General features: G+C 71.0%; 47 protein-coding genes (1 of these 47 running past the window's edge). 10 read left to right on the forward strand and 37 right to left on the reverse strand.

What is annotated here, in order from left to right; genetic code table 11:
• Positions 1-138: 138 nt before the first annotated feature.
• Genes ABZ953_RS35300 through ABZ953_RS35310 form a run of 3 tightly spaced genes read right to left on the reverse strand, consistent with a single transcriptional unit; the run spans position 139 to position 3,378 of the window.
• Positions 139-873 (reverse strand): SseB family protein, encoded by a 735-nt coding sequence (locus ABZ953_RS35300; RefSeq protein WP_361733001.1) that lies wholly within the window; start codon positions 871-873, stop codon positions 139-141.
• Positions 874-901: 28 nt separating this feature from the next.
• Positions 902-2,089, reverse strand: coding sequence for a type VII secretion-associated serine protease mycosin (mycP, locus tag ABZ953_RS35305; RefSeq protein WP_361732891.1), 1,188 nt, complete (start codon positions 2,087-2,089; stop codon positions 902-904).
• Entirely contained in the window at positions 2,086-3,378 is a 1,293-nt protein-coding gene (locus ABZ953_RS35310) for a hypothetical protein (RefSeq protein ID WP_361732893.1), read from the reverse strand. Before ABZ953_RS35310 ends, mycP begins: the two co-directional genes overlap by 4 nt.
• Before the next feature lie 195 nt (positions 3,379-3,573).
• On the opposite strand from ABZ953_RS35310, the gene ABZ953_RS35315 reads away from it, so the two are divergent.
• Positions 3,574-4,824, forward strand: coding sequence for an amino acid deaminase/aldolase (locus ABZ953_RS35315; RefSeq protein WP_361732895.1), 1,251 nt, complete (start codon positions 3,574-3,576; stop codon positions 4,822-4,824).
• A gap of 23 nt (positions 4,825-4,847) precedes the next feature.
• Here the strand turns inward: ABZ953_RS35315 and ABZ953_RS35320 are convergent, their stop codons facing one another.
• The 6 genes from ABZ953_RS35320 to ABZ953_RS35345 all read right to left on the reverse strand — a co-directional run bounded on the left by ABZ953_RS35320 (position 4,848) and on the right by ABZ953_RS35345 (position 12,118).
• The gene (locus tag ABZ953_RS35320; protein ID WP_361732897.1) at positions 4,848-5,801 is read right to left on the reverse strand and encodes a DUF2510 domain-containing protein; all 954 of its coding nucleotides are present in this window, start codon (positions 5,799-5,801) and stop codon (positions 4,848-4,850) included.
• A 29-nt stretch (positions 5,802-5,830) separates the two neighbouring features.
• Positions 5,831-7,129 carry a haloacid dehalogenase-like hydrolase gene (locus ABZ953_RS35325; protein WP_361732899.1) on the reverse strand — a complete coding sequence of 433 codons (1,299 nt, stop codon included), beginning with the start codon at positions 7,127-7,129 and terminating at the stop codon, positions 5,831-5,833.
• Between the two features lie 22 nt (positions 7,130-7,151).
• Complete coding sequence (locus ABZ953_RS35330) at positions 7,152-8,459, reverse strand: haloacid dehalogenase-like hydrolase (RefSeq protein ID WP_361732901.1); 1,308 nt, start codon at positions 8,457-8,459, stop codon at positions 7,152-7,154.
• Between the two features lie 106 nt (positions 8,460-8,565).
• The gene (locus ABZ953_RS35335; RefSeq protein WP_361732903.1) at positions 8,566-9,381 is read right to left on the reverse strand and encodes a 3-oxoacyl-ACP reductase; all 816 of its coding nucleotides are present in this window, start codon (positions 9,379-9,381) and stop codon (positions 8,566-8,568) included.
• Positions 9,382-9,387: 6 nt separating this feature from the next.
• Entirely contained in the window at positions 9,388-10,740 is a 1,353-nt protein-coding gene (locus ABZ953_RS35340; protein WP_361732905.1) for an aldehyde dehydrogenase family protein, read from the reverse strand.
• Between the two features lie 7 nt (positions 10,741-10,747).
• Entirely contained in the window at positions 10,748-12,118 is a 1,371-nt protein-coding gene (locus tag ABZ953_RS35345; RefSeq protein WP_361732907.1) for a glutamine synthetase family protein, read from the reverse strand.
• Between the two features lie 75 nt (positions 12,119-12,193).
• On the opposite strand from ABZ953_RS35345, the gene ABZ953_RS35350 reads away from it, so the two are divergent.
• The 3 genes from ABZ953_RS35350 (at position 12,194) to ABZ953_RS35360 (ending at position 15,314) form a co-directional block, all read left to right on the forward strand.
• Positions 12,194-12,952: an FCD domain-containing protein gene (locus ABZ953_RS35350; RefSeq protein ID WP_361732909.1), complete on the forward strand. Its 759-nt coding sequence runs from the start codon at positions 12,194-12,196 to the stop codon at positions 12,950-12,952.
• A 154-nt stretch (positions 12,953-13,106) separates the two neighbouring features.
• Positions 13,107-14,552, forward strand: coding sequence for an ethanolamine permease (gene eat, locus ABZ953_RS35355; RefSeq protein WP_361732911.1), 1,446 nt, complete (start codon positions 13,107-13,109; stop codon positions 14,550-14,552).
• A gap of 48 nt (positions 14,553-14,600) precedes the next feature.
• Positions 14,601-15,314 carry a gamma-glutamyl-gamma-aminobutyrate hydrolase family protein gene (locus ABZ953_RS35360; protein WP_361732913.1) on the forward strand — a complete coding sequence of 238 codons (714 nt, stop codon included), beginning with the start codon at positions 14,601-14,603 and terminating at the stop codon, positions 15,312-15,314.
• On the opposite strand, the gene ABZ953_RS35365 is transcribed toward ABZ953_RS35360, so the two are convergent.
• Together ABZ953_RS35365 and ABZ953_RS35370 are read right to left on the reverse strand one after the other, a co-directional pair.
• The gene (locus tag ABZ953_RS35365; RefSeq protein ID WP_361732915.1) at positions 15,271-16,251 is read right to left on the reverse strand and encodes a phosphotransferase; all 981 of its coding nucleotides are present in this window, start codon (positions 16,249-16,251) and stop codon (positions 15,271-15,273) included. The genes ABZ953_RS35360 and ABZ953_RS35365 overlap by 44 nt on opposite strands.
• Before the next feature lie 123 nt (positions 16,252-16,374).
• Entirely contained in the window at positions 16,375-17,367 is a 993-nt protein-coding gene (locus tag ABZ953_RS35370; protein WP_361732917.1) for a LysR family transcriptional regulator, read from the reverse strand.
• A gap of 71 nt (positions 17,368-17,438) precedes the next feature.
• On the opposite strand from ABZ953_RS35370, the gene ABZ953_RS35375 reads away from it, so the two are divergent.
• Together ABZ953_RS35375 and ABZ953_RS35380 are read left to right on the forward strand one after the other, a co-directional pair.
• Complete coding sequence (locus tag ABZ953_RS35375) at positions 17,439-18,590, forward strand: TDT family transporter (protein WP_361732919.1); 1,152 nt, start codon at positions 17,439-17,441, stop codon at positions 18,588-18,590.
• The gene (locus tag ABZ953_RS35380; RefSeq protein WP_361732921.1) at positions 18,587-18,985 is read left to right on the forward strand and encodes a GNAT family N-acetyltransferase; all 399 of its coding nucleotides are present in this window, start codon (positions 18,587-18,589) and stop codon (positions 18,983-18,985) included. Before ABZ953_RS35375 ends, ABZ953_RS35380 begins: the two co-directional genes overlap by 4 nt.
• Here ABZ953_RS35380 and ABZ953_RS35385 read toward each other — a convergent pair.
• The 5 genes from ABZ953_RS35385 to ABZ953_RS35405 form a co-directional block, all read right to left on the reverse strand.
• Positions 18,969-19,709 carry a helical backbone metal receptor gene (locus ABZ953_RS35385; protein ID WP_361732923.1) on the reverse strand — a complete coding sequence of 247 codons (741 nt, stop codon included), beginning with the start codon at positions 19,707-19,709 and terminating at the stop codon, positions 18,969-18,971. The genes ABZ953_RS35380 and ABZ953_RS35385 overlap by 17 nt on opposite strands.
• A 1-nt stretch (position 19,710) precedes the next feature.
• Positions 19,711-20,286: a cupin domain-containing protein gene (locus ABZ953_RS35390; protein WP_361732925.1), complete on the reverse strand. Its 576-nt coding sequence runs from the start codon at positions 20,284-20,286 to the stop codon at positions 19,711-19,713.
• A gap of 105 nt (positions 20,287-20,391) precedes the next feature.
• On the reverse strand, positions 20,392-21,381 hold the full coding sequence (locus ABZ953_RS35395) for a hypothetical protein (RefSeq protein ID WP_361732927.1): 990 nt from the start codon (positions 21,379-21,381) through the stop codon (positions 20,392-20,394).
• Between the two features lie 154 nt (positions 21,382-21,535).
• Positions 21,536-24,145, reverse strand: coding sequence for an ABC transporter permease/substrate binding protein (locus ABZ953_RS35400; RefSeq protein WP_361732929.1), 2,610 nt, complete (start codon positions 24,143-24,145; stop codon positions 21,536-21,538).
• The gene (locus tag ABZ953_RS35405) at positions 24,138-25,259 is read right to left on the reverse strand and encodes a glycine betaine/L-proline ABC transporter ATP-binding protein (RefSeq protein WP_361732931.1); all 1,122 of its coding nucleotides are present in this window, start codon (positions 25,257-25,259) and stop codon (positions 24,138-24,140) included. The genes ABZ953_RS35400 and ABZ953_RS35405 overlap by 8 nt, the downstream gene beginning before the upstream one ends.
• Before the next feature lie 317 nt (positions 25,260-25,576).
• On the opposite strand from ABZ953_RS35405, the gene ABZ953_RS35410 reads away from it, so the two are divergent.
• The gene (locus ABZ953_RS35410) at positions 25,577-26,482 is read left to right on the forward strand and encodes a 5'-3' exonuclease (RefSeq protein ID WP_361733003.1); all 906 of its coding nucleotides are present in this window, start codon (positions 25,577-25,579) and stop codon (positions 26,480-26,482) included.
• A gap of 52 nt (positions 26,483-26,534) precedes the next feature.
• On the forward strand, positions 26,535-27,371 hold the full coding sequence (locus ABZ953_RS35415; RefSeq protein WP_361732933.1) for a siderophore-interacting protein: 837 nt from the start codon (positions 26,535-26,537) through the stop codon (positions 27,369-27,371).
• Between the two features lie 150 nt (positions 27,372-27,521).
• Here ABZ953_RS35415 and ABZ953_RS35420 read toward each other — a convergent pair whose 3' ends face one another.
• The 4 genes from ABZ953_RS35420 to ABZ953_RS35435 all read right to left on the reverse strand — a co-directional run bounded on the left by ABZ953_RS35420 (position 27,522) and on the right by ABZ953_RS35435 (position 39,332).
• Complete coding sequence (locus ABZ953_RS35420) at positions 27,522-27,743, reverse strand: hypothetical protein (RefSeq protein WP_361732935.1); 222 nt, start codon at positions 27,741-27,743, stop codon at positions 27,522-27,524.
• A gap of 285 nt (positions 27,744-28,028) precedes the next feature.
• On the reverse strand, positions 28,029-34,652 hold the full coding sequence (locus ABZ953_RS35425; protein WP_361732937.1) for an RHS repeat-associated core domain-containing protein: 6,624 nt from the start codon (positions 34,650-34,652) through the stop codon (positions 28,029-28,031).
• A gap of 182 nt (positions 34,653-34,834) precedes the next feature.
• Entirely contained in the window at positions 34,835-38,503 is a 3,669-nt protein-coding gene (locus ABZ953_RS35430; RefSeq protein WP_361732939.1) for a LamG-like jellyroll fold domain-containing protein, read from the reverse strand.
• Positions 38,504-38,723: 220 nt separating this feature from the next.
• Complete coding sequence (locus tag ABZ953_RS35435) at positions 38,724-39,332, reverse strand: GNAT family N-acetyltransferase (RefSeq protein WP_361732941.1); 609 nt, start codon at positions 39,330-39,332, stop codon at positions 38,724-38,726.
• Positions 39,333-39,497: 165 nt separating this feature from the next.
• Here ABZ953_RS35435 and ABZ953_RS35440 point away from each other — a divergent pair, with 165 nt between their 5' ends.
• Positions 39,498-40,442: an RluA family pseudouridine synthase gene (locus ABZ953_RS35440; RefSeq protein WP_361732943.1), complete on the forward strand. Its 945-nt coding sequence runs from the start codon at positions 39,498-39,500 to the stop codon at positions 40,440-40,442.
• 3 nt (positions 40,443-40,445) lie between these two features.
• On the opposite strand, the gene ABZ953_RS35445 is transcribed toward ABZ953_RS35440, so the two are convergent.
• The 17 genes from ABZ953_RS35445 to ABZ953_RS35525 form a co-directional block, all read right to left on the reverse strand.
• A complete protein-coding gene (locus ABZ953_RS35445) occupies positions 40,446-41,933 on the reverse strand; it encodes a cytochrome P450 (RefSeq protein WP_361732945.1) in 1,488 nt (495 codons plus the stop codon).
• A 62-nt stretch (positions 41,934-41,995) separates the two neighbouring features.
• On the reverse strand, positions 41,996-42,610 hold the full coding sequence (locus ABZ953_RS35450) for an ATP/GTP-binding protein (protein WP_361732947.1): 615 nt from the start codon (positions 42,608-42,610) through the stop codon (positions 41,996-41,998).
• The gene (locus ABZ953_RS35455; protein ID WP_361732949.1) at positions 42,591-43,004 is read right to left on the reverse strand and encodes a DUF742 domain-containing protein; all 414 of its coding nucleotides are present in this window, start codon (positions 43,002-43,004) and stop codon (positions 42,591-42,593) included. The genes ABZ953_RS35450 and ABZ953_RS35455 overlap by 20 nt, the downstream gene beginning before the upstream one ends.
• Positions 43,001-43,408 (reverse strand): roadblock/LC7 domain-containing protein, encoded by a 408-nt coding sequence (locus tag ABZ953_RS35460; protein WP_361732951.1) that lies wholly within the window; start codon positions 43,406-43,408, stop codon positions 43,001-43,003. Before ABZ953_RS35460 ends, ABZ953_RS35455 begins: the two co-directional genes overlap by 4 nt.
• On the reverse strand, positions 43,405-45,087 hold the full coding sequence (locus ABZ953_RS35465; protein WP_361732953.1) for an ATP-binding protein: 1,683 nt from the start codon (positions 45,085-45,087) through the stop codon (positions 43,405-43,407). The genes ABZ953_RS35460 and ABZ953_RS35465 overlap by 4 nt, the downstream gene beginning before the upstream one ends.
• Before the next feature lie 357 nt (positions 45,088-45,444).
• The gene (locus ABZ953_RS35470; RefSeq protein WP_361732955.1) at positions 45,445-48,255 is read right to left on the reverse strand and encodes a DEAD/DEAH box helicase; all 2,811 of its coding nucleotides are present in this window, start codon (positions 48,253-48,255) and stop codon (positions 45,445-45,447) included.
• Positions 48,256-48,371: 116 nt separating this feature from the next.
• A complete protein-coding gene (locus ABZ953_RS35475; protein WP_361732957.1) occupies positions 48,372-49,262 on the reverse strand; it encodes a diacylglycerol kinase in 891 nt (296 codons plus the stop codon).
• Positions 49,263-49,279: 17 nt separating this feature from the next.
• A complete protein-coding gene (gene tatC / locus ABZ953_RS35480) occupies positions 49,280-50,173 on the reverse strand; it encodes a twin-arginine translocase subunit TatC (protein ID WP_361733004.1) in 894 nt (297 codons plus the stop codon).
• 92 nt (positions 50,174-50,265) lie between these two features.
• Positions 50,266-50,550, reverse strand: coding sequence for a Sec-independent protein translocase subunit TatA (gene tatA, locus ABZ953_RS35485; protein ID WP_361732959.1), 285 nt, complete (start codon positions 50,548-50,550; stop codon positions 50,266-50,268).
• A 208-nt stretch (positions 50,551-50,758) separates the two neighbouring features.
• Positions 50,759-50,956 (reverse strand): hypothetical protein, encoded by a 198-nt coding sequence (locus tag ABZ953_RS35490; RefSeq protein ID WP_361732961.1) that lies wholly within the window; start codon positions 50,954-50,956, stop codon positions 50,759-50,761.
• A 9-nt stretch (positions 50,957-50,965) separates the two neighbouring features.
• Positions 50,966-51,226, reverse strand: coding sequence for a hypothetical protein (locus ABZ953_RS35495; protein ID WP_361733006.1), 261 nt, complete (start codon positions 51,224-51,226; stop codon positions 50,966-50,968).
• A gap of 11 nt (positions 51,227-51,237) precedes the next feature.
• Positions 51,238-52,215, reverse strand: coding sequence for a WYL domain-containing protein (locus ABZ953_RS35500; RefSeq protein ID WP_361732963.1), 978 nt, complete (start codon positions 52,213-52,215; stop codon positions 51,238-51,240).
• A gap of 17 nt (positions 52,216-52,232) precedes the next feature.
• Positions 52,233-53,234, reverse strand: a complete 1,002-nt coding sequence (locus ABZ953_RS35505; protein ID WP_361732965.1) for a WYL domain-containing protein — start codon at positions 53,232-53,234, stop codon at positions 52,233-52,235.
• Between the two features lie 160 nt (positions 53,235-53,394).
• Entirely contained in the window at positions 53,395-53,769 is a 375-nt protein-coding gene (locus ABZ953_RS35510) for an FKBP-type peptidyl-prolyl cis-trans isomerase (RefSeq protein WP_361732966.1), read from the reverse strand.
• Positions 53,770-53,828: 59 nt separating this feature from the next.
• Entirely contained in the window at positions 53,829-54,824 is a 996-nt protein-coding gene (locus tag ABZ953_RS35515; protein WP_361732967.1) for an FKBP-type peptidyl-prolyl cis-trans isomerase, read from the reverse strand.
• Between the two features lie 129 nt (positions 54,825-54,953).
• Positions 54,954-56,315: a Pup--protein ligase gene (gene pafA, locus ABZ953_RS35520; RefSeq protein WP_361732969.1), complete on the reverse strand. Its 1,362-nt coding sequence runs from the start codon at positions 56,313-56,315 to the stop codon at positions 54,954-54,956.
• Positions 56,316-56,324: 9 nt separating this feature from the next.
• Positions 56,325-57,584, reverse strand: coding sequence for an MFS transporter (locus tag ABZ953_RS35525; protein WP_361732971.1), 1,260 nt, complete (start codon positions 57,582-57,584; stop codon positions 56,325-56,327).
• Between the two features lie 67 nt (positions 57,585-57,651).
• Here ABZ953_RS35525 and ABZ953_RS35530 point away from each other — a divergent pair, with 67 nt between their 5' ends.
• Positions 57,652-57,671, forward strand: the start of a protein-coding gene (locus ABZ953_RS35530; protein ID WP_361732973.1) for a LacI family DNA-binding transcriptional regulator. The gene runs 1,081 nt beyond the window's last position; 20 of the gene's 1,101 nt are visible here — the first part of the coding sequence; its start codon is at positions 57,652-57,654; its stop codon lies beyond the right edge, outside the window.

Below are 57,671 nucleotides of genomic sequence, written 5' to 3' on the forward strand. Positions count from 1 at the left end.
GCCGGGAAGTCCTCGATGGGGGTCCCCCCGGGCCCTTGAGGCCTGGGGGAGGAGCTACTAGGGCTTTTCGGCAACGCGGCGAGCGTGCGTGCCAGACGACGCCCGCCCGGCCGGGGATATGACACAGGCTCTGCGCCTTCACACCGTACGTACGTAGAGGGGCTCGCCCGGCGGCGTCGCCTCGGCCGGCAGGAGTGCCAGGTCGAGGCCGCGCACCAGGCGGGCCCTCAGTGTTTCGTCGGCGGCGATCCGCCGGGCCACGCGCTGGGCGGCCTCGGCCGGGTCCGCGGCCGGGTCGAGGACCAGGGCGAGGGTGCCGTCCGCGTGGCCGGGGCCCAGGTGGGCGCGGAGCACGGCGGGCTCGGCGGCGACGGCCGCGCGCACCGCTCCGGTGACGGCGGGGTCGGCCAGCGGGTCGGCGCTGGCGCGCCCCTCGGCGAGGGCGAGCAGGGCGGAGCGGCCGAGTTCGTAGGGGACGGGGCCCGCAAGGTCCAGGACGATGGTGTCGGCCTGTTCGTGGGCGGCGGCCTGCAGCGCCTGGTGCAGCGGCACGGCGACGGGGCGGGCCGCCGGGTCCCACAGGGCGAGGGCCTCGATGGAGGTGAAGGCGGGCAGCGCCTTGCGGTCACCGGCCTTGAGGGTGGGCACCGCCATGTCACTGGTCTTCTCACGGCGAAGCCCGTTCTCGTCCTCCTCCACCTCGCCGAGCACGGCGACGACGGGGACGAGGAGCCGGGCGCCTGCCAGGGCTTCGAGGACGGGGCCGTGGGCCGTGCGGTCCGCGGACCAGGCGGTGAGGGCCTCGGCCAGCCGGGGGTCGGCCGTCCCGTCGTCGTCGGAGAAGCCGGGGTCGGGAATGTTCTTGTTCGCCATGTTCGCCATGTTCGCCACGGTGTCGACCCTACAGAGCGGGTCCCGCGCCCCGACCGGGCACCCGGGGCGCTCCCGACCTGGTCCGCCAGAGGTGGACGGCCGCCGCGAGCAGCGCGATGCCGAGGCCGCCCGCGACCGGGCCCACCCAGCCCGCGGGGCCGCCGTCGCCCTGTGCCGGGTCCGGGCCCCGGCCGAAGTACTGCGCGCCGTGGGCCGTCGTGGGGGGCTTCTCGGGCTTGAGCCTGTCGCCGCGGGCGAGTGCGGCGGCGGGGTCGATCAGACCGAAGCCCCGGGAGTCGTCGCGGCCGCCGGAGGGGGCGTCGCGGGCGGTGCGCTCCAGGAGCTGCTTGATCTGGGCGGGCGTGAGCGACGGGTGGGCGGCGCGGATCAGGGCGACGGCGCCCGAGACGAAGGCGGAGGCGGCGCTGGTGCCCCAGCCCTCGTAGTACTTGTGGTCGGGGTCCGCGATGATGATGTCGTCGCCGGGGGCCGCGACGGTGGCGTACCAGCGCCGGGTGGAGAAGGCGGCGCGGGCGCCGTTCTCGTCGACGGCCGTCACGGCGATCACCCCGGGGTAGGCGGCGGGGTAGGAGACGTGGTCGCCGCGCTTGCCGCCGTTGCCCGCGGAGGCGACGACGGCGACGCCCTTCTTCAGGGCGTACTGCACGGCGGCGTCCTCGGCCGGTTCGGGGTGGGCGGACTTGGAGTCGTCGCCGAGCGAGAGGTTGATGACGTCCGCGCCGTGGTCGGCGGCCCAGCGGATGCCGTCGGCGAGGGCGTTGCCACGGGTGTTGCGGGCCTTCTTGCGGGCGGGGTCGCCGTCCTCCAGGATCACGCGGACCGGCAGGATCTTCGCCCCGGGCGCGATGCCGAGCACGCCGTCGGCGCGGCCCCCGCCGTGTCCGTGGCCCGCGATGATGCCGGCCATGGCGGTGCCGTGCCGGGCCCAGGGCCGGTCGCCGCGGCCCGCGCCGAAGCCGACCATGTCCTCGCCGTCGAGGACGCTGCCCGCCAGGTCCGGGTGCTCGTCGTCGATGCCGGTGTCCAGGACGGCGACGGTGATGCCCTCGCCCTTGGTGGTCTGCCAGGCCTGGCTGGTGTGCATGGCGTCGAGGCCCCACTGCTGGGCGCGGATGCCGTCGTCGGCGTACGCGGTGGCCGGGGCGAGCGCCAGGGCGGTGGCCACGGTGGCGACGAGCGCCCGACGGGTGCTCATGACTTCTTCTCCGCGGCCGCGATGGTCTTGCGCAGGCCCCGCTCGACGCGGTCTCCGATGCCCTTCGCCTCGTGGCCGAGGCCGGACTGGGCGGGTGCCGACGTGGTGTTGGTGCCCATGGCCTCGGTGGCGGGCTCGGGGTCCGTGACGACGCGGCCGTCGGCGAACCCCGAGACGGCGTACGCGACGACGGGTGCGTCCGGGAGCACGGACATGGTCCAGGTGGCCCGTTGGGTGTCACCGAAGCCCTCGGCGGCGGTGCCCTTGGCGGCGTACGGCCGGGGCATCAGGTCGGGGCGCCGGTCGAGCCCCTCCTCCGTGAAACGGTTCCGCAGTGTCTGCATGCCGTCGGCGTCCGCCTTGGTGAACAGCAGGCCCACGGTGGTGACATGGCTGCGGGTGGCGTCCGTGTACGTGGCGCGCAGCAGCCGCAGACAGCCGACCGGTGCGAGCGCCTTCCGAAGCAACGGGTCGAAGGCGTCCTTGCAGTTGCTGTCGGGTGCGACGGCGATCCGGGTCCAGGCACGGTCGGCGCCGCCCGGACCCGCGCCCTCGCCCTCCAGCGCGGGAGGGAAGAGCCGGTCGACGGGGACGCTGTGCCAGAGCCCGCCGGTGACGGTGTACGCGCTGCGCGTCGCGCCGCCCGCGGCGGACTCCCCGGTCAGCCAACTCCCGGTCACCGCTCCGCCGATGAGGCCGAGCCCGAGGACGACACAGGCCACGGCTGCGGCCGCGCGGGGGCGCGCCCAGGCGCCGACGGGACGCAGCCGGGTGGTGCTGTCGTCGTACATCGCGGGCCGCGCGAAGAAGACGAAGGGCCGTCCGGCGCCGGGCCCCGGCGTCAGATCGACGGCTCCGGTCGCGCGACGGGCGGCGGTCGTACGGGGCGCGGCCGCGACGAGCGGAGCCCGGTCCTCGGGCGGCACCGGCGGGGTGTCGGGCAGGCGTGCGGAGGCCGGGGGCGGCGGGGCCGCGGCGCGGGCCTCTTCGAAGGGGGCGAGGAGGTCCTGGATGCGGGCCGCCTGGCCCGGGTCCTCGTCGCCGTCGAGGGGTGCGGGCCGCGGCCTGTCGAGCACCCAGTCCCGGTCGACCGGCGGCCGGACGTCGGGGAAGCGGGCGGACGGCGCGGGCGGCGGCTCGGCGGCCTCGTCGGACGGGTCCGCGGAGGCGTCGTCCGCGGAGGGCTGTGCCGCGCGGGGCCGGTCCGTGGGGGCCGGCGGGGATGCGGGGCGGGGAGGAGGCGTGGTGGGGCGTGGGGGGATGGGGCTGCGAGGCGCCTCCGTGCTCATGCTCCCCCGATTCCTCGCGCTCCGGCCGGCCGGAGCGCGAGGCCGGCGAGGTTCTGTGCACACCGCTCGGTCGGGCTCCGTGCGCGTCACTCTACGGGCTGCCGCCGGACGTACGGGAACTCAGTCCGCACCCCCGGGCGATCTGCCCGGATCGTCCCCCTACCCTCCGGTAATCGTGTCTGGCAGGCTTCGGCCATGACAGCCCACCCCGCCCCCGGCCACCGCCCTTCACCGCGGCGTCACGCGCCGCGGAGCGCAGCAGACCGGGCCCGTTACGACCGGGCCACCGCGCACCTGGACGCTCCCGTCGCCATCGTCGACCTGGACGCCTTCGACGCGAACGCCGACGATCTCGTGCACCGGGCCGCGGGCAAGCCGATCCGGGTCGCGAGCAAGTCCGTGCGCTGTCGTGCCCTTCTCGAACGCGTCCTCACCCGGGACGGTTTCGCGGGGATCATGTCGTTCACGCTCGCCGAGTCGCTGTGGCTCGCCCGGTCCGGCTTCGACGACGTGCTGCTCGCCTATCCCTCGGCGGACCGCGCCTCCTTCGCGCGACTGGCCGCCGATCCGAAGCTCGCTGCCGCGGTGACCGTGATGGTCGACGACCCGGCGCAGCTGCGCCTCATCGACGAGGCCAGGGACGGCGGGACCGAGGAGGTGCGGGTCTGCCTGGAGTTGGATACGTCCTTCCGGGTCCTTGCCGGGCGCGTGCGCGTGGGCGCGCTCCGTTCGCCGCTGCACTCCCCCGTGCAGGTCGCCGCGCTGGCCCGCGCCGTCGTGCGGCGGCCCGGCTTCCGGCTCGTGGGCGTCATGGCGTACGAGGGTCATGTCGCGGGCGTGGGCGACGCGGTCGAGGGGCGCCCGGCGCGCTCGCGGGCGATCCGGATGATGCAGGCCGCGGCCCGCAAGGAGCTGGCCGCGCGCCGGGGGGAGACCATCGCCGCCGTGCGGGCGGTCGCGCCGGACCTGGAGTTCGTGAACGGCGGCGGCACCGGCAGCGTGCAGCACACCGCGGCCGAGCGTGCGGTCACCGAGATCGCCGCGGGGTCGGGGCTCTTCGTGCCGCGGCTCTTCGACAACTACACGTCGTTCAGCGGGCGTCCTGCCGCGCTGTTCGCCCAGCCCGTGGTGCGGCGGCCCGGTGCGGGGACGGTGACGGTGCTCGGCGGCGGGTATCCGGCGTCGGGCGTCGCGGGCGCCGACCGCTCGCCGGAGCCGTACCTCCCCGAGGGGCTGCGGTACGACCCGCAGGAAGGGGCGGGCGAGGTGCAGACTCCGCTGCACGGCCCGGCGGCGGACGATCTGCTGATCGGCGACAAGGTGTGGTTCCGGCACGCCAAGGCGGGTGAGCTGTGCGAGCGGTTCGAGACACTGCATCTCGTCGAGGGCGACAAGGTGACGGCGAGCGTCCCGACGTACCGGGGCGAGGGCCAGACCTTCCTGTGATCACGCCCCCTGCGGGCCTGCTCTCAGGGGGTCGCGCCGACGTCGTCGCCGACGCCGCCGCCCGTACCGCTGTCGTCGACCGAGCGGATGCCTTCGGTGATCTCGTCCATGACGGAGACCCGCGGGTCGCCGTCCCCGGCGCCGACGGCGAAGCGGACGATGACCATCGACTCCGATCCGACGCTCGACTTGAACGCGAGCGACTGGACGTACCCGCCGGAGCCCTTGGCGGTGTGCACGCGCCACCGCACGTAGTAGCCGGTGCGGCCCGCGACCGCGACCTGGCCCTCGCCGAGCTTCTCGTGGCCGGTGATGCCGCCGTAGGGCTCGTTGTCCAGCTTGTCGTGGTCGTAGGTCTCGTCCGCGGCGTCCTTGATGTCGCCCTGGGCGAGCGTCTTGGGGTCCGTCTCGTCCGTGCCCGTCACGGTGCTCGATGTGACGGTGCCCGCGCGGCAGAGGCCGGAGTCACCCGGGCAGTCGATGATGTCCGGGGTCTGGACGGTCGCGCCGCCGCCGATGTAGCCGTCGCCCTTCACCCAGCCGTCGGGGACGGGGAGCGTGATGCCGTTGAGGTCGTCGACGAGGGTGTCCGGGTCGGGGTCGGCGGACGGGGACGCCGACTTCGACTCCGTCCCGGTGGGCGCCGGATCGCTGTTCACCGACGCGCTCGGCGCCGGCGCGCCGCCGGTCGGGTCGCCGTCGTCCTTGGTCAGGACGACGGCGCCGGTGACGATCGCGCCGACGAGGACGACCCCGGCGGCGGCGAGCGCGACGGCCTTGCCCCGGCCGCCGCCGGAGGCGGCCGGGGCGATCACGGCCGTGGTGTCGGCGGCCGGGCCGAAGCCCTGCCCGTCCTGCGGCACTTGGGCGTACTCGGGGGTCCGCCGGTGCTCGGTCCAGGCGGTCCCGTCCCACCAGCGTTCGACCGCCGGCGCCGACGGGTCCGGGTACCAGCCGGGAGGAGTCGACATGCTCATCCCGGCACTCTAAGTCGTGCCGCGAGGACTCAGTACACCGAGTCCCGCTGGTCGGCGACCACGGAGCCGTCCGCGCGCCGGACGGGACCCTTGTCCCCGTTGTGCTCGTTGTACGCGCTCGTCGAGCAGGGGTAGAGGTCGGGCTTCTGCTTGAGCGGCTCGATGAACATGGGGTTCACGACCCAGCGGCCGTCCGCGTCGTCGTACGCACGGCACATGACCTCGTTCTTGTTGCGGTTGAGCACGAGGTGCGCGCCGGTCGCGTCGCCGACGAACGTCACGTCGGTGTCGGCGTCGCCGCCGCCGAGCGCGATGCGGTCGCCCCGGTCCTGCTTGTCCCAGGCCTGCTTGCCCTTGATCCCGAAGATCTCCTGGTTGATCCAGCAGCGCTTCCCGTCGATGTACGGGATGGCCTCGCCCTTGTTCACGGGGACGCCGCCGCAGCCCTGGTTCCAGGTGGTGATGCGGCCCTTGCGGTCCAGGACGGAGCGGATGGCGACGGTGTGCTTGCGGTCGATGCCCACGCTCTTCGACCAGACCTCGGTGACCGGCTCCGAGCCCGCCGAGACGATGTAGACGTCGAAGCCTGCCTTCTTGAGGGTGCGGATCAGGTCACGCTGCTGGTCGTAGTAGCGGACGTACCCGGGGATCTCGTGGGTGCCGACGGTCTGGGTGGCGCCGATCGGGGCGGCGAGCGCCTCCTTGCGGGCCTTCGCCGCGTACGACTCCAGCTCGGGAACGGTGTGCCCGGCGAAGATCTGCGGCACCCAGGCGTACTGCGGGACGGTGTGGCGGTGGTCCCACGTCCCGGCGAAGGCGGCCTTGCCGCTCATCGTCTTCCCGTCCTCGCGGACCTCGAAGATCTCGTCCGCGCAGGCCTTGTTCGTGGAGGTGCGCAGCGGCTTGCCGACCGGGACCTTTGTGCCGCAGGCCTTGGTGAGCGCGCGGTGTGCGTCGTCGGTCATCCACTTGCTGGTGGACTTCCAGCTCTTGGGGCGCAGGATCTTGTCGTGGCGCAGGGACCAGGCGATGGTCGCGTCGGTGACGTCGTTCTTCGTGACGGTGTTGTCCCAGTCGAAGGCGGCGACCGGGCGCTTCTTGCCGTGTCCGAGGTGCGGGTGGGAGCAACTGCCGCGCTCGTCGATCATCTGCTGCAGGTGGGCGCGGTTGTCGCCGTACCAGGTCAGCTTCTTGGACAGCTGGGGGCAGTGCCCCGCGGCGGTACGGGGGTTCGCGGGCGTGGCGGCGGCCGCGGGGAGAGCTGCCGGCACGGCCGCCAGGGTGGCGGCCGCGGCCAGGGTCAGCGCCAAAATGTTTCTGTTACGCATGCGAGTGGACCGTACATCAGTCCTACGGCGCTGACGATGGTGTCGACTTCCCGTACACCGTGTCCCGCTGATCGGGGATCACGGAGCCGTCCGTACGGCGCACCGGCGCCGGGGCGCCGTCCCGTCGGGTGTACCCCGTGGTGGCGCAGGGGTAGGGGTCGGCCTTCTTGCCCTTGGGCTCGATGAACATGGGGTTGACCAGCCAGCGGCCGTCGCCGTTCTCGTAGGCGCGGCACATCAGTTCGTTCTTGTTGCGGTTCAGGACGAGCCGCAGGCCGGTGGCGTCGCGCAGGAAGGAGACGTCCGTGTCGGAGTCGCCCGCCGCGAACACCTGGCGCTTCCCGGCCGGTTGCACCATCTCGGCGGCGGCGCCGCGCACGCCGAGGATCTCCTTGTTGATCCAGCAGCGCTTGCCGTCGATGTACGTGATCATCGAGTCGTCGCCGTCCCTGACGGTGCCGCAGCCCTTGAGGTGCGCGGTCTGCCTGCCGTGTGCGGTGACGTTGCGGATGCCGAGGGTGTGCCGGGCGTCGATGCCCACGGCCTTCGCCCACACCTCGGCGACGGGCTCGGGCGACGCCGAGACGATGTGGACGTCGAAGCCTGCTTTCTTGAGGGTGCGGATCAGGTCGCGCTGCTGGTCGTAGTAGCGGACCCAGCCGGTGACCCGCTCCGTGCCGACCCGCTGTTCGGCGCCGACGGGCGCGGCGAGGTTCTCCTTGCGGGCGGCGGCCGCGAACTGTTCGACCTGGCGGGTGGTCCAGCCGCGGGTGAGCTGGGCGAGCCAGGCGTACTGCGGTTCCATGCGGCGCCGGTCGAAGCCCGCGAAGGCCGTCTTCCCCGAGGTCGTGGTCCCCTCGCTGTAGACGGAGAGGATCTCGTCGGCGCAGGCGGTGTCGCGGTGGGTGGGCAGGGTGGTGCCGGTGGCGGGGCAGGCCTTCGCCAGGGCCCTGGCCGCCGGGCCGGTCAGATAGCGGCTCGTGGTGTGCCAGTCGCCGCGCTCGGGCGTGCGTATCTTGGCGTTGCGCAGCAGCCAGAACATGGTGGCGTCGCCGATGTCGTTCTTGATGACGGTGTTGTCCCAGTCGAAGGTGGCGACGGGCTTGGCGGCGCCCCGGCCTTCGCCGCATCTGCCGTACTGGTCCAGCATGCGCTGGAGCCGCGCCTTGTTCTTGCCGTACCAGCCTTCGGAGACGGTCAGCGTGGGGCACTTCTCGGCCTTCGGCCGGGCGTGCTGCGTTGCTTCTGCGGTGGCCTGGACGCCGAGGAGGCCGGTTCCCGCGACGGCGAGCACGGCGGCTGCGGCGGTGCAGCGGCGTTTGAAGTTCATGTACACACTCCCGTGTCTACGCAGGTCAGCCGGGCGTCGTGCGACGCCCGGCTGACGGGGTGGTGGCTGGAGGGTGAACTGCGAGGGCTGGACTACAGGGGCTGAACTACAGCGGCGTGACGTACGCCCCCGTGAGCCCGCCGTCGACGAGGAAGTCCGTGGCGTTCACGAACGAGGAGTCGTCGCTGGCCAGGAAGGCCACCGCGGACGCCATCTCCTCGGCCTCCGCGAAGCGGCCCACCGGAATGTGCACGAGGCGGCGCGCGGCCCGCTCGGGGTCCTTGGCGAACAGCTCCTGGAGGAGCGGGGTGTTGACCGGGCCCGGGCAGAGCGCGTTGACGCGGATGCCCTCGCGGGCGAACTGCACGCCCAGCTCACGGGACATGGCGAGGACGCCGCCCTTGGACGCAGTGTACGAGATCTGCGACGTGGCCGCACCCATCCTCGCCACGAACGAGGCGGTGTTGATGATCGAGCCCTTGCCCTGCCGCCGCATATAGGGGAGGGCCGCCTTGCAGCACAGGTACACGGAGGTGAGGTTGACGTCCTGGACGCGCTTCCAGGCTTCGAGGCCCGTGTCCAGGATGGAGTCGTCGTCGGGCGGCGAGATGCCCGCGTTGTTGAAGGCGATGTCGACCGAGCCGTAGGTGTCGTACGCGGTCTTGAAGAGCGCCTCGACCTGGTCGGCGTCGGTGACGTCGACCTTCACGAAGGTCCCGCCGACCTCGTCGGCCGCGGCCTTGCCCGCCCTCTCGTCGATGTCCCCGCAGACGACATGGGCGCCTTCGGAGGCGAGGCGGCGCGCGGTGGCGAGGCCGATGCCGCTGCCTGCGCCGGTGATGACGGCGGTGCGGCCGACGAGGCGGCGGCAGCCATGGGTCTGGGGGGCGCCCCCAGGGGATGCGAGAGTCTCTTCGGTCATGGGTGCTCAGGCCTCCGTGCTGATGAAGACGTTCTTGGTTTCCGTGAATGCGGCGAGCGCGTCCGGGCCGAGTTCACGGCCGAGTCCGGACTGCTTGTAACCGCCGAAGGGGGTCCAATAGCGCACGCTGGAGTGCGAGTTGACGGACAGGTTGCCCGCGGCCACCGCGCCGGAGACGCGCAGGGCACGCCCCACGTCCCGCGTCCAGATGGACCCGGAGAGGCCGTACTCGGTCGCGTTGGCGAGGCGGATCGCGTCGGCCTCGTCGTCGAAGGGCAGGACGACGGCGACCGGCCCGAAGACCTCCTCGGTCGCCACCGGCGACGTCGGGGCGGCATCGGTGAGGAGCGTCGGCGGGAACCAGAAGCCGGGCCCCTCGGGGGCGGTGCCGTGGATTCCGTCGCCGGCCGGGACGTACGAACGCACCCGCTCCAGCTGGGACCTGGAGATGAGCGGGCCCATCTGGGTCTTCTCGTCGGACGGGTCGCCGACGACGACCGATTCGATTGCGGGCCTGACGATCTCCAGGAAGCGGTCGTAGACGGAGCGCTGCACCAGGATGCGGGTGCGGGCGCAGCAGTCCTGGCCGGAGTTGTCGAGGTACGACATGGGGGTGGCGAGGGCGGCGGCCTCCACGTCGGCGTCGGCGAAGACGATGTTCGGGCTCTTGCCGCCGAGTTCGAGGGTCACGCGCTTCACGCGGTCGGCGCATGTGGCCATGATCTGCTTGCCGACCCGGGTGGAGCCGGTGAACACGATCTTGGCGACGCCGGGGTGTTCGACGAGGGCGGCGCCCGCGACGTCGCCCTTGCCGGGCAGCACCTGGAAGAGGCCTTCGGGAAGGCCTGCCTCCAGGGCGAGTTCGGCGAGGCGGAGCGCGGTGAGCGGGGTCGTCTCCGCGGGCTTGAGGACCACCGCGTTGCCGGCCGCGAGGGCGGGGGCGGTGCCCCAGGCGGCGATCGGCATCGGGAAGTTCCAGGGGGCGATGACGCCCACCACCCCGAGGGGTTCGAGAATCGTCACGTTCAGGCCCCCGGGCACCGGGATCTGACGGCCGCTCAGCCGCTCCACTCCCCCGGCCGCGAAGTCCAGGAGATCGCGGACGTTGCCCGCCTCCCAGCGCGCGTTGCCGATGACGTGACCGGCCTCGCGCACCTCCAACCGGGCGAGTTCTTCGAGGTGTTCGTCGACGACCGCCGCGAAGCGGCGCAGCAGGCGCGCGCGGTCGGCGGGGGCGGCGGCCGCCCACTTGGCCTGTGCCGATGTCGCACGCGCGACGGCGGCGTCGACGTCCTGCGCGGTGGCGGCGGGGACGGTCGCGATGATTTCTTCGGTCGCCGGGTTCAATACCTCTAGCAAGGGTGCCTCACATGCGTTCGAAGGAGCGGCGGAGCTCCCAGTCGGTCACCGCGGAGTCGAAGGCGTCCAGCTCGACCCGCGCCATATTGCGGTAGTGGGCGACCACCTCGTCACCGAAGGCGGCCTTGGCGATGGGGCTGTTCTCCCAGAGCTCGGCGGCTTCCCGCAGCGTCGTGGGGACGTGCGCGTAGTCGCCGCTGTAGGCGTTGCCGGTGCACTCTTCGGGGAGTTCGAGCTTCTGCTCCACCCCGTACAGGCCCGCGGCGACGAGCCCCGCGACGGCCAGGTGCGGGTTGACGTCGCCCCCGGGGAGCCGGTTCTCGAAGCGGAGCGAGCGGCCGTGGCCGACGACGCGGAGTGCGCAGGTGCGGTTGTCGTAGCCCCAGGCGGCGGCGGTCGGCGCGAAGGAGCCCGGCCTGAACCGCTTGTAGGAATTGATGTGGGGCGCGTAGAGCAGGGAGAAGTCGCGCAGCGCCGCGAGCTGACCGGCGAGGAAGTGCCGCATGACGGGTGACATGCCTCCCGGGTCGTCCGGGGAGCCCGCCATGACGTTGGTGCCGTCGGCGTCCTGGAGCGAGAGGTGGATGTGGCAGGAGTTGCCCTCGCGCTCGTTGAACTTGGCCATGAAGGTGAGCGAGACACCTTCCTGGGACGCGATCTCCTTGGCGCCGGTCTTGTAGATGGCGTGCTGGTCGCAGGTGACCAGGGCTTCGTCGTACTTGAATACGATCTCGTGCTGGCCCGGGTTGCACTCGCCCTTGGCCGACTCGACGACGAGCCCGGCGGCCGCCATGTCGTTGCGGATGCGGCGCAGGAGCGGCTCGATGCGGCCGGTGCCGAGGACCGAGTAGTCGATGTTGTACTGGTTGGCCGGGGTGAGGTCCTTGTACCCGGCGTCCCACGCCTGTTCGTAGGTGTCCTTGAAGACGATGAATTCGAGCTCCGTGCCGACGTGCGCGGTGAAGCCGAGCTCGGCGAGGCGGTCCAGCTGGCGGCGCAGGATCTGGCGGGGCGCCGCGACCACGGGTGAGGAATCGCTCCAGGCCAGGTCCGCGATGAGCATCGCGGTGCCCTCGTTCCAGGGGACGCGGCGCAGGGTGGAGAGGTCGGCGTGCATGGCGAAGTCGCCGTAGCCGCGGTCCCAGGAGGACATCGCATATCCGTCGACGGTGTTCATCTCCGGGTCGACGGCGAGGAGGTAGTTGCAGCCCTCCGTACCGTGTTCCAGGACCTCGTCGAGGAAGAAGCGGGCGGCGAACCGCTTGCCCTGGAGCCGCCCCTGCATATCGGGAAAGGCCAGGACGACAGTGTCGATCTCGCCGCTCGCCACGAGGGCGGTGAGCTCCTCGACGGCGAGCGGGGGTGTGCGGTCTGCCACGGGAAAAGCCTCCTTGGGTCAGCCGGGAGCCATAAGGTATTGCGGAGAACCTTTGCTTGGGAAGGGGGTACGGGCATGTCGCACACGGAAGAGGACACCAACGGAGGTGTCCCGCCCGGGACGGAGGACGACCGGCTGACGCCGGTCCTGCGTCCGGTGCGGGCGGGCAACGGCTTCGAGGAGGCCTTGGAGCAGATCCTCCAGGTGGTCCGCCTCGGCCTGGTCCCCGGCGGCGAACGCCTGCCGTCGGAACGGGAGTTGGCCGACCGCCTCGGCATCAGCCGGGTCACGCTGCGCGAGGTCCTGAAGGTGCTGCAGGACCAGGGCCTCGTCGAGTCGCGGCGCGGGCGGTACGGCGGCACCTTCGTGCGGCCGCGCCCCGCGGCGCCGGGCGAGGGCGAGCTGCGCCGCCGCATCAAGGACGTCGACGTCGAGGACGCGCTGCGGTTCCGCGAGGTCCTCGAAGTCGGCGCGGCCGGGCTCTGCGCGGCCCACGGCCTGACCGGCGAGCAGGCGGACCGGCTGCGCGCGGCGCTCGACCGGACCCACGACGCGCCCCTCGCGGAGTACCGCAGGCTGGACACGCTCCTCCACCTCACGCTCGCCGAGCTGTGCGGGTCGCCGTCGCTCACCGCGCAGTACGCGGCGGTCCGCGCGACCGTCAACGACCTCCTGGACTGCATCCCGCTGCTCGTACGGAACCTGGAGCACTCGCAGCGCCAGCACACCGCGCTGGTCGAGGCGGTGCTCGACGGGGACGCGGACGGCGCGCGGGAGATGATGCGCGAGCACTGCGCGGGAACGGCGGCCCTGCTGCGGGGCTTTCTGACGTGAGGCCGCGGGCCTCGGCGCGTGAGGCGCTGTTAACCGCCGGGTAACGCAGGGGGCTTGATTTCTCCCACCCGGCACGGCAAAGGTATGGATCCGTTCCATTGCGTGTCCTGCAGCATTCGAGCAGATCCATGTGCCGCCACATAGGAGCCGTGCCATGACCGTGGAGTCCTCCAAGCCGAGCCCCGCCGAACCGGCGGACGACTATCTGGAGCGCCGGACGCTGCGCAGGGGCAGCGCGGGCTGGCTCCTTCTCACCGGACTCGGCGTCGCCTATGTCGTCTCGGGCGACTACTCCGGCTGGAACTTCGGCCTCGCGGAGGGCGGCTTCGGTGGCCTCGCCATCGCCATGGGGCTGATGGGCGTGATGTACGCGTGCATGGTCTTCTCGCTGGCCGAGCTCTCGTCCGTGCTGCCCACGGCGGGCGGCGGCTACGGCTTCGCGCGCCGGGCGCTCGGGCCCTGGGGCGGCTTCCTGACCGGCACGGCCATCCTCATCGAGTACATCCTCGCGCCCGCCGCGATCTCCATCTTCATCGGCGACTACGTCGAATCGCTGGGCCTTTTCGGCCTCACCTCGGGCTGGCCGGTCTATCTGGCCTGCTTCGCCGTGTTCATCGGCATCCACCTCTGGGGCGTCGGCGAGGCGCTGCGCTTCAGCTTCGTCGTGACCGGCATCGCGGTGGCGGCGCTGCTCGTCTTCGCGGTCGGCGCGTTCATGGACTTCGACGCGTCGAAGCTGAACGACATCCCGGTGGACACCGGCGCCTTCGGCGCCAACTCCTGGCTCCCCATGGGGTTGTTGGGCATCTGGGCCGCGTTCCCGTTCGGCATGTGGTTCTTCCTCGGCGTCGAGGGCGTGCCGCTGGCCGCCGAGGAGACGAAGGACCCGGCGCGCACGCTGCCCCGCGCGATCCGCTGGTCGATGGCCATCCTCGCCGCCCTCGCGCTCCTCACCTTCTTCGCGTCGGCCGGGGCGCGCGGCGCGAACGCGATCCAGGGTGCGGGCAACCCGCTGGTCGAGGCGCTCCAGCCGGACGGCGAGGCGACGGGGCTCAGCCGCGTCATCAACTACGCGGGCCTCGCGGGCCTGGTGGCCTCCTTCTTCTCGCTCATCTACGCGGGCTCGCGCCAGCTCTTCGCGCTCTCCCGGGCCGGGTACCTCCCCCGCTTCCTCTCCCTCACCAGCAGCCGCAAGGCCCCCTACCTGGGCCTGCTCGTCCCGGGCGCGATCGGCTTCGGCCTGGCGGCGGCGACCGGTGACGGCGCCCGCATGCTGAACGTCGCGGTCTTCGGTGCGACCATCTCGTACGCCCTGATGTCGCTCTCGCACATCGTCCTTCGCCGCCGCGAGCCGAATCTGGAGCGGCCCTACCGCACGCCCGGCGGCATCCTCACCTCGTCGGTGGCACTGGTCCTGGCCTGCGCCGCGCTGGTCGCGACGTTCCTGGTGGACGTGACGGCGGCGCTGATCGCGCTCGCGGTGTACGTGGTCGCCATCGGCTACTTCGGCCTGTACAGCCGCAAGCATCTGGTGGCGCGCGCACCGGAGGAGGAGTTCGCGGCACTCGCGGCCGCCGAGGCAGAGTTGGAACGCGACTGAGGCACCACGCCGAAACACCGCACTGAAACACCACGCTGAAGGAGAACGGTGAGGGAGAACGCAGTGAGCGGCAGGCCGCTGATCGGGGTCAGCACCTATCTGGAGTCCCGGGCGAGCTGGGGCGTGTGGGAGCTGCCCGCCGCGCTGCTGCCCGCGGGCTACCCCCGGCTCGTCCAGGCGGCGGGCGGCCTCGCCTCGATGCTGCCGCCGGACGATCCCGGGTACGCGCGCTCCGTCGTCGACCGGCTCGACGGGGTGGTCGTCGCGGGCGGCCCCGACGTCGAGCCCGCGCGGTACGGCGCGGATCCCGAGGAGCTCACCGGGCCGCCCGCGCGGGAGCGGGACGCCTGGGAACTCGCCCTGATCGAGGCGGCGTTGGCGTCCGGCACACCGCTGCTCGGCATCTGCCGCGGCATGCAGCTGATGAACGTGGCGCTCGGCGGGACGCTGGTCCAGCACATGGAGGGGCACAGAGAGCAGATCGGTGTGTTCGGCACGCACGCGGTGGAGCCGGTCCCCGGCACGCTCTACGAGTCCATCGTGCCGGACGCGGCCACGGAGGTGCCGACCTACCACCACCAGGCGGTGGACCGCATCGGCCGGGACCTCGTGCCCTCGGCGTACGCGGCGGACGGCACCGTCGAGGCGCTCGAACTGCCCGGCCCCGCCTGGGCGCTCGGCGTGCAGTGGCACCCGGAGATGGGCGAGGACACGCGCGTCATGGCAGCGCTGGTCCGCGCCGCGTCGCGAGCCGCGTCCTGAGCCACGCCACGGCGGCCGCGCCCTGGGCGGCCTGGAAGGCGCGCAGGGTCGGCAGTCCGGGCGGGGCGGGCCGCAGCGACTGCCGTACGAAGTACCCGGCGAGGCCGGCCAGCGTCGCCGTCACACCCAGCGGGTCGGCCTCCGCGCCCACCCGCTGGGCGGTGAACACCTCCTCCGGCTCCGGGCCGCCCTGGGCCCGCACGCACGGCAGCATGAGGAGCAGGTCGAACCAGGGCGCGGCACGCAGGGCGTGCGGCCAGTCGACGAAGACGACCCGGTCGCCGTCGGCCGTGAGCAGCATGTTGTCGGCGCGCAGATCGCCGTGGGCGAGAGTGTCGCCCGACGCGGACTCGCCCCAGGGCGCGGCGAGTCCGGCGAGCGCGGGCAGGTTGCGGCGGACCCAGGGATCGAGCCGCCCGGCCGCCTCCGCCCCCTCCTCGATCAGCCGCTCCCACCCCCGGAAGATGCCCGCACACGCCTCGACGGCGGTGGGGGCGGCCACCGGCGCGGGCGTGAGGTCCCGCGAGAGGGCGTCCACCGCTGCCAGCACCCGCGCGAACTCATCGGCGCGCCAGGGCACTTGCGGCTGGCGCCCTGCGATGTCCTCGAAGGCGAGGGCGACCCAGGTCCCGTCGTCGTAGGAGGCCAGGAACCGGGGTACGGGCACGGCGGCCGGCAGGGCGGCGGAGTTGCGGGCCTCGGTGCGGTGCAGGCGGGGGCTGCCGGGGTTGGCCTCGGCGCTCACGGCCTTGACGAACGCCCGCCGGCCGTCGTCGAGCCGCACCCGGGCGGCGACACCGGGCGAGAACCCGCCGCGCTGCGTCACCGCCTCGACCACGGCCGCGCCGAGCTCGCTCTCCAGCCCTTCGCGGACGTGCGCGGGAAGCTGCCACCACGGGGTGCGGACGCCGGTCGCCGGGGGCGCGGTCACGTTCATGCACCCATGGTGGGCGCGGGTCCGGGGGTGACGCCAGACATTTTCCGCGCCCCGGCGCATCTGCCACAGGCGTCGCCCCGCTGCCCCGCTCCCCCGCGCCGACTGCCGCTGGACGCGGCCGCCTCACGTGCGCCGCGTCAGCGCCAGCAGATCCCGCCCCGGCCCCGCGGGGCGGTGTCCCGTCGGCCAGACCGCCCGCAGCTCCCTGCGCAGCCGCACGTCCGCCAGCGGGATCTCCACAAGGCGCCGGGCCGCGAGCTCCTCGCCCACCGCGAGCTCGCTGAGGACCGAGGGCCCCGCCCCGCTGACCGCCGACGCCTTCACCGCCGTCGTGGACGACAGCTCGATGAGCGGCCGGGCGAGCCCGCCGAGCGCCGCTTCGAGAACCTGGCGGGTGCCCGACCCCTCCTCGCGCAGGATCAGCGGCGTCGCCGCCAACTCGGCCGCCCCGAGCGGCTTCCTGCGCCGTGCCCACGGGTGCCCGGGGGCCGCCACGACGACCAGCCTGTCGTACGCGACGACCACGTCGTCGAGCCCGCCCGGCACGGTGAGGCCCTCGACGAAGCCGAGGTCCGCCTCCCCGGCAAGCAACCGGGTCGCGACGGCCGCGGAGTTGCCCGCGAGCAGCGACACCGCCGTGTCAGGGCGCTGGGTCCGCAGGGCGATCAGCCAGCCCGGCAGCAGATACTCGGCGATCGTCATGCTCGCCGCGACCCGCAGCCGCGAGTCCCGCCGCACGCGCAGCGCCTGCGCCCCGACGTCGAAGGCCTCGGCCGCCTCCACGATCCGGCCCGCCCAGTCGGTGACCAGGGCGCCCGCGTCCGTGAGGCGGGAGCCGCGGGGCGAGCGGTCGACGAGCGCGACGCCGAGCTGCCGCTCCATGGCGCGCACCCGGCTGCTCGCCGCGGGCTGGGTGATGCCCAGCTCCCGGGCGGCCCGCCCGAGGCTGCCGAGCCGGGCCACCGCGAGCAGCAGCTGCAGCGCGCCGAGGTCGGGCACCCGGTGGGCGAGCGGGGCCTCGGGGACGCTCGGGTAGGCGGACGGCTCAGGGGGCGCTGGGCGGGCGGAGGACGCGGGAGACTCAAGAGGCTCAGGGGACGCAGGGGACGTACTCATAAAGCCAGCTTATGCCCCCATAGAAGCGCGCTGTCTGGTGGCGGCCCCCCGCCCCGTACGACCGTGGACGCATGGTCACCACCGCTCAGCCCACCGCCTCCGCGGGCATCCCCCGCACGGCCGCGGGCACCCGCCTCGGCGCGGTCCGCCACCTCGGCCCGAACTGGTACGCCTCCGTCATGGGCACCGCCATCATCGCCAACGCCGGCGCGACCCTGCCGCACGGATTCCCGGGACTGCGCACGGGCTGCACGGTCGTGTGGGCGCTGTCCTTCGTGCTGCTCGCCGTCCTGCTCACCGCCCGCGCCGCGCACTGGGTCCACCACCGCGATCAGGCCCGCGCGCACCTCCTTGACCCGACGATGGCGCCGTTCTACGGGTGTCTGCCGATGGCGCTGCTCGCGGTCGGTGGCGGCACTCTCATCGTCGGCAAGGACTGGATCGGCACGGGCGCCGCCGTCGCGGTCGACACCGTGCTGTTCTCCGTCGGCACGGCCATCGGGCTCACGGCCGCCGTGGCCATTCCCTACCTGATGGTCGTCCGCCACCGCATCGCCGCCGACCAGGCCTCGCCCGTGTGGCTGCTGCCCGTGGTCGCCCCCATGGTGTCGGCGGCCGTCGGCCCGCTGCTCATCCCCCACCTGCCCGCGGGCCAGGCCCAGCAGACGATGCTCTACGGCTGCTTCGCGATGTTCGGCCTGAGCCTGCTCACCACCCTGGTGATGCTGCCGGTGATCTTCGCCCGCCTGGTGACAGCGGGCCCGCTGCCCCTGGCGCTCACCCCCACCCTCTTCCTGGTCCTCGGCCCGCTCGGCCAGTCGACGACCGCCGCCGACAAGTTCGCCGACTTCGCCCCGGGCATCGCGCACGCCCCGCTCGACCGGGGCTTCCTCGCCCTCGCCGTGCTCTTCGGCGTCCCCGTCATGGGCTTCGCCCTGATGTGGCTGGCGCTCGCCGCGGCCATGGTGGTGCGCGCCCGGCGCCGCGGCATGGGTTTCGCGATGACCTGGTGGGCGTTCACCTTCCCCGTCGGCACCTGCGTGACGGGCGCCGAGGGCCTGGGCAAGCACACCGGGCTCGCGGTGTTCGACTGGCTCGCGGTCGCCCTCTTCGTCCTCCTCGGGACCGCCTGGGCCGTGGCGCTCGCGCACACCCTGCGCGGGGTCGTCGACGGAAGGCTCCTCGCGGCACCGGCACCGGCCCCCTCTACGCTGCGGGCATGACGATCACCTACGAATGGCGCGGCGCCTTCGACGACCCGGCCGTCAACGCCCTGCACGCACAGGCGTTCGAGCACGCCCCGCTGCCCATCGGCTGGCACGCGCAGCTGCACCGGCACAGTCTCGGCTGGGTCTGTGCCCGCGCGGAGGGCGGGCTGGTCGGGTTCGTCAACGTCGCCTGGGACGGCGGGGTCCACGCCTTCGTCCTCGACACGGTGGTCGCTCAGGACCTGCGCGGCACCGGGATCGGCGCCGAGCTCGTGGCCGCCGCCGTCCGCGGGGCGCGCGCGGCGGACTGCGAGTGGCTGCACGTCGACTTCGACGAGCACCTGCGCCCCTTCTACTTCGAGGCCTGCGGCTTCCGGCCCACGGACGCCGGGCTCATCGCGCTGCGCTGAGCGCCGCGCCGAGCACGGCGGGAGCCTCGGCGAGCGAGGGGCCGTACCAGGTGAGGTGGCGGCCGCTGACCAGGGCGGTCGGCAGGTGGGCGGGGAACGCCTCGGGACCGTCGTCGCGCGTGAAGCGGTACGGCTCGTCCGGCAGCACCACCAGGTCGAGCTCCGCCGCGCACAGCTCCTCGACCGGCACCCGCGGATAGCGCTCGGCGTGAGCGGCGTACGCGTTGGCGACACCGAGGCGGGCGAGGAGGTCGCCCGCGAACGTGTCACGGCCGACGACCATCCACGGCCGCCGCCAGATGGGCACCGCGGCCCGCAGCGGGACCGGCGGCACGGGCAGCTCCCGCCACGCCGCCTCGGCCTCCGCCAGCCACCCGGGCCGCCGCCCCGCACCGCACGCCGCGAGGACCCGGGTCAGCTCTTGGAAGGCCTGGGGCAGCGTCCGCACCTCGGTCACCAGGACCTCGATGCCCGCCACGCGCAGCGCCGCCAGGTCGGGGGCGCGGTTCTCCTCCTCGTTGGCGACGACCAGGTCGGGGGCGAGGGCGACGATGCGGGGCACGTCGGGGTTCTTCGTGCCGCCCACCCGGGTCACATCGAGGTCCGCCGGATGGCTGCACCAGTCGGTCGCCCCGACCAGCGCGCCCGGCACGGTGACGGCGACGGCCTCGGTCAGCGAGGGCACCAGGGAGACGACCCGCAGCGGGCCGCGTACGAGCGGCACGTCAGCGCCCCTTGTCGTCCACGGCTTCGATGTGGTCCCCGACGGCGACCACCAGGACCCGGGTGTCCGGCACGGTGGCCCGCCAGCGGTGCCTGACCCCGCCCGTGAGGAACAGGGTGTCGCCGCGTCCGAGGCGGTAGGCGCGGCCCTCGGCCTCCATCTCCACGGCGCCCTCGACGACGTACATCAACTCGTCGTTGCGGTGCTGGAATTCGCGGCCCTCGTCGTGGTCCCCGATGAATTCGAGGGCGTGCAGCTGGTGATGGCCGCGGGCCAGTTCGCGTACGCGTGCGTCGGGGGTGGAGCCGTCCAGGTCCGTGTCGTCGTCGGCGCGCACCACCTCGACGGTGCGGGCCGGGTCGGCGGCGGCGAGGAGCTCCACGTCGGTGGTGCACAGGGCGTCGGCGACCCGCTGCAGGGAGCGCATGCTGGGCCGGGCGCGTTCGTTCTCGATCTGGCTGAGGAACGGCACGGAGAGACCGCTGCGCTCGGCGACGACGGCCAGGGTGAGCTCCAGCTGCCGACGGCGGCGCCGCACGGCCGAGCCCACCCGGAGGGTCTCCTTGTGCTCGTCCATCGCCTCGGCTCCCTTCAGCGCATCGGCCCGCTCTCCACCCTGAGGGGTCCTCTGCACCCTACGCATGTTCGCCAAACGGTTTTGCCCCATTGCCCCGACCGCCCGCTACAGCTCATGCCAGTAGAGCAGTTGCCCGGACTCCCCGGGGGCCGAACCCTCGCTCGGCACGAACAGGCTGACGAGCAGGGCGGGTTGGCCCCGCGGGTCGGTGAGCAGGGTCGCCGAGGGGTTGGCGAAGGCGTGGCTGCCGCCGTGCGTGCGGATGCCGAGGCGGTCCGCGCGGCCACTCGAGGGGTCGTACGCGTACGTGCCCCAGCTGCCGAAGTCGCCCGGCCGCCCCTGGCCCTCGACGAGCACCACGCGCTGCCCGCCGAGCTCCACGGGTGCCCGGTCTCCTATGTTGCCGCCGTTGCCCAGGCTCCGCACGGCGCGGTCCAGGCGGCGGTCGGGCTCGGCGCGCCAGTGCCGGAAGCCGGTGAGGGTCGCGCGCAGCTGGCGGTCGGTCTCGCAGCCCGCCCGGTAGTGCCCGGTGAGGTGGATCGTGGCGCCGCGCACGGCGGTGATGCTCGGGGTGCCCTCGGCGCAGTGCGAGAGGGTCAGGGGTGCGTCGAAGGCGCGGCGGGCGCGTCCGTCGAGAAGTGCGGCCAGGTTCGCGTACGCCCGCACGGCGATGTGGTTGCGGGGGTCCTTCTCGTAGGCGAGGACGTAGCCGCCCCGGCCGTCGTGCGCGAGCGAGGCCTGGTGGGTGCCGGGCCCGAAGTCGTGGCGGCGGTGCCAGTGGCGCAGGTCGTTTGAGGTCGCGACGGCGGCGTGGAAGCGGCCGTCGGGAAGAAGCGTGTGGTAGACGGCGAGGTACGTGCCGTCCTGGGCCTGCGCGATCTGCGCGGCGTCCATGGTGCGGCCGGTGTGGTCCCGCGCGTCGTAGCGGTGGCCGTCGGCGGCGGTCACGTCCTCGGCGAGCGCGGCCAGGCGCGCGGTGCCCGCGGAGGCGGGGGCGGCGTCGGCGCGCGCGAGCTGCGCGACGAGCAGGGCGGCGGCCAGGGCCAGCGCGAGGGCGACGACGAGGAGGGTGGTCCTGGGCTGCCTTGCGGTCACGGATGCGGTCTCACGTTCGAATGTTCGAGAAGGGGCCCGTCCGAGGTTAGGGAGTCGGCGGCCCCACCAGGAACGCCGGAAGGGGTGGGCTTCGCCACAAGGCGAGGCCCACCCCTTCAAGCACTGCTGATGCAAGCACTGCTGACCGGTGGAGCTACTTCGTGGAGGTCATCTTCTCCTCGAAGCCCGGGTTCTTCTTCAGCCAGGTGTCGACGGCCTCGGGCTCGTTGTTCTTGCCCGCCTTGTTGATCTCGTTCTCCAGTCCTGCCAGTTCCTTCTCGCTCATCTTGAAGTTCTTGAGCCACTTCGTGAGCTGCGGGTACTGGTCGGGGAAGTCCTTGCTGGAGAGCGAGCGGATCGTATTGCCCTTGCCGAAGCCGCCCTTGGGGTCCTTCAGCTTGGTGAGGCCGTACTCGCTGTACGCCCAGTGCGGCGACCAGAGCAGGACCGCGATCGGCTCCTTCTTGGAGTACGCGGCCTTCAGCTCGGAGAGCATCGCGGGGGTCGAGCCCGCGGCGATCTCGTACTCGTCCTCAAGGCCGTAGCCCGGCAGGACCTTGTCCTTGAGCGCCTGCATCACGCCGGTGCCCGGCTCGATGCCGATGATCTTGCCCTTGAACTTGTCGCCCTTGCCCTTGAGGTCCTCGAGCGACTTCACGTCCTTGACGTAGTCCGGGACGGCGACCTCGAGGGACGTCGGGCTGTACCAGGAACCGAGGTCCTTGAGGTTGGCCTTGTTCTTGTCCCAGTACGTCTTCTGCGCGGTGGGCAGCCAGGCGTCGAGGTTGAGGTCGAGGTCGCCCTGCGCGAGACCGGTGTAGGCCGGGCCGACGTCCGCCGGGGTCAGCTCCATCTTGTAGCCGCGCTTCTCCAGGACGCGCTTCCACAGGTTGGTGACGGCGACGTTCTCGTCCCAGGCGAAGTACGCGGCCTTCAGCGGACGCTTCTTCTCCTCGCCGCCCGAGTTCTCGGGCAGCGGGGCCAGCTTGTCGACGACCTTCGGGTTCTTCTTCAGCCAGGCACGGACGGCGTCCTGCTGCTTGCCCTTGCCCGCCTTGTTGATCTCCGCCTCAAGGCTGGTGAGCTGCTTCTCGTCCAGCTTGAAGTTCTTCAGCCACTTGCCGACCTCGGGGTTCTCCTTCGAGAAGCCCTTGCGCGCCAGCGTGTGCACGCCGTCGCCCTTGCCCCAGGCACCCTTCGGGTCCTTGAGCTTCTTCAGGTCGAAGTCGTTGTACGCCCAGTGCGGGGACCAGAGCGGAACAACGATCGGCTCCTTCTTGGCGTACGCGGCCTTCAGCTCCGACAGCATCGCCGTGGTGGAGCCGTCGACGACCTTGTACTCCTTGTCGAGGCCGTACGCCTTGAGGACCTTGCTCTTCAGGAGCTGCATCTCGCCGGCGCTCGGCTCGATGCCGACGATCTTGCCGCCGAACTTGCCGCCCTTGCCCTTGAGGTCCGCCAGCGAGTCGACGTCCTTCATGTACGAAGGGACGGTCAGCTCAAGGGAGGTCGGGCCGTACCAGGCACCGATGTCCTCCAGCTTGTCGCCGTACTTCTTCCAGTACGTGGCGTGCGTCGTCGGCAGCCACGCGTCGGTCTGGAAGTCGACGTCGCCCTGGGCGACCGACGTGTACAGCGGACCGGCGTCCAGCAGGCTGGCGTTCACCTTGAAGCCGCGCTGCTCCAGGATCTCCTTCCAGAGGAAGGTGGAGGCGATGCCCTCGTCCCAGTTGATGTAGCCGATGTTGATCTGCTTGCCCTGGCCGACGTTCTTGCTGTCGGCCACCGACTCGGACTTGGTGCCGCCGAAGATGCCCATGCCGCCCGCGACGAGCGCGAGGGCGACGACACCGGCCATCGCGACGACGGGCCGGGGGCGGTAGTTCCACACGTTCAGGCCCCGCGCGGCCCGCAGCTTGGCGAGCGCGCGGCGGCCGAGCGGCGAGACCTGGCTGCCCAGGCCGCTGGTGACGCGGTCCAGGTAGATGGCGAGGATGACGATGGAGACGCCCGCCTCCGCGCCGAGACCGACGTCGAGCTGGCCGATGGCCGCGTTGACGTCGGCGCCGAGGCCCGGGGTGCCGACCATGCCGGTCAGGGCCGCCATGGAGAGGCCGAGCATGATGACCTGGTTGACACCGGCCATGATCGTCGGCAGTGCGAGGGGCAGCTGGACGCGGAAGAGGGTGTTGCGGGGCGTGGTGCCGAACGCGTCGGCCGCCTCGACCAGTTCCTTGTCGACCTGCCGGATGCCGAGCTCGGTCATGCGCACGCCGGGGGCGAGCGCGAAGACGATCGTGGCGACGATGCCCGCGGGGGCGCCCATCCGGAAGAACAGCAGGGCCGGGATGAGGTAGATCATCGCGGGCAGCGTCTGCATGAAGTCCAGGACGGGCCGGACTATGCCGCTGACCGTCTTGGAGCGCGCCGCCCAGATGCCCACGGGCACGGCGATCACGAGCGCCACGAACGTCGAGACGAGCACCAGGGACAACGTCATCATCGCGTTGTCCCACAGCTCCAGGGACACGATGAACGCGAAGCCCACGAAGGCGAGGACACCGCCGAGCAGCCCGCGCAGCCAGAACGCGATGACGGCGAGGATGCCCGCCATCAGCAGCGGCTCGGGCCCGGAGAGGACGTCGTAGACGCCGTCCCACATGTTCTGGAAGAGGGTCTTGATGAACGAGAACAGCCAGTCCATATGGGTTCTCGACCATTCGACCGCGTCATTGACCCAGTCGCCGAAGGGAATCCTAGGCACCGCTGCTCACCTTGCCCACGTTCTTGCCGCCCTTGTCCTGCGCGGGTACGGAGGCGGAGGTCGCGTCCTGCGGCTCCGCCGCCGTCTCCGAGTGCATCGACTCGCCGAGCACGGCGAGCAGCCTGGCCCGCGGCACGACGCCGACGAGCTTGCCTTCGGCGTCGGTCACGGCGACCGGCACCTCGCTCGTCGAGCAGGGCGTGAACAGCTCGATGATGGGGGTGTCCTCGGTGACCGTGGCGGGGGCGTCGGCCCGCACGTAGTCCTCGTCCGGCTCGGCCATGATCGCGCCCGCGGTGAGCACCCGGGACCGGTCGACGTCCTGCGTGAACGAGGCCACGTAGTCGTTGGCCGGGGTGACCAGGATGTCCTGCGAGGTGCCGATCTGGACGATGCGGCCGTCGCGCATGACGGCGATCTGGTCGCCCAGGCGCATGGCCTCGTTGAGATCGTGGGTGATGAAGACGATGGTCTTCTTCAGCCGCTTCTGGAGCACCAGGAGCTGGTCCTGCATGTCGCGGCGGATCAGCGGGTCGAGCGCGCTGAACGACTCGTCCATGAGGAGCATGTCGGCGTCGGTGGCGAGCGCGCGGGCCAGGCCCACGCGCTGCTGCATGCCGCCGGACAGCTCGTCGGGCCAGGACTTCTCCCAGCCCTTCAGACCCGCGAGCTCCAGCGCCTCGGTGGCGCGCTTCTCGCGCTCGACGCGCGGCACGCCCTGCACCTCGAGGCCGTAACCGGCGTTCTCGAGGACGCTGCGGTGCGGGAAGAGCGCGAAGTGCTGGAAGACCATGCTGATCTTCTTGGAGCGCACCTCCCGCATCTCGCGGGCGCTCAGCTCGGTCAGGTCCTGACCGTCGAAGCGCACGTGACCGGCCGTCGGCTCCGACAGCCCGTTGAGCATGCGCAGCAACGTGGACTTGCCGGATCCGGAGAGACCCATGACGACGAAGATCTGGCCCGGCTCGACCTCGAAGGAAGCATCGATCACGGCAGCGGTGGTGCCGTCGGCGCGCAGCTCCTCTCGGTCGGCTCCGTGGCGGAGTTTCTCCACCGCGTCATCGGGTCGTCTGCCGAACACTTTGTACAAGTGCTCGGCCTGCAGCCTGGACACATACACCTCTCGGGTTGAACCAAGACGGCCCGCCTCCCCCGCCGGCGGGCCGTGGAGCGGCATGGGGTCTGCCCACTTACCGGTCGAAAAGTTGAATCCTCGACGGGGTTCGCTCCGGGTGCGCCCCTGCCCGCACTTACCCGAACCAAACCAAGGAGTGGCCCAGGTCACATCCGTTGCATGCTCGTCCTGCCGTCGTCACCATGCGCAACGCGCGCCCGCCGCCCTCCCCTGGGCCGCGGCGCCATGCGCAGCACGTTCGCACTGTCGGTGCCGTGCGGCATGATGCCGATGTGACTCAGCGAACACGACGGCTCATGCTTCTCGACACGGCCTCCCTCTACTTCCGGGCCTACTTCGGGGTCCCGGAATCCATGAAGGCCCCGGACGGCACCCCGGTCAACGCCGTGCGCGGGCTGCTCGACTTCATCACCCGCCTCGTCCTCGATCATCGCCCGGACGACCTGGTCGCGTGCATGGACGCCGACTGGCGCCCGCACTGGCGCGTCGAGCTCATCCCCTCCTACAAGGCGCACCGCGTCGCCGAGGAGACCAGGACGGGCCCGGACGCCGAGGAGATCCCGGACACGCTGTCGCCGCAGGTGCCGATCATCGAGGCCGTCCTCGACGCGCTCGGCATCGCACGCGTGGGCGTCGAGGCGTACGAGGCCGACGACGTGATCGGCACCTTCGCCGCCCGCGCCACGGGCCCGGTCGACATCGTCACCGGCGACCGCGACCTCTACCAGCTGGTCGACGACGAGCGCGGCATCCGCGTCCTCTATCCCCTGAAGGGCGTCGGCACGCTCCAGATGACGGACGAGGCGTGGCTGCGCGAGAAGTACGGCGTGGCCGGGCCGGGCTATGTGGACCTGGCGCTGCTGCGCGGCGACCCGAGCGACGGCCTGCCGGGCGTGCCCGGCATCGGAGAGAAGACGGCGGCCAAGCTCCTCGACGCGTTCGGCGACCTGGCCGGGATCATGGCCGCGGTCGACGACCCGAAGTCGAAGCTCACCCCGTCGCAGCGCAAGCGGCTCGACGAGTCCCGCGCGTATGTGGCGGTCGCGCCGAAGGTCGTACGGGTGGCGGGCGACGTGCCCCTGCCCGACGTCGACGTCGCACTGCCCCGCGAACCGCTCGATCCCGCCACCCTCGACGAGCTGGCGGCCCAGTGGGGCCTGGGCGGCTCGCTGACGCGGCTGCTCGCCGTACTGCACCCCTGAGGTGTTAACTTAGGCAAGCCTAAGCAATCGTGGATCAGGGGAGGCCGTCGCCATGGCAGAACGTCCGGCACGCAAAGCACCGAAGGCCCATGTGGCGCGGGTCGTGCGCACCGAGCGGCTCACCCCGCACATGCAGCGCGTGATCCTCGGCGGTGCGGGCCTCGCCGAGTTCACCACGGCCGGGTGCACCGATCATTACGTGAAGCTCCTCTTCGACGCCGAGGGCGTCACCTACCCCGAGCCGTTCGACCTTCAGCGCATCCGCGAGGAGTTCCCGCGCGAGCAGTGGCCGGTGACCCGGACGTACACGGTGCGCTGGTGGGACGCCGAGACCCGTGAGCTGGCCCTGGACTTCGTGATCCACGGCGACGAGGGCCTCGCGGGGCCGTGGGCGCGGACCGTCGAGGCGGGCGCCACGGTGCGCTTCCAGGGTCCGGGCGGGGCGTACGCCCCGGACGCGGACGCCGACTGGCACCTGCTCGCGGGCGACGAGAGCGCCCTGCCGGCCATCGCCGCGGCGGCCGAGGCGCTCCCCAGGGGCGCCGTCGCGCACATCTTCGTCGAGGTCGAGGGCGCCAAGGAGGAGCAGAAGATCGCGACGGACGCGGAGGTCGTCTGGCTGCACCGCGGCGACCGCCCGGTCGGCGAACTCCTGGTCGAGGCCGTGCGCTCCCTGGAGTTCCCCGCGGGCGAACCGCAGGCCTTCGTGCACGGCGAGGCGGGCTTCGTGAAGGAGCTGCGCCGCTATCTGCGCGTGGAGCGCGAGATCCCGCGCGAGCGGCTCTCCATCTCCGGCTACTGGCGCCTCGGTCACAACGAGGACGGCTGGCAGGCGTCCAAGCGGGAGTGGAACGCGCAGGTGGAGGCGGAGCAGGAGAAGACCGCCTGACACCGGTCCTGCCACGCGCCGCGCGGCAGGCATGACGCATGACGCATGACGCATGACGCATGACGCATGACGCATGACGCACAAGGAGGCGGCACCCCGCGGGGGGGGGTGGCCGCCTCCTCGTGCGTGGTGGCGCCTGACGTCCGAACGTCACGGCTTGCGGGAGAACTTCACGTCGAGGTCGCACGGGTCGCCCGGGTCGTCGGAGGCGCAGAGCTTGTCACCGCCGTCCACCGCGGCGAGGTCCATCGAGCAGTCCCCCTCCGGGACACCTCGGAACGACAGTCCGATCCAGGCCCCCTTCTTCGCCTCCTTCGACACCACGCTCAAGGCGTCGCTCTTGTCGACGAAGAAACCCCATGCTCCGGACACGTCTCCCGCAGGACAGCCATCAGCGGCGAAAACTTCAGATTTCAGGCCGGACGCCTTGAATGTCCGATCGGCGGAGAGGGTGATACTCCCCCCACCCGACTCGACCCATTTCCCGGCGACGTCATCCACGGTGACCGTCGCCGTTTTCTCACCGACACCGCAGGACGAGACAAGGAGGGTGGCTGCCATTGCCAACGGTAGGCCGAATCTCAATTTACTCACCCGCGCATAATAGCAGCAGGGCTGTGGCGCCATATTGAATAGCTCCACAGCCCTGCCCGAGCACTAGTCCAGCCAATCCGAGTAGCTCACACCCCCACTGAGCGGCCACTTCTCTTCCCAGGAGAATTTCTGTTCGACCGCCGCCCCGAACGTGTCCTTGTACAGGGGGTTCAAGTTCCGCGGAATGACGTGGGTGGCGGAGTGCCAGTCCGACAGGTTCTCCGCGGAGAACCGGAGCGTCACCGTTCCCTTTTTCTTGTCGACCGCCTTGATCCGCGCACGACCCTTGTAGGTGCCCAGGAAGGCATCGGCGGAATTAGAAGTCCCGATGGTGCCATTGGTCAACGTCCCCGCAAGGTCGTTGAAGGCTCCGCGGAGGGAGTTCAACTTCCAAATGGGACTGCCCGGCTCAGGGCCCTTGTCCTTGTAACTGAAACCGTCGCGTTCCGGGTCGGCACCCTTCGCCCGCATTCCCTTGTCCCGGGCCTGCGCCACCAAGTCCTCACGCAGATCGGAAATGGTGTCGTCACGGGCCAGGATGGCAGTGAAGGCGTCACCCCCGCGGAATTGCTGATTCGGCTTGAGCGGATACCCGCCTCCCCAGATCCATCCGAAGAAGAGCTTCCGGGAAGAGGTCCAGCCATTCTTCGCCTTGGGGTCCTGGACGATTCCCCAGTCGGGAATGGAAGCGAAGATTTCGTCCAGCGACTTTCCGCCTCGGTTCAGGAACGGGTAGTCATACGACTTGGTGATGAGGTTGTAGGTCGTACCGGGCTTCCATCCATTGGTGGCAGTCCCGGTCCCTCCCCAACTGCTGGTCGGTGCCGTACCACCGGTGTACCCCGTACTACCGCCGCCACCGCCGCCCCCGCCGAGCATGCCCAGGACGTTCTTCACAAAGCTGCCCACGGCGGCAAGGCCGCCCACGACCTTGCCGAAGAGGTCACCGATGTCCCGGCCCGTGGGGTCACTGAACGTCGCCGGGTTGTTGTTGCCGTAGGTGTAGCCGTTGAGGGACTGGGCCTTTTCCGGGTCGATGACCGGGTCCACGCTCAGGAACCGGCCGATGACCGGGTCGTACTCCCGTGCGCCGACGTGGGTGAGGCCCGTTTCCTCGTTGGACGGCTTCCCCAGGAAGCCCTTGTCGTCCGGCCACTCGGAGGGCTTCGTGCCGCGCGGCGCACCGAAGGGTGTGGTGTGCCGCTTGGTGAAGGCCAGGGTCGTCGCGTCGACCACGAGGCTCGAAGTGCCGTGGTGGTCGCCGAAGAGGAAGGCCAGCTTGCTGCCGGACGTCCCGGCGGTCGCGGTGCGGACCGCGACGGTCTGGTCGCCTGCCGTGTAATAGCGGGTCCCGGACAGGGACTTGGGCTTGCCGCCACTGGCAGGCTTCATGCGCACCTCGATCGCACCGAGGTACAGCACCGTCTCGCCGTCGGCGGACGTGGCGCGGCGGATCAGCAGGTCGCCACTCGCGTCGTAGAGGTACTCGGTCCCCTTGGCCGCCTTGCCACCGGCGGCGGGCTCGCTGGTGGACCGCAGGCTGCCTTCCGCGTTCCAGGTCAGCGTCTGCTCCGCCTGTGTGCCGGGGCGGGTCTTGGTGGTGCCGTCGGCGTAGTAGGAGTAGGACTTCGTCTTGCCGCCCGACTCCGTCTTCGTCAGCGCGTGCGGCTGCCCCGACTCGGTTCCGTAGCGGTAGTCGGTGACGGTGTTGCCCGCGGACGCGTGGTCGGTCTGCTGGGTGCGCAGTCCGGCGTCGTCGTACTGGTAGCTGGTCCAGTACGGTGCGGCCCCACCGAGGTTGCCGACCGTGCGACCGGTGCCGGCGCAGTCGGCGGTCTTCGGCGTCCAGGCCTCGGTCAGACGGCGCTGGCCGTCGTAGTCGAAGCACTGGTAGTCGGCCTGGCCGGTGCCGCCCAGGGTCGTCGCGTCGAAGACCGACGTGACGTTGCCCGCGTCGTCCTGGTGGTAGTTGAGGTTTTGGAGCATGTAGCCGTGCACGTCGTCGGTGACGTACGACCGGGTGAGGCGGCGCGTGCCGGACTCGTACTCGTTGGTGAGGTAGGCCTTCTTCGCGTTGGCGTCGGTGCCCAGCGTCAGCTGGCTCTTGTCACCGATCGGCGAGTAGGCGGCGTCCTGGAGGTAGCCGGTGGCCCCCTTGGCCGTGCGGACCCGGCCCAGGCCGTCGTAGTCGTACGAGACCGTCTCGGCGGCGAGCCCGGCGACCGCGGGGGCGGTGCCCTGCTTGACCGTGCCGTCGAGGTTGTAGGCGGTGGAGAAGGACAGCGCCTTGGGCACGCCGGCCGTCACGAGCGGGTCGTCGTCCGGCAGGACGATCTGATTGCCGGTGACCTTGTAGAGACTGTCGAGCGAGGTGACCTTCTGGGTGTACGCCTTGCCGGTCAGGCCGCCGTCGTAGCGGACGGCGGTGTCCTGCTGGCCCTTGGCGAGGCTGTCGAAGGTCCAGGCGGCGAGCTTGTTGGCGTCGGTCTTGGAGTTCTGCCACACGCCGGTCTTGCGGTTCAGTTCGTCGTACCCGATGAACAGGGACTTGCCGGTGTTGTCGGTGGTCTGTATCGGCTGGTCCAGGTCGTTGTACTCCGTCGAGTTGCCGCCCTTGTCGGGGTCGTCCGCGTGGACCTCACGACCGAACAGGTCATAGGTGTAGCTCCAGGTGGCGTCCTTGCCAGGACCGGTGACCGACTTCTGCTGGCCGCGGGGCGTGTAGCCGAACGACGTGGTCGTGTACTCCGTGCCGGTCGCCTTGGGGCCCGCGTACTCGCGCCGCTCCATGGTCTGGCCGAGGGCGTTGGTCACGACCGCGGTCGCCTGGCCGCCGGCCGGAGCGCCGGTGATCACGGTGTCGCCCTGGTAGATGGTCTCGGTCGACCAGCGCGCCACGCCGTTGTTCTTCGTCGTGGTCTTGATCGCCCGGGCCGCGCCGTCGAAGACGGTGTCCGTCTGGGTGGGCGCCTGGCCTCCGTCGAGCTGCGCGAGCACACCGGACGGCGCGTTCTTGGCATCCCAGATGTCGGACTCGGCGGTGACCGCGAGACCGCGGGCGTCGTAGACCGTCTCCGCGATGACGCGTCCCCCGGAGGCGGAGGGCGCCTGCACCTGACGGGTCCTCAACTGCGAGTCGAAGATCTCGTAGGTGGTGGTGTAGCCGGAGCCGTCGGCCTTGAGGGTGCCGCTCGACACCCAGGGAAGGGCGGCGGCGGTGATGCTGTAGTCGTACACGTAGTTGGGTGTCTTGCCGAGCGACTTGGAGCGGTTGGGCAGCCAGACCTTGAGGATGTGCCCGAGGCTGTCGTACTCGCTCTCGGTGACCTTGCCGTTGGGGTCGGTGATCTTCAGGTCGACGCCGAGTCCGAAGTCCATGGCCGTGGTGGTCTTGAAGCCCTTGACGTTCGTGACGGTGGTCGCCGTCAGCGGACCCGTCGTGGCAGGGGTGTAGCCCGTGGTGGTGACGATGTCGTCGTGGGTGTCCCGCTCCACGGTGGGGCGGCCGAGCACGTCGTACTTGACGGTTCCGGACTGCTGCCAGACCGGGGCGTTGTCGCTGCCGTAGCCCTTGGCGCGGCCCTTCCACTGCGCTTCGCCCTTGGTGGGCTTCTGCGCGGCGGACCAGGTGGTCGTGTCGTAGGCCGTGGCCTCGTCCGAGATCACGTCACCGGAGCGCTTGGAGTCGGCCGGCAGGTCCAGCTCGGCGTCCGTGACGGAGCAGGGCTTCGCGACGGAACGCGTGCGTGAGACGGCCGCGTTGATGCCCGTGTCGCCGTTGCGGGCGTACCAGGTGCGCGTGCACTTCTCGTCGCCCTTGACCGCGTCGTCGCCCGTGTCCTCGACCGTTTCGGGCATGCCGTAGTCGTCGAAGGCCGTCTTCGTGGTGCGGACCCGGTCGACGGGGGTCAGCTTGCTCGTGACGTTGGTGCGCGCGTGGGACGCCGCGGTGCGGACGAAGTAGGCCTCCGTGTCGGCGTACGACTTGTGCTGCGTGGCGGTCCGCTTCGACCAGGGGTCGTTGACCGTGCCGGAGACCTCGGCGGCTCCGTCGTAGGCCACCGTCTCCCGGGTGAAGCCCGCGTACTGGTCGGAGTCGGTGATCGTCGCGGCCTTGACGCCGGTGACGTCCACGCTCTTGCGCTTGTCGGCGTCGGGGGTCTTTCCGTCGGACCCGAGGACCCGGTCCCCGTTCATGCCGCGCAGGAAGACCGATACCTCCTTGGTCTGGGTGGCACCGGGCGAACCGGTGAGGTGCGTGACCTTCTCGTAGCCGCGCCAGATCGACCAGGTGCGCTCCTTGGCCGGAGTCATCGGGTCGTCGTTGTAGTGCCAGGCACCACCGCCGGAGTAGGTGTAGATGTGCTGCACGGCCTCGGACCCGCCGTGCGGGTCCGTCGTCTGGACCCCGCTGACCGGGTACTTCTGGAACCAGTCGAGGATCGGTGTGGTCTCGCCGTTCGGGGACCAGTACACCGGGTAGCAGCGCTTGGTGTTCTCGTCCGCCTTCGGCATCGTCTGCCCGGCCGCGCAGTCGGCGGCGAGGTAGTCGACGATGGTCTCGGCGCCCGTCTCCGACGTGATCGTCTTCAGGCGCGGCCGGTTGAACGGCAGGATGTCGTCCGAAGGGCCGTCGACCCGGTTGGGCCGGTACACATGGGCGAACTTGACCGGGTCGAGGGAGAGATCGGCCCCGCGCTTGCCGGTGTGCTTGATCTCGTCCAGCCACAGCGACTGGTCGGTGGAGTCACCGGTGTCCCCGGGGTCGAGGTAGCGCTGCTTGAGGGACCAGGCGTCCACCGGCGCGTAGCCGGGCGTGGCCGCGGCCGCTTCCCACGCCGAGGTGGTGACGCCCGTCAGCCGCTTACGGGAGAAGAACGTGGGGCTGTAGTTGTACGTGCACTTGTCGCCGTCCTTGCAGATGCTGTCGAACGGCACGTCGGGCCAGTTGTCCCTGGTGTCCTTCGTCAGCGCGTCGCACCCGGTGCCCGATGCGACGCACCGCTCGGCGTAGGTGAGGGCGACCTTGTGGGAGGCGGCGGGCGTCGCGGAGAAGAGGGCACCGGCGCGCTGGCCGTAGCGGATCTCCTTGAGGTAGCCGCCGCGGATGTAACCGGTACCGGTGTTGTCGTCGCCGAGCTTGTCGTAGTTGTTGTGCTCGGCCTCATACCAGTAGCTCATCGCGTTGCCGTGGGTGTCCTCCACGTAGTCGAGGTTCCACCGCCACGCCTGCTTCTTGTCGCGGCCGGAGAACGTGGTGCCGTCCTCGTAGCCGGGCTCGCCGGAGTCGTCGCCGAAGACCGGCACGGTCCAGGTGGACTCGGTGCGGTCGGCGGCCGCCGCGCCGTCGAGCTTGTTCAGGCCGAAGACGTACTTCGTGCCGTCGCCCGTGACGACGTTCCAGTACTCGCCGTTGTCGTCGCCGTTCTCCGCACCCGTGGAGTGCGTGACGACGGAGGCGTCGTCGTTCTTGAGGCGCCACTTGCCGCTGGTGTCGTCCTTGACCAGCTCGGTGGCCTTGCCGTTGAGCACGAGCGAGGCGTTGTCGTACTTCCAGCACAGGTCGTACTTCTTGTCCTGGCCGTCGTCGTTGCACGAGCCGTACTTGCGCTCGACGAAGGACTCGGTGAGGTCGAAGCCCTCACCGACCTGCGTGCCCTGGTTGTTGGTGGTGGCCGTACGGCCGTCCACGCTGGAGGAGTTGTAGGAGATGTCCAGGGCGGGCTTGGGTCCGGCGGCGGGCGCCGGCGGCTTCAGCGGGTACGACCACGTGAACGTTCCCGCGCTGCCGCCCGCCTCCCAGGTGGACGAGGCGGTCAGCGGGGTCGCCTTGAAGTCACCGCCGCCCGACTGCGTACCGGCGGAGACCGCCAGGAGCAGCGTGCGGCCGGTGCCGGAACGCGCGCTCGTGGCCGCGCCCTTGGCCGCCGGGACGGCGGCGGAGAAGTCCAGCTGGGTCGCGAGGCGCTGGTCGCCGCGCTCGTTCACGGACGGCAGGGGCTCCGCCTTGTGGCACTTGGCCGCCTCGGGCGAGCGCAGCGCGCAGTCGGAGATGCGCGCCACCTGCAGCCGTCCGGCCCAGTCACCTCCGTAGGCGGAGGCGAACTTCCCGTAGTGGATGCCCAGTTCGGCCCGGCCGCCGGTCGCCGGTCCCGTCACCTTGAGCGCGACGCCCTTGATCCCGAGCTTCGCCGTCTCCTGCCGCCCGAGGACGTTCACCTCGACCTGGTCGGCGACCTTGCCGTGCTTCTTGCCCTTGCCCTGCTCCTTGCCCTGCTCCTTGCCCCGCTTCGGCGGCGCGAGGGTCACCGGCAGTGCACCCGGCGCGGCCTCGGCCGTTTCGGCGTCGGCCAGCTTCAGGGTCGCCGACCCGCGCTTCGGCCAGGCGACGGTCCGCCGCGCGTCGGCCTCGGCGCGCCGCATGGCGTCCCGGTCCGCCCGCGCGGCCTTCGCCATCTGCGCGGCCGTCTTCTTGTCCGTCTTCGCCTCGAAGGGCGACACGTCGTCGGCCTCGACCGTCTTCAGGTCGGGGCGGCCCAGCGGATCGGGGCGTGCCCCGAAGGCGCTGGTGCTCAGCAGCCCCGGAAGCAGCGAGAATCCGGCGATGACCGCCACTCGGCGGAGCCTGCGCTCCCGCGCGGCTCTGGTGCGGCCCGGCACAAGCCGGACCGACGCTGTTCGTCTCATTGGTTTCCCCATGCGACCCGCGCCGGGACGGCGACGTCCGGGCAGGGGCCATCGCGTGGCGACCGCGGGGGCATGGAGCTGCTCCACACCGCCGTCAGGTGCCACTGGCTGAATACGTGAATACGTGAATACGGGCGCCGGGACGGAGCCGGGGGCCCGCGTGTGCGGGCCCCCGGCGTCCGTCACTCGTCGCCGGGTGCGCCCAGCGCCTTGGAGCGGACCTGGTCGGCGGTCATCGCCCCGGTCCACACGCGGACCTCGTCCAGGGACGCGGGCAGGTAGTGCCCGTTGACGCCACCGGCCCGGCCACGCCCGGCCGCGAGCTCACCGCCGCCCTGCTCGACCGCGGGGAAGGCGGCACCGCCCTCCTGCGCCTGCTCGGTCTCGCTCAGGTACAGGTGCGTGTTGCCGAAGCCGCCGTCGACTTCCTCGGTGGCGTCGTACACGCCGGTGACCTGCACCCACGTGTCCATCTCGGCGGACGTCTCGGACGGTACGGAGGCGGTCGCGAGCACCTTGCCCGCGGAGTCGGTCGCCGTACGCCCGAAGCGCCACAGGTAGCCGTCGGCGGAGACCTTCTCCACCCACAGGGCCCACGAGGACTCCTTGCCGTCCGGGGTGGACTGGCCGAAGACCTGGGCGCGGGTACCGACCTTCATGGCCGCGAACTTCGCGCCGTCCAGCTTGACGTCGGCGGTCACCGTGAAGGAGCCGGTCTCGTCCACCACAGGCCCTGTGGTGGCCATGTAGCCGGAGCTGCCGTCGAGTTCGAGCTCGTTGTCGTCGGGGTCCGCGACCGCGCCGGTGGACGAGATGTCCATCGAGCCGAGTGCGTACGAGGTGTACTCGGCGACCTTTCCGTTCTCCGCGGTGGCGGAGTCCCAGTAACCGACGAGCTCGGTCGCGGGCACGCTGTCGGTCTCCAGGCGCGCGTCCTGGCGCAGCTGGTCGCCGGTCAGCGCGCGCTGCCAGACGTTGACCTCGTCGAGCCGGCCCAGGAAGTTCTCGCCCCAGGCACCGCCGACCTTGGACCGGCCGAACTGCAGGCCCTCGGTCGAGACCCAGGGCGTGTAGGTGCTGGAGGCCGCGTACAGCTTGACCGGCTGGCCCTGCGGGCGGCCGTTGACGAACAGCTGGATGGTGTCGTTCGTCTTGTCGGTGTCGCCCTTGCTGTCGAAGACACCGGCGACGTGGGTCCAGACCTCCATCGTCGGCTCCGTGGTGTCCGCGATCGAGCGGATGTAGGCCGGGTTGGTCTTCGTGTCCGTCGCGGTGCGGTTGAACACCCACTTGTTGTACGTGGAGGAGTAGTAGAGCGTGAAGGCCGAGCCGTTGGCCCCCGGCGCCGACGCCACCACCCGGTTCTCGGTGGTGTCGGTGAGCAGGACCCACGAGGACAGGGTGAAGGAGTCGCCGGTGTTCACCGCGGGCGCGGAGGTGGCGGCATAGCCGGTCCGCCCGGACTCCGTGCTCACATCGTCGTTGAGGCGCAGCGAGTAGTCGGCGGTGCCGCGGCGGCCGAGCACGGACCAGTCGGCGGCCGTGCCGTCCGTCCGGCGGCGCAGCGTCGCGTCGTGCCGCGTCCCCTCGGACCCGGAGTCCTTGGCCACGGTGGCCGTGGAGCCCGGTGCGGCGTCATCGAAGTGCCAGGTGCCGACGGGGCCTGCGGCCGGGGCGACCTTGAAGGCGAACTCGCTCGGGGTGCCCCAGCGTTCACGTACGTCCTTGGCCTGCACTGTCAGGACTTGGAGCCCGGACAGCGACGGCACGGGTTTGACTGTGACGGTCGATCCGGTCGTCTCGGTGGCGCCCTTCTGGGTCAGCAGCCGCCACCGGTAGCCGGTGATGTCCTTGTCGACGGTGTTCGGCTTGAGCTGGAATGCTCCGGCCGCTCCCGGGCCGCCCTTGCCCTCGCAGAGGTCGGGGAGGCACTCGGTGTACAGGCCCGTCGAGGTGATCTGGGGTGCCTTGGGCGCCGTCGAGTCGATCTTGAAGTAGCACCAGGACGAGTAGGCCGACAACAGGTCGCCCTTCCTGGTGCCGTACGTCCAGTGGGACTGCGTGCGCGCCCTCATGCGGTACAGACCGCCGTCGGCCCGGTTGTCCATCCGGACCTTCGCCAGCGTGTCGTCCGGCACCCAGCCGGGCTTCGGCCGGTAGTCGGACCACACCTGGTGCCAGTCGGCGTCATCGCCGCGCTGCACGACGAACTCGGCCTGCAGCTCGCCCTTCTCCTCGCCCGCCTTCGGCTTGACCTGGGTCTGCACCTTGGCCTGCGTCATCGGGTCGAGGCGGGTGACGATCGTGGGGGTGCGCGAGGACTTGGCGCAGTAGCCCGTGGTGCCGCTGCCCGGGATGACGCCCACCGAGGAGGGGGTGCCCGGCTTCGGCACGTAGACCACCTGGAGCTCGGCGTTGTCGTCGAACCGCTTCCAGGCCGCCGGGTCGCCCTCGTCGTGCGCCCGCAGCATCAGCGTCAGCGCGCTGAACTTGCCGGACGCCAGATTGCGCACCGAGGAGGTGAGGTTCTCGTCCGGCTCGTCCGGGTTGTCGTTGAACTCGACCCACTGGTCGGGCTGTTCGGGGCTGCACTGGTCGCCGCGGCCCGCGGACACGTGCCGGTCGCCCATCTGGTCCCGCTGCGTGGGGCCCGGCCACCTCTTGCCCTTGGAGATGTTGTCGGTGCGCTCCAGGTCGACCCACTTGGCGTCACACGTGAACGACCAGGTCTCCTTGGCGCGGAAGGTGGCGTCGACGACCTGCTTGCCGGACAGCTTCGCGGGCCCGAACTCGAAGTACATCCGGTTCGTGTGGTCCTTGTCGCAGTAGTACGGGCCCATGCGGCTGCAGTTGCCGACTCCGTAGTCACCGTTGAACTGCCAGAACACGTCGCCGTCGCTGGAGAGCACCGTGCGCTCCGAGGCGCCGAGCCCCATCGGGGGGTCGATGCGCACCGGGTAGACGGTCTTCTCGCCGCGCAGCAGCTCCCGGTCCGGCTTGACGCTGATGGCGTCGTCCTCGACCTCGACCGGCATCTCGGCGCTGCGGTCCCCGGGGTTCGGCTGCGTGGCGCTGCGCCGGGTCGGGGCGCCGGGCTCACCGGCCGGGGCGGACGCCGACTTCGACGACCGGGCGCGCCGCGCCGTGTCGCCCGCCGCGTCCCACATCATTCCGGCCGGGCCCGCCAGGACGTCGTTGCCGTCCTCGTCCACCGCGCGGATCCCGCCGTCCGTGCCGGGAAGGACGCGCAGTCCCTTGCCCTTGACGGGCAGGCGGACGGTGTCCAGCTCGGGGTTGGCGGCCGCCTCGGGCGTCTTGACGACGAGGATCTCCCTGAACCCCTCGGACGTGGCGGTCAGTTCGAGGTCGACGTCCTTGAGGACGTTCGGGTACGTCGCCGTGGCGCCCTTCAGCTCGGGGGCCGGCAGCTCGCCGGGCCAGCCGAGTTCCAGCGTGCCGCGCGGGGTGCCGATGCGGATCATCTTGCTGCCGCTGCCCCCGCCCGAGAAGGCCAGGTCGACCGCGGTCGCCCCGGGGGCGACGGTGCCGTCGGAACGGCGCACCAGCGTGGTGTCGACGTCCCGCCACCCGCCGTCGTCGGCCTTCACCCGTTGTGGGGTGGTGGCCTGGGTCAGCGTGTAGGTGCCGTCGGGGTTCGCCACGGTCGTGGTGTAGGCGCCGCGCTCCGACACCACCTCGACCGGCTTACCGGTGGCCGCGGCACGCTCTGACGTCGACTGCTCGGTGTCCGCCTTGGCGCCGCTGCCGCCGTCCGCGGAAGCGGCCGATCCGGCCAGGCCCACCGCCGTCACCAGCGAGGCAAGGACGGCACACGCCACCGTCCAGCTCACCGCGCGAGCGCCGCTCGATCTCGGCCGTCGCCTATCGCGACGGCCCCTTGTTGTAACCACAACCCCACCCCAGGTTCACAGGTTCTCCACAGAAGCGAGCGAAGCTAAGCACCTACTCTCAGTGAGCGTCAATAAAGGGTAAATAAAGATGGGCATATCGACACCAGCTTGACCTGCAGAAATACGGATTGGTCTGGACAACACGGGACGCACTGTGTGCTCATGGCCGTCTACTGCCGAAAACGGCAGCTTCACCCTTGATGCGGGCGTGCAGATGCATGTCGTGCCAGCCGTCCTCGTGCAGCAGCGCGCTGCGCTTGGTCCCCTCCGCCGCGAAACCGGTCTTCAGGGCGACGCGACAGGACGCCTCGTTCGCCGTCGAGTGGGTCAACTCGAGCCGGTGCAGGCCCACTTCGTCGAACGCCCACTCCGAGAGCGCCATCACGGCACGCGGAGCGACACCCCGGCCGCGCGACGACGGCATGGTCCAGTACGCGATCTCGGCCTGACCGTCGCCGAGCACCATGCAGCGCAGGGCGACCCGGCCGACCACCTCGTCGCTACCGGCGTCGGCGATCGCCCAGTACGCGTCGCGCTCCTCGCCCCACGCCTCGATCCAGCCCTCGATCCAGCCGCGGACCTCGCTCTCGGAGTCCGCCACCCGCGCATGCCAGCGCTGGAGCACCGGGTCCTGGAACGCCTCGTACACGGCGGGTGCGTCGGCGGCCGTCCAGGGGCGCAGGACCAGGGCGCCGGGGGCGGGCAGCGTCGGCTGCGCACGGCGGGCGAGGGCACCGGCCGCGACGATGTCAGAGATCTTGAAGGGCATGGGCGCATCGTGTCAGCGGGGGCACGACCGACGGCAGTGGTTTTCCGGGGCGCACACGGGCCCGCGGGCCCGGCCCCCGCGCGCCCCGTGCACCCGCACGGCCCGCGAAACCCGCCACCGGCCCGTACCCCCGTGACCTGCGCCGCCCCTTACGCTGACCCCCTGATGAGACGCAAGCCCCGCATCCCGCCCTCCCCGCTCCCCCAGCGCGACGGCGTCGACCCCGTCCGGGTCAAACTGCCGCCCGACGGGGCATGGCCGACCGTGCGCGAACACCTGGTGGAGCGGCTCGCGGCCGGTCCTGGAGTCATCGACGCGATGGTGCGGGAGGGCAGGGTCGTCGGCGAGGACGGCACACCGGTGACGCCGGACACGGCCTACGTCCCCGGCGCCTTCGTCTGGTTCCACCGGGACCTCCCGGCGGAAGTCACCGTGCCGTTCGCCCTCGACATCGTCCACCGTGACGAACACATCGTCGTCGTGGACAAGCCGCACTTCCTTGCGACCATGCCGCGCGGCAGCCACGTCACGCAGACCGCCCTCGCCCGGCTGCGCTCGGAGCTCGGCATCCCGGCCCTGGGCGCCGCACACCGCCTGGACCGGCTGACCGCCGGACTGCTCCTGTTCACCGTGCGGCCCGAGGAACGCGGCGCGTATCAGACGCTGTTCAGCGACCGCCTCGTACACAAGGAGTACGAGGCGGTGGCCCCGTACGACCCGGACGTGCCCCTCCCGCGGACCGTGCGCAGCCACATCCAGAAGGACCGCGGGATCATCGCCGCCTACGAGATCGAGGGCGCCGAGCCGAACAGCGAGAGCCGGATCGAACTCGTCGGGCACCGCGAAGGGCTCGGCCGCTACCGGCTCACCCCGCACACCGGCCGCACCCACCAACTCCGCGTCCACATGAACGCGTTGGGGCTGCCGATCCTCGGCGATCCGGTCTACCCGGTGGTGACCGGACCCGTGGCACCGGACGACTTCCGGCGCCCCCTTCAACTCCTCGCGCGCGTACTGGAGTTCACGGACCCGGTCACGGGCGTCGCACACCGCTTCGTCAGCGGCCGGGCCCTGACCGCCTGGACGGCCCATGACACCTGGGCGCGGTGACGGTCAGTAGCCGCGCCACCAGACGAGGAAGCGCTGCCAGGCCCCCTTGGGCCGGGCGGCGGCCTCGGGCGCGGCGAGGGCCGCGGGGGCGGCGGGGGCGGCGGGCGGCTGCGGGGCCGGGGCCGCGGGCTCCGGCCTGCGCGGCGGCGGGGACGACACCTGCCAGTCCCTGCGCGGCGTCGGCACCTGCGCCGAGGGGCGCGCCATCACATCCTGCGGCGGGCGCGGCGCGAACTTGACGGGCAGCGCCACCAGATGCCGCGACAGGATCGACGACGTCCAGCGCAACTCCCGCTCGTCCACGCAGAGTTCGACATCCGGCAGGCGCATCAGAAGCGCGTCGACACCGGTGTCCGCGATGGCGCGGCCGATGTCCTGGCCGGGACACTCGTGCGGCCCGCCGCTGAACGCCAGGTGCGAGCGGTTGCCCTGCATGTTCGCGGCGAGATCGGGGCGCACCACCGGGTCGACGTTGCCCGGCGCGATGCCCAGGATCAGTCCGTCGCCCGCCCGGATCCGCTGGCCGCCGAGCTGGGTGTCCTGTTTGGCGAAGTAGCCGACCATCGCGCTGAACGGCGGCTCGTCCCACAGGGACTGCTCGACGGCCTCGGGGACCGTCATCTGACCGCCGCTGAGCTGCGCACGAAAGCGCGGGTCGGTGAGGACCATGCGCAGGACGTTGGCGATGAGGTTGGCGGTGGCCTCGTACGCGGCGATGAGCACGAGGCGCAGATGCGCGCCCACCTCGTCGTCGGTGAGCTGCGCCGGGTGCGCGATGAGGCTGCTGGTGAAGTCCTCCTCGGGGTGGGCACGGCGCCGCGCCACGAGGCCCATCAGGACCTCCATGATGTACGCGTTGCTGGCGATGGCGGTCTCGGTGCCCTTGATCATGTCGCGGGCGGACTGCACCATCCGCTCGTTGTACTCCTCCGGCATGCCGAGGACGTGGCACATCACCATCATCGGCAGATGCTCGGCGAACTGGCTGACGAGATCGGCGCGGCCCTCCTGACACAGGTCGTTGAGGAGGTGGTTCGTATAGCGGTTGATGTACCGGCGGATGCCGCGGTGGTCGATGCCCGACATGGCGCCGGTGACCGCGCCGCGCAGCCGCTGGTGCTCGTCGCCCTCGACGAAGCTGCACATCGGCTGCCAGGTGAAGACGGGCGCGAGCGGGTGGTCGAGGCCCGCGCTGCCGTCCCGCACGGCCCGCCAGCGGCGCGAGTCGCGGGTGTACTGCGAGGGGGTGCGGGTCATGTGGAGGTTCTCGCTGTGGCCGAGCACCGCCCAGATCGGCACGTCGTTGTGGATCAGCACGGGCGCGACCGGGCCGTGCTCGGCGCGCAGCTTCTCGTACAGGCCCGCCAGATCGGTGTCCGCCTCGGGTCCGTAGAGACGGCGCAGGCCGCCGGGGCCGAGGCCGTGGGCGGGGCAGCCGGGAGGCGCGGCGGCGGGGCCGTCGGGCCAGGAAGGGGAGGGAGGAGTCGTCACGGTCGTCGCTCCGGGATTCGCTGAAGGGTGCCGGGTTGCTGGATACGGGGGTACGGGCGCTCTCAGACGCGCGCCACCGTCAGGGAGTGGAGGTAGCGCATCAGGGTCATCAGGACGTCCCCGCTGGACTCCCTGCGGCGGGCGTCGCACGCCATGATCGGCACCGCGGGTTCCAGGTCGAGGGCCCTGCGCAGGGTCTCGACGGGGTGGTGGGGCGCGTCCGGGAAGTCGTTGACGGCGACGACGAACGGCACGCCGCGCTCCTCCAGGCGGCCGATGACGTCGAAGCTGACTTCGAGGCGGCGGGTGTCGATCAGGACGACCGCGCCGAGCGCGCCTTCGAAGAGGCCGTTCCACAGGAACCAGAAGCGCTCCTGGCCGGGGGTGCCGAAGAGATAGAGGACGAGCTCCTCGGAGATGCTGATCCGCCCGAAGTCCATCGCCACGGTGGTGGCCGTCTTGGACTCGGAGCCGTAGTTGTCGTCGACCCCGATGCCCGCCTGGGTCATGGTCTCTTCGGTGGTCAGCGGGCGGATCTCGCTGACCGAGCCGACCATCGTCGTCTTGCCGACACCGAACCCGCCCACGATCACGACCTTCACGGCGGCCGATGCCGTGTGCGGCAGCACGTCCTCGCTGCGCGGGCCGGTGATCGTGTCAGAGCTTTTGAAGTCCATGCATCACCGCTTCGAGGAGGGATCGGTCGGGGAGCGCGGAGCGGACGATGGGTGCGCGCGCCTGGACGAGCTCGGCCGTGAGTAACTCCGTGAGGACGACCGTCACGACGCTGAACGGCAGCGCCATATAGGCGGAGAGCTCGGCGACGGAGAGCGGCGTCGTGCACAGCCGCAGGACCGCCGAGTGCTCCGGCTGAGCCGTGGGAGCTGCCTCACCCTGCGCGACGACCAGGGTGACGAGGTCGAGCGGTGCCCGCTCGGAGTCCTCGCCCGTGAGGATGTACAGCCGCTCCGGGTTCTCGGGGCTGCGGTGCTCCCGCTGGGGGGGCGCGCCGCGCTGGGGCGGGATGTCGCCCTCTTGTGAACCACGGGGGGAGTCTTGCGGAGGAGTCATACGGCCTGCCCGTCGCGCCGGGGCGGGCTCGTCAGGTGCGCCCCGATGCGTACGACGAGGTCGCGCATGCGGGTGCCGATGAGGCCCGCGTCGACGGTCTCGTCCGCGAGCACGGCGAGATAGGCGCCCGTGCCCGCGGCCATCAGGTAGAAGTAGCCGCCGTTGATCTCGATGATGACCATCTTCATGCCGCCGTCGCTGTGCGGGATCTCGGTGGCGACGGCGGCGGCCAGGCTCTGCAGTCCCGCGCAGGCCGCGGCGATGCGGTCGGCCGCGTCCGGGTCGCCGCCGTAGCGCGCGATGCGCAGGCCGTCGGCGGAGAGCACCACGATCTGCCGGGTCTGTGGGACCCCGTCGGCGAGCTCCTTCAGCATCCAGTCGAAGTTGGCGCGTTGCTGGATCACTGCCAGTCCCTCTCGTCGGCGCTGCCGTGGTTGTTCCGGGTGGGGCCCTGCGGGGGGTAGGGCCCCTCTGGGGCGGACCCCTCCGCGGCGGACGCGGTGGACGCGGCGGATCCGGGCGGTGCCGCCGGATCGGGGCCGGCCGGGGCCGGGTCCTCGCCCTTGACGCCCTTCATGAACGCCTCGATCCACAGACCGGGTTCGGGCTCCTCCCGCTTGGGGGCGGGCGCCGGGGGCGACGCGGTCGCGGCGGCGTGGGCCTCGGCGATCCGCTGGGCCTCGGCCTCCTGGGCGTACCGCTCGCTGAGGGAGATCTTGACGCGGCTGCGGCGCTGCGGCAGGCCGCCCGACGTCCACTCGGTGACCTCGGGGACGTCGTCCTCCATGGTCGCGGTGAGCGGGGAGCGCAGCGGCGGGCCCGCGGTGACGACGCGCGGCTTCTTGCGGCGGATGTTGCGGGCGGGTTCCTCGATGAGGCGGCCGCCGTTGTCCACGCGCGGCACGGCGGAGGCGCCGATGCCGTGGGCGAGGCCGGGCGCGGCGTCGGTGGTGATCATCTCGCGCGGCACGATGAGGACGGCGCGGACGCCGCCGTACGCGGACTGCCGCAGGGAGACCTGCATGTTGTACATCTGCGAGAGGCGGCCGACGACGGCCATGCCGAGCCGGGGCGTCTCACCGAGGTCGTTGAGGTCGATGCCGGCCTGGGCCTGCTCCAGCATGCGCTCGGCGCGGGCCCGCGCCTCCTCGCTGAGGCTGACGCCGCCGTCCTCGATCTCGACGGCGATGCCGGTCTGCACCTCGACGGCGGTGACGTGCACCTTGGTCTGCGGGGGCGAGTACCGGGTGGCGTTGTCGAGGAGTTCGGCGCAGGCGTGGATGAGCGGCTCGACGGAGGTGCCGTGGATCGCGACCTTGGCGATCGAGTGCAGTTCGACGCGCGGATAGTCCAGGATCCGGGACATCGCACCGCGCAACACGCTGAACAGCGGTACGGGCTTGGGCCACTGGCGGCCGGGGCGGGCGCCGCCGAGCACCGCGATGGAGTCGGCGAGCCGGCCGATGAGGGCGGTGCCGTGGTCGATGCGCAGCAGGTCGTCGAAGACCTCGGGGTTACGCCCGTGGAACTCCTCCATGTCGCGCAGTTCCGCGGCCTGCTGGTGGACGATCGACTGGACGCGCCGGGCGATGTTGACGAAGGCGCGCTGCGCGGACTCGCGCATCGCTTCCTCACGGTCCAGGGTTTCGAGGACGGAGCGCAGCAACTCGCGCTGGGAGGCCGGGAGTTCGCGGTAGACCTCGTTCTTGTCCACGACGTTGCGGATCACTTCGGCGGGCGCTTCGCCCTGGCGCAGCCGCCAGAGCGCGTCGGGCAGGATCTCCCGGCCCAGGCGCACGGTCTCGTCGTCGTGGGAGGCGATGCGCCGCTCGAGGAAGGCGAGGCGCTGTGCGTACTGCGTGCGCTGCCCCCGGATGGTCCGGCCGCGGCGCACCGCTTCGGCGCCGACCGCGATGACCATGAGGGTCGCCACGGCGCCGCACCAGCCGACGGCGGTCCTGGCCGGTTCCGTCACCGCGGCGACGGCGGCTCCGGTCGCCGCTGCCATGAGCATGGCGGGCAGCAACAACACACGCGCGTAAGGGATTTCTCGGCCACCGGGAGGCGATTGAACACTCACCATGTATGCCCTCTGAACACTCGTCTTGGGGGAATGACGTCTTTGGGGGATGTCAGTACATATACGGGGGATGACAAACCGAACGAACGAAAGTTTTGGGAACAAGCGCGCGAACCAGTCGCAACTCGTTCAACTCGCCGCGCTTCGGGCGAGCTTAGTCCGCCAGAAACACCGCCGTGTCATATTCGGCAACCCCCTGCAGAGCCCCTGCCGCCGGGCATACACTCTCCCCTTTTGCACGCGCGGCGATCATTCGAACACATGGAGTGATGCCTCGAACGCCCCGAAAAACGCCGAACGGGCGCGCCCCCCGGCCCCGTTGGCCGAAGAACGCGCCCGTGCGCGCGACAGAGGTCCCGCTCAGCCCACCGAGCTGTACGCGACGACCCCCCGGAGCAGCTGGTCGACGGCCTTGCGGGCGTTCTTCGCGACCGTGCTGCCCTCGCGCGGGGCCGCCGCGGAGATCTGCCCGAGGACATCGATGACCTGCTTGCACCAGCGCACGAAGTCACCGGCCGGCATCTCGGCCTCCCGCAGGACCTCGTCGAGGCCCTTGTCGTTGGCCCACATGTACGCCGCCCAGGCGAAGCCAAGGTCGGGCTCACGCTGCCCGACGCCCTCCGTCTGACTGATCTTGAAATCTTCCTCCAGGCCGTCGAGTCGGCCCCAGATCCGCACCATCTCGCCGAGCGCCGCCTTCGCCGCCCCGGACGGCAGCTTGGGCGCGAGGGCGTCGTCGCCGACGCGCGCCTCGTACACCAACGCCGAGACACACGCGGCCAGTTCGGCCGGGCTCAGCCCCTCCCACACCCCCGCCCGCAGACACTCGCTGGCCAGCAGGTCCAGCTCCCCGTACAGCCGGGCGAGCCGCTTGCCGTGCTCGGTGACCTCGTCGCCGCGCAGATAGTCGAGCTCGGTGAGGAGGGCGACGATCCGGTCGAAGGTGCGGGCGATGGTGTTCGTACGCCCCTCGATGCGGCGCTCCAGCTGCGAGGTGTCGCGCTTGAGGCGGTGATACCGCTCGGCCCAGCGCGCGTGGTCCTCTCGCTCGTCGCAGCCGTGGCAGGGGTGCGCGCGCAGCTCCGCGCGCAGCCGTGCGATCTCCTGATCGTCGGCGGCCGCCGCGCGCCCCTTGCGCTGCCGGTCCGGCACGATGTGCCCGGCCTTGGTGCGCAGCGCGGACGCCAGATCACGGCGCGACTGCGGCGAGCGGGCGTTGAACGACTTCGGGATGCGCATCCGCTCCACGGCCTCGACGGGCACCGGGAAGTCCATCGACGCGAGCCGCTTGACCTGCCGCTCGGCGGTGAGGACGAGCGGCCGGGGCCCGTCCACGTGGTCGAGGTTGCGGTGGCCATTGGCCCGGCCTGGGGGCAGCCCCGGGTCGAGCACGAGCGCGAGGCCCGCGAACTTCCCCGTCGGGACGTGGATGACGTCGCCCGGCTTCAGCTTCTCCAGGGCCGCGGCGGCCGCGACCCTGCGTTGCGCCGCGCCCTGCTTGGCCAGGTCGGTCTCGCGGTCCTTGAGATCGCGGCGCAGCCGCGCATACTCCTCGAAGTCGCCCAGGTGGCAGGTCATGGAGTCCTTGTAGCCCGCAAGGCCCTCCTCGTTCTTCTGCACCTGCCGGGAGATCCCGACGACCGACTTGTCGGCCTGGAACTGCGCGAAGGACGTCTCGAGGAGCTCGCGCGAGCGGTGCCGGCCGAACTGGTCGACCAGGTTCACCGCCATGTTGTACGAGGGCTTGAAGCTGGAGCGCAGCGGATACGTACGCGTACCGGCCAGGCCTGCCAGGTGCTCGGGGCTCATGGCGCGCTGCCAGAGGACCACCGCATGGCCCTCCACGTCGATGCCCCGGCGCCCGGCGCGACCTGTCAACTGCGTGTACTCGCCCGGGGTGATGTCGGCGTGCTGCTCGCCGTTCCACTTGACGAGCTTCTCCAACACCACGCTGCGCGCGGGCATGTTGATGCCCAGGGCGAGGGTCTCGGTGGCGAAGACGGCCTTGACGAGGCCGCGCACGAACAGCTCCTCGACGACCTCCTTGAAGGTGGGCAGCATGCCCGCGTGGTGCGCCGCGATGCCGCGCTCCAGGCCTTCGAGCCATTCGTAGTAACCGAGGACGTGGAGGTCCTCGTCCGGGATCGATGCCGTGCGCTCCTCGACGATCTCACGGACCGTCATCCGCGCCGCGTCGTCGTTCAGCCGCAGGCCCGCGTACAGGCACTGCTGCACGGCGGCCTCGCAGGCCGCACGGCTGAAGATGAACGTGATGGCAGGCAGCAGCCCTTCGGCGTCCAGGCGCTCGATGACCTCGGGGCGGCCAGGGGTCCAGATCCGCGACCGCTGGCGGCGCTCCCGCTCGCGGTCGGCCTCGCGGACCATCTTGCCCTTGCGGCGGTCGCGCGGGTTGTACGAACGGCTGGCCTCCATCCGCGCCATGCGCGTCAGGTCGGGGTTGACCGCCTTCTTCTGCCCCTCGCCCTCCTCGAAGAGGTCGTACATCCGGCGCCCGGCGAGCACGTGCTGGAAGAGCGGCACGGGCCGGTGCTCGGAGACGATCACCTCGGTGTCGCCGCGCACGGTGTCGAGCCAGTCGCCGAACTCCTCCGCGTTCGACACGGTGGCCGAGAGGGAGACCAGCGTGACCGACTCCTGGAGATGGATGATCACTTCCTCCCAGACGGCGCCGCGGAAGCGGTCGGAGAGGTAGTGCACCTCGTCCATGACCACATAGCCGAGGTTCAGCAGCGAGCGGGAGCCCGAATACAGCATGTTCCGCAGGACCTCGGTGGTCATGACGACCACCGGGGCATCGCTGTTGACGCTGTTGTCACCGGTGAGCAGGCCGACCTTGTCCGCGCCGTACCGCTTGGCGAGGTCGGCGTACTTCTGGTTGGAGAGCGCCTTGATGGGCGTGGTGTAGAAACACTTCTTGCCCTGTCCCAGGGCGAGGTGCACGGCGAACTCGCCGACGATCGTCTTGCCCGAGCCCGTGGGGGCGGCCACGAGCACGCCCTTGCCGGCCTCCAGCGCCTGGCAGGCCTCGATCTGGAAGGGGTCGAGGCCGAATTCGTACATCTCGCGGAAGGACGCGAGTGCGGTGGCCTGCTCGACAGCGCGCTGGCGCGCCGCCGCATACCGCTCGGCCGGAGAGAGGTCCTCTGTCATCGTGCTTTCGAGACTACCGGCCACCACTGACAACGGACGATCATTATTGGATCGGCGGCGGAACGCGGCAGCTCACCGGGGCGACGCCACAGCTCACCGGGCGCACGGCGGCGCCCTCAGGCCGTCAGTACGCGCACCGCCCCCGGCACGCACTCCGCGGTCAGCGGCAGCGCGCCCAGCGGCTCCCCGTCGGCATAGCCGGTGATGCCGGGCGCGGCCAGCTCGACCCGCGCGGCTCGGTGCACGGTGACCTTCGGATGGTCGAGGTGTGTTCCCTTGTAGACCCGCGGAAAGACCGTGAGCAGCGTCCTACGGGTGCAGTCCCCGACCACGGTGACATCGAAGAGCCCGTCGCCCATGTCGGCCCCCGCGCAGATCCGCATGCCGCCCCCGTACGAGGTTCCGTTGCCGACCGCCACGAGCGTCGCCTCGACCTCGTGGACGTCACCGCCGTCCAGCGTGATGCGGTACGGGATCGGCCGGAACGCCGCGAGCTCCGCGACCATCGCGAGGTCGTACTTGAAGCGCCCCGTGGGCCACCGCATCCGATTGCCCCGGTCATTGACCCGCGAGTCGAAGCCCGAGGCGAGCACGGTCCCGAACCACGTCCCGCCGACCCTCCCCAGATCGACGTCGCGCGTGCACGCCCCCTTGAGCGCCTCGGCCACGACCTCCCCGGCGGCGCCCGGCTCGCGCACCGGCAGGCCAAGGGCCCGCGCGAAGTCGTTGCCGGTCCCCACCGCGATCACGCCGAGCGGGGTACGGGTCCCCGCCACGGCCTGCAGCGCGAGGCTCGCCATGCCGTCGCCGCCGACGGCTATCAGCGCCCCGGTACCGCCGTCGACGGCTTGGCGGGCCCGGCGCAGCGCGTCAGGGGCGTCCTCGCCGATGACGGTGCGCACGGAGAAGCCACGGGCCCGCAACGCGGAAGCGGCCGGCTGCGCCGCGTGAGCGCCCCGGCCGCGGCCCGCGGTGGGATTGACGAAGAGGGTGATCTCGCTGGTCACGGCCGGACCCTACAAGGTCAGGTGACGTCGTCGAAACCGTTCACACGATGATCGGTCCGTCCGGTGCCCGCCTGCTCGGGCAGCGCCCGGGGCGGCCGCACCGATTCGACGTCGTCGACGGCGCCCGGCGTGAGGTCGATGTCGGACGCCTCGTCGTCGTCGAGCTCCGCGTCGGGGTCGTTGCGACGGCGGCGCTTGTCGTTCAGGAACGAGACACCGACCGCCATGAAGTACAGGACGACGATCGGCCCGGCGAGCGCGATCATGCCGACGGGGTCGGTCGTCGGGGTCGCCACCGCGCCGAAGATGAAGACGCCCATGACCACGCCGCGCCACCAGGTGAGCATGCGGCGGCCGGTCACCATGCCGGTCATGTTGAGCATCACCAGGAGCAGCGGGAGCTCGAACGAGGCACCGAAGACGAGGACCATCCTGACGGTGAAGTCGAGGATCGTGTCCATCGGGAGGAGGTTCTGGGCCCCGTCGGGCGTGATGCCCAGCAGGACGCGCATGCTGACGGGCAGGATCGTGTAGGCCAGCCAGGCGCCTCCGAAGAAGAGCGGCACCGCGGCGGCGACGAACCAGTACGTGTACTTGCGCTCGTTCTTGTGCAAACCCGGCGCGACGAACGCCCACAGCTGATACAGCCAGACCGGGCTTGACACGATGATGCCGACCATGAGGCTGACCTTCACCGTCGTGGTGAAGGGCGAGAGCAGGTCGTTGAACGTCACCGTCGCGCAGTGCCCACCGGTCTGCTTCATGCCCGGCTCGCAGCGCGGCACGGGATCAGCCAGGAACTCCATCAGCTCCTGGCTGTAGAACGCGGCCACGATCGACACGACCGTGATCGCGAGGAGCCCCTTGGCGAGCCGGTTGCGGAGCTCGCGAAGGTGCTCCGCGAGGGACATCCGCCCCTCGGGGTCCTTCTCCTTCTTGCGGGCAGACTTGAGCAACCCACGTCCTCATCTCGTGCGGCAGGCCGGCCGTCGCCGACCTTGGATCAGCGCTGCGTCGTACGGTCGGTCGGCTCGGTGACCGGGCGCGAGCTGGTCACATCGCCGGGGGCAGCCTGGATCGTGCGCTTCTGCACGGCCGGGTCGCTCGGCGGGTCGGCCGGAGCGGCGGCCTCGTCCTTGCCTTCGGACTTCATGGCCTTGGCCTCGCTCTTGAGGATGCGGGCCGACTTGCCGAGGGAGCGTGCCATGTCGGGCAGCTTCTTGGCTCCGAACAGCAGGACAATGACGACGAGGATGAGAATGATCTCGGTGGGGCCGAGCCTACCCATAGCTGTATACCTTCTTCACCGAGGCGACAGGAGTCTGGTGCTTGGCAGACCGGACATTCATCCGATCTCCCACGCTTGCAGCGATCGTAACCCCCCGGGGTAAACGCTCGGCAATCCCCGCGCATACTCCGAGTACGGCCCCCGCCTCGATCCCGGGCCGTATTCGCAGCGTACCCGCCCACCTCCAGGAGTTGACAGGTCGCGGACGCTAAAGAGCCCCTCCTCCCGCACGGGCCACGGTGGCCGCGGCCCTCTCCAGGTCCTCCGCCGCCCGGTTGATCTGCCGTGTGGTGTCGGTCACTTGCCGTGCGAGGCGCTGCGCCTCCACAAAGACCTTGATCGCCAGTACGCCGAGAACGGCGAGGCCCAAGAAGCCCGCCGCGATCGCGAGCATCGCCCAGAACATGCGCCGAGCCTAGACGGTCGAGTGCAGGCGCAGCGTCCGCACCCCACCACCGGTGAGGAGTTCGACGATGCGCTCGCCCGCGGGCTTGCGCACAGAGGCGCCGCACTCGGGGCAGGTGAAGGAGTAGAAGGTGGTGCGCGCGCTGGCACCGATCGCCAGACGCAGCGCGCCCGCCGAGAGCTCGAAACGGGCCCGGCAGTCGGGGCAGGCCGCCGTGAAGCAGACCGGCGCGGACCGCTGCTGCGTCGGCACCCCCGGCAATCCGGACATCGTCGGTGTGCTCAACGCCCTTGCTCCTTACCTTCGTAGTCCCTCTCGTACGCCTCGAGGGCCTCGCGAGCCGCCTGCCGCGCGCTGTCGGCGAGCTGGACCGGGGAGACGATCCGCCCGTCCCCGCCGAGCCGCAGCGCGAGGCGGCGCAGCGAGGCGGGATCGGGGGTGCGCAGCGTGATCCGCAGACCGCCGTCGGGCAGCTCGTCGGCGCTGTCGTGGGGGTAGTACTCCGCGACCCAGCGGCCACCGGGGCCGGTCTCCACGACGACCTCGGGATCCTCGGCGGCGGGCTGCACGAGGCCTTCGGAGAGGTCGCGCAGTTCCACCTGGGGCGGCGCGGACGGCTCGTCCAGGATCTTGATCTCGGCGACCCGGTCGAGGCGGAAGGTACGCCGCGCCTCGGAGCGACGACACCATGCCTCTACGTAGGTGTGACCGACGCTCACCAGCCGGATGGGGTCGATCTCCCGCTCGGTGACCTCGTCGCGCGCGGGTGAGTAGTAGCGGATCCAGAGCCGTCGGCGCTCGGAGATGGCCCGGTCGACGTCGGCGAAGACACCGCCCTCCGACTCGAAGGTCACCGAGAGGCGGGAGCTGGCGCCCGCGGCCTCGCCCGCCGCGGTCTCCAGCTTCGCGGTGGCGCGCAGCAGGGCGAGCCGGTCGCTCTCGCGCAGGCCGGGCAGCGTGGCCACGGCGCGGGCGGCCACGAGCAGCGCGGTCGCCTCGTCGGCGGCAAGCCGCAGCGGGGCCGCCACGTCGTCGGGGTTGTGCCACCAGATGCGGTCGCCGTCGGTGTCGATGTCCAGGAGGTCGCCGCCGCGGAAGCTGGTCCCGCACATCGGCAGCACATCGAGGTCGGAGATCAGCTCGTCGGGCGTGATGCCGAAGGCACGGGCGACGTCCTCGACGTGGGCGCCGGGGCGCTCCCGCAGATAGGTCACCAGCGACAGCATCCGTCGCGTCTGGTCGATGGCGTTCGAGGCCATGCTCTGTCCGCTCCCCCTCAGCCCTTGGCCACGGCGCGCAGCCGGTCCACTACGTCGGCCCGCAGCTCGGCGGGCTCGAGGACCACCACGTCGGGCCCGAACTCCACCAGCCAGGCATCGAGCCCGTGGCCGTACGGAATCTCCAACTCGTCCCACCCGTCGCCCAGTTCCCGCAGCGCGACTGCCTTGGCCCGCAGCGGGTAGCCGGCGCCCGTGCGCAGCCGGATCAGGGCCGTGCGGTCGGCGATCTCCCCCGCCCAGCCCGCGACGGTCTCGCGGACCGTGACGACGTCCGGGACGTCGGCGGTGTACTTCCCCGCGCGGGCCCGCACCTTGCCGGTGATCCGGGAGAGCCGGAAGACGCGCTCGGCGCCCCGGTCGCGGTCCCAGCCCGCGAGATACCAGTGGCCGCGCCAGCACTCAAGGGCCCAGGGCTCGACGTGGCGCTGCTCGGGGCGGGCCGCGGTCGCCTTGCGGTAGTCGAAGACGATGGGGCGTCGGTCGCGGCAGGCGAGCATCAGCGGCTCGAAGGACGCCTCGTGCGCGGGGATCCGCGGCTCCAGGGCGCTGTGGGCCCCGTACGGGTCGGCGTCCTCGGGCAGCCCCGCGGCGCGCAGCTTCTGCAGGGCTCCGCTGGCGGCACCGGCGAGGCGGGCCTGCTGCCAGACCTTGGCGGCCAGGCCGAGGGCCGCGGCCTCCTCGGCGTCTATCGTGATGGGCGGCAGGCGGTTGCTGTCGCGGCGGGCCAGATAGCCGACCTCGCCGTCGAGGTTCTCCACGGTCTCGATGACCAGACCGAGCTCGCGCAGATCGTCCTTGTCGCGCTCGAACATCCGGTTGAAGGAGTCATCCGCGCCCGCGGCCCGGCCCCCCGGCCCGTGGGCCGCCCTGCCCCCCGGCCCGAAGGCCTCGACGTAAGCCTCGATCGAGTCGCGCAGCTCACGCTTGCTGAGCGGCCGCCGGGTCCCGAGCAGACACAGCGCCAGATTCATCAGCCGCTCGGCCTTGGCAATGGCCATCGACGCCCTTTCTCGGCCATACAACACACAATGCTTCCGACCGATGACCGTACCGCCCCGGGGTGTCGTGGCAAAAGCCGAGGGCTCATGCCGGACACGGCCGAGGGCCCATGCCGTACCAGCATGGGCCCTCGGTGGACGCGTCAGGTCGCGGACGCCCTCAGACGGAGACCAGGTCGCAGACGAAGATCAGCGTCTCGCCCGGCGCGATGCGGCCGCCACCGGCGCCGCGGTCGCCGTACGCGAGGTGGGCCGGGATGGTCAGCTCGCGCCGGCCACCGACCTTCATGCCCTGCACACCCTGGTCCCAGCCGGAGATGACCTGGCCGGCGCCCAGCTGGAACTCCAGCGGGTTGCCGCGGTTCCAGCTGGCGTCGAACTCCTCGCCGGAGCTGAAGGCGACGCCCACGTAGTGGACCTTGACGAAGTCGCCCGCCTTGGCGACCGCCCCGACACCCTCCCAGATGTCCTTGATCTTCAGTTCGGCCGGCGGCTCGCCGACCGGGAAGTCGACCTCAGGCTTGTCGATGCTCACGAAAATGCTCCTGCTTTGATACGAAAGGTCAGCTCGGACAGTCTTACATCTCCGAGGGGTTACATCTTCGCAAGGATGTCCACGGAGAAGACCAGCGTGGAGTCCTTCTTGATGGGGCTGCCCTGCGGGGGCTGGTCGCCGTACCCCAGCTCCGGCGGAATGACGATGAGGACGCGGCTGCCGACCTTCTTGCCGGTCAGACCCTGCGCCCAGCCCTTGACGACCTGCGCGAGCTGGAACGAGGCGAGCTGCTTGCGCTTGTACGAGGAGTCGAACTCCTTGCCGTCCCAGAGCACGCCCTCGTACTGGCAGAGGAGGCTGTCGGTCTCCTTCACCTCGTCACCGTCGCCCTCGAGGATGTACGACGCGACGAGCTTCTCGGGCGCCTTCGACTTGGGGACGTCGATGGAGGGGGCCTTGCCGTCGGTGTTCGTACCGACCTTGGGCAGGTCCTTGTTGGACTGCGCCACCTCCTTGCCCTTCGCCGAGCTCTTGTCGGTGAACGTGCCCACCAGGTCGACGACGAAGACGAGGGTGTCCGAGCCCTTGATGCCCGCCTGCTTGTTGCCCTCCTTGCCGTACCCCATCTTCGGGGGGATGGCGAGCTCCACGCGGCTGTCCAGCTTCTTGCCGACCAGGGCCTGGTCCCAGCCCGGGATGACCTGGCCGACGCCGATCGGGAAGACCGTGGGGTTGCCGCGGTCGTAGGAGTTGTCGAAGACCTTCCCCGTCGCCCAGATCTGACCGAGGTAATTGGCCTGCAGATAGTCGCCCTTGACGACCTCCTTGCCCTTGCCCTCGATCAGGGTCTTGACCGCGAGGTCGGAGGACGGCTTGCCCGACCCCTTGGCGACGGTCGGCTTCTCGCCGAACTTCGTGCCCTTCGTGATCTCGGGCAGCGGACCGGCCACGATCTTCGCCGTCGGCGGCGCCGACGCGGAGTTGCTCGGGCTGTCGCTGGGCTTGGGCTTGGCCTTGTCGGCCTTGTCGTCACCACAGCCTGCCAGCGTCAGCAGGCCGGCCGGGACGGCAAGGAGGAGAGAGCGTCGGCGCACGGTGGGGGCCTCGTATCGGTCGATCTTGTGGGTTGGCGTGCGCGCAACTCTACGGCGTGAGAAGGGCGCCGCACGAGGAACGTGCGGCGCCCGCGTTGCGTTCCCGCAACGTCACTCGATTCACTCGGATCACATGCCGGCGATGAGTTTCTCCACCCGGTCGTCCACGGACCGGAAGGGGTCCTTGCACAACACCGTGCGCTGTGCCTGGTCGTTGAGCTTGAGGTGGACCCAGTCGACCGTGAAGTCACGGCGCTGCTCCTGGGCCCGCTTGATGAAGTCGCCGCGCAACCGCGCCCGGGTGGTCTGCGGCGGCACCGACTTGCCCTCGAAGATCTTCAAGTCGTTGCAGATACGGGCGGCTTGCCCCTTCTTCTCCAGGAGGTAGTAGAGCCCTCGCCGACGGTGGATGTCGTGGTAGGCGAGGTCTATCTGCGCGACCCGCGGATGCGACATGGTCATGTTGTGCTTGGCCCGGTACCGCTCGATGAGCTTGTACTTCATGACCCAGTCGATCTCGGTGCCGATCCGGTCGAGATCCTCCGACTCGATCGCGTCGAGGGTGCGGCCCCACAGCTCCAGGACCTGCTCGACGGTGCCGGTGCGGATGCCGCGGCGGTCGACGAAGTCCACCGCCTTCTCGTAGTACTCGCGCTGCACTTCGAGGGCCGAGGCCTCACGGCCACTGGCCAGGCGCACCTTGCGGCGGCCCGTGATGTCGTGGCTGACCTCGCGGATGGCCCTGATCGGGTTCTCCAGGGTGAGGTCACGCATCACGGTGCCCGCCTCGATCATGCGCAGCACCAGGTCGGTGGCGCCGACCTTGAGGAGCATGGTCGTCTCGGACATGTTCGAGTCGCCGACGATGACGTGGAGCCTGCGGTACCGCTCGGCGTCCGCGTGCGGTTCGTCGCGGGTGTTGATGATCGGCCGGGAACGGGTCGTCGCGGAGGAGACCCCCTCCCAGATGTGCTCGGCGCGCTGACTGACGCAGTACACGGCGCCGCGCGGAGTCTGCAGCACCTTGCCCGCGCCGCACAGCAGCTGTCGGGTGACGAGGAACGGAATGAGAATGTCCGCGAGCCGGGAGAACTCTCCATGACGGGCCACCAGATAGTTCTCATGGCAACCGTAGGAGTTTCCCGCCGAGTCGGTGTTGTTCTTGAAGAGATAGACGTCGCCCGCGATTCCCTCCTCGTGCAGGCGGCGTTCGGCGTCGACGAGCAGGCCTTCCAGAATGCGCTCGCCCGCTTTGTCGTGGGTGACCAGCTCGGTCACGTTGTCACATTCGGGTGTCGCGTATTCCGGATGTGATCCCACGTCAAGATAGAGGCGGGCGCCGTTCCGCAGAAAGACGTTGCTGCTGCGGCCCCATGACACGACACGGCGGAAGAGGTAGCGCGCCACCTCGTCAGGCGACAGGCGGCGCTGTCCCCTGAACGTGCATGTGACGCCGTACTCGTTCTCCAGCCCGAAAATGCGGCGGTCCATGACTGAACATTACGCCTGATGCCCGGCACTGAAACCGGGTTCGACGGCACCGTTTCGATCATTTTCTGATGAACCCGCAACGACCCCGGAATCATGGACCGCAACCAATACCCGCCCGGTGGCCAGCAAAACCAGCAGCGCCCCCGCGCCCGCGAGCCCGGGAACCGCGAAACCCCACACGGTACCGCCCCACTCCACGACCGGACCCGCCGCCGCCGTCCCCAGCGAGGCGCCCACCGTGAACGTGGTCACCAGCCACGAGAACGCCTCCGTGACCGTGCCGCGCGGAGCGTGCCGGTCCACGATGATGAACGCACACGCGAGCGCGGGCGCCAGGAACACACCGGCCACCGCGCAGAGCCCCGTCATCGCGAGCGCGCCCGGCGTCAGCGTCAACGGCACATAGCAGAGGGCCAGCAACCCCACGAGCACGGTCAGCCGCCGCTCCGGCACACCGCTCCACTGCCGCGCCCCGTACACGGAGCCGCCGACGAGCGCGCCGAGACCGAGCGCCGCCATCAGCCAGCCGTAGACCGCGTCACCCCCGTGATCGTCCGCGTACGACACCCCGGCGACGGTGATCGAGCCCAGCGCCATGCCGATGAAGAGGAACGCGCCGAGCAGCGCGAGGAGTCCGGGCGAGCGCAGGGCCCCGAGCCAGTGCGCCTCCCTGGGTGCCGAGCGCCAGGCGCGCGAGGGCTGCGACACCACTACGGAGAGCGCCCCGAGCACGCCCACGGCGTTGACGACGAGCAGCGCGGCCTGCTCCGACCAGAGGGCGACGCAGCCCGTGACGAGCAACGGCCCGACGGTGAACATGACTTCCTGGGCGATGGCGTCCATGGCGTACGCCGTGTGCACCTGCCCCTCCTTGCCCAGCACGCTCGGCCACAGTGCGCGCAGGCCGCCCTCCAGAGGTGGCGTGAAGAGACCGGCGACGGCCACGGCGGCATAGGCGGACGCCAGCCGGTCGGGGCCGGTGAACGCGAAGGCGGCCATGCCCACGGCCGACAGGAGCGCGGCGGGCAACTGGACGCGCGGCTGGCCGTGCAGGTCGACGAGGCGCCCGAGGAGCGGCTGCCCCACCGCGTTCGCGACGCCGTAGACCGCGGCGAGCCCGCCCGCCAGGCTGTACGTCCCGCCCTCGGCGCGGATGAACAGCACGATGGCGATCGCGGCCGTGGCGTTCGGAAGCCGGCCCACCAGCGTCCCCGCGAGGAGCCGCATCGCATATCTGGTCCGCAGGATCTCCGCGTACCCGTTTGCCATGTCCCCGCCCCTTCACCGGGCGACACCGCCCAAGGTTTTACGTATAACGTCGAGCGTCATACGTACCATGAGCGCTGTCCGCGGGTC

The sequence above is a fragment of the Streptomyces sp. NPDC046465 genome (genome assembly GCF_040646035.1).
In the GTDB taxonomy this organism is placed as follows: domain Bacteria; phylum Actinomycetota; class Actinomycetes; order Streptomycetales; family Streptomycetaceae; genus Streptomyces.

Coding starts and splice junctions, on each gene's coding strand:
- ABZ953_RS35300 (WP_361733001.1), bottom strand. CDS start 873: ATGGCGAACAAGAACATTCCCGACCCCGGCTTCTCCGACGACGACGGG.
- mycP (WP_361732891.1), bottom strand. CDS start 2,089: ATGAGCACCCGTCGGGCGCTCGTCGCCACCGTGGCCACCGCCCTGGCG.
- ABZ953_RS35310 (WP_361732893.1), bottom strand. CDS start 3,378: ATGAGCACGGAGGCGCCTCGCAGCCCCATCCCCCCACGCCCCACCACG.
- ABZ953_RS35315 (WP_361732895.1), top strand. CDS start 3,574: ATGACAGCCCACCCCGCCCCCGGCCACCGCCCTTCACCGCGGCGTCAC.
- ABZ953_RS35320 (WP_361732897.1), bottom strand. CDS start 5,801: ATGAGCATGTCGACTCCTCCCGGCTGGTACCCGGACCCGTCGGCGCCG.
- ABZ953_RS35325 (WP_361732899.1), bottom strand. CDS start 7,129: ATGCGTAACAGAAACATTTTGGCGCTGACCCTGGCCGCGGCCGCCACC.
- ABZ953_RS35330 (WP_361732901.1), bottom strand. CDS start 8,459: ATGAACTTCAAACGCCGCTGCACCGCCGCAGCCGCCGTGCTCGCCGTC.
- ABZ953_RS35335 (WP_361732903.1), bottom strand. CDS start 9,381: ATGACCGAAGAGACTCTCGCATCCCCTGGGGGCGCCCCCCAGACCCAT.
- ABZ953_RS35350 (WP_361732909.1), top strand. CDS start 12,194: ATGTCGCACACGGAAGAGGACACCAACGGAGGTGTCCCGCCCGGGACG.
- eat (WP_361732911.1), top strand. CDS start 13,107: ATGACCGTGGAGTCCTCCAAGCCGAGCCCCGCCGAACCGGCGGACGAC.
- ABZ953_RS35365 (WP_361732915.1), bottom strand. CDS start 16,251: ATGAACGTGACCGCGCCCCCGGCGACCGGCGTCCGCACCCCGTGGTGG.
- ABZ953_RS35370 (WP_361732917.1), bottom strand. CDS start 17,367: ATGAGTACGTCCCCTGCGTCCCCTGAGCCTCTTGAGTCTCCCGCGTCC.
- ABZ953_RS35375 (WP_361732919.1), top strand. CDS start 17,439: ATGGTCACCACCGCTCAGCCCACCGCCTCCGCGGGCATCCCCCGCACG.
- ABZ953_RS35380 (WP_361732921.1), top strand. CDS start 18,587: ATGACGATCACCTACGAATGGCGCGGCGCCTTCGACGACCCGGCCGTC.
- ABZ953_RS35390 (WP_361732925.1), bottom strand. CDS start 20,286: ATGGACGAGCACAAGGAGACCCTCCGGGTGGGCTCGGCCGTGCGGCGC.
- ABZ953_RS35410 (WP_361733003.1), top strand. CDS start 25,577: ATGCTTCTCGACACGGCCTCCCTCTACTTCCGGGCCTACTTCGGGGTC.
- ABZ953_RS35415 (WP_361732933.1), top strand. CDS start 26,535: ATGGCAGAACGTCCGGCACGCAAAGCACCGAAGGCCCATGTGGCGCGG.
- ABZ953_RS35425 (WP_361732937.1), bottom strand. CDS start 34,652: ATGAGACGAACAGCGTCGGTCCGGCTTGTGCCGGGCCGCACCAGAGCC.
- ABZ953_RS35435 (WP_361732941.1), bottom strand. CDS start 39,332: ATGCCCTTCAAGATCTCTGACATCGTCGCGGCCGGTGCCCTCGCCCGC.
- ABZ953_RS35440 (WP_361732943.1), top strand. CDS start 39,498: ATGAGACGCAAGCCCCGCATCCCGCCCTCCCCGCTCCCCCAGCGCGAC.
- ABZ953_RS35450 (WP_361732947.1), bottom strand. CDS start 42,610: ATGGACTTCAAAAGCTCTGACACGATCACCGGCCCGCGCAGCGAGGAC.
- ABZ953_RS35455 (WP_361732949.1), bottom strand. CDS start 43,004: ATGACTCCTCCGCAAGACTCCCCCCGTGGTTCACAAGAGGGCGACATC.
- ABZ953_RS35465 (WP_361732953.1), bottom strand. CDS start 45,087: ATGGTGAGTGTTCAATCGCCTCCCGGTGGCCGAGAAATCCCTTACGCG.
- ABZ953_RS35470 (WP_361732955.1), bottom strand. CDS start 48,255: ATGACAGAGGACCTCTCTCCGGCCGAGCGGTATGCGGCGGCGCGCCAG.
- tatC (WP_361733004.1), bottom strand. CDS start 50,173: ATGTCCCTCGCGGAGCACCTTCGCGAGCTCCGCAACCGGCTCGCCAAG.
- tatA (WP_361732959.1), bottom strand. CDS start 50,550: ATGGGTAGGCTCGGCCCCACCGAGATCATTCTCATCCTCGTCGTCATT.
- ABZ953_RS35490 (WP_361732961.1), bottom strand. CDS start 50,956: ATGTTCTGGGCGATGCTCGCGATCGCGGCGGGCTTCTTGGGCCTCGCC.
- ABZ953_RS35495 (WP_361733006.1), bottom strand. CDS start 51,226: ATGTCCGGATTGCCGGGGGTGCCGACGCAGCAGCGGTCCGCGCCGGTC.
- ABZ953_RS35500 (WP_361732963.1), bottom strand. CDS start 52,215: ATGGCCTCGAACGCCATCGACCAGACGCGACGGATGCTGTCGCTGGTG.
- ABZ953_RS35505 (WP_361732965.1), bottom strand. CDS start 53,234: ATGGCCATTGCCAAGGCCGAGCGGCTGATGAATCTGGCGCTGTGTCTG.
- pafA (WP_361732969.1), bottom strand. CDS start 56,315: ATGGACCGCCGCATTTTCGGGCTGGAGAACGAGTACGGCGTCACATGC.
- ABZ953_RS35525 (WP_361732971.1), bottom strand. CDS start 57,584: ATGGCAAACGGGTACGCGGAGATCCTGCGGACCAGATATGCGATGCGG.